This is a genomic window from Roseateles depolymerans, from assembly GCF_003387155.1.
Lineage (GTDB): Bacteria > Pseudomonadota > Gammaproteobacteria > Burkholderiales > Burkholderiaceae_C > Roseateles > Roseateles depolymerans.
On the sequence record NZ_QUMT01000004.1, the window covers coordinates 344,027 to 400,601 of the forward strand.

50 protein-coding genes (1 of these 50 only partly in view) are annotated in these 56,575 nt (G+C 66.6%); 22 read left to right on the forward strand and 28 right to left on the reverse strand.

The window, feature by feature from the left end:
• From DES44_RS20405 to DES44_RS20415, 3 genes are all read left to right on the forward strand, one after another.
• A protein-coding gene (locus DES44_RS20405) for a CysB family HTH-type transcriptional regulator (protein ID WP_058937092.1) crosses the window boundary here: on the forward strand, positions 1-57 show its end. Its footprint begins 891 nt before the window's first position; 57 of the gene's 948 nt are visible here — the last part of the coding sequence; its start codon lies off the left edge, out of view; it ends in the stop codon at positions 55-57.
• A gap of 120 nt (positions 58-177) precedes the next feature.
• Complete coding sequence (locus tag DES44_RS20410; RefSeq protein ID WP_058933200.1) at positions 178-1,188, forward strand: sulfate ABC transporter substrate-binding protein; 1,011 nt, start codon at positions 178-180, stop codon at positions 1,186-1,188.
• A gap of 564 nt (positions 1,189-1,752) precedes the next feature.
• Positions 1,753-2,550, forward strand: coding sequence for a TIGR02285 family protein (locus tag DES44_RS20415; protein WP_211326945.1), 798 nt, complete (start codon positions 1,753-1,755; stop codon positions 2,548-2,550).
• A 31-nt stretch (positions 2,551-2,581) separates the two neighbouring features.
• Here the strand turns inward: DES44_RS20415 and DES44_RS20420 are convergent, their stop codons facing one another.
• From DES44_RS20420 to DES44_RS20455, 8 genes are all read right to left on the reverse strand, one after another.
• Positions 2,582-8,236: a diguanylate cyclase gene (locus DES44_RS20420; protein WP_083525195.1), complete on the reverse strand. Its 5,655-nt coding sequence runs from the start codon at positions 8,234-8,236 to the stop codon at positions 2,582-2,584.
• Between the two features lie 262 nt (positions 8,237-8,498).
• On the reverse strand, positions 8,499-9,158 hold the full coding sequence (locus DES44_RS20425) for a redoxin domain-containing protein (protein ID WP_058933203.1): 660 nt from the start codon (positions 9,156-9,158) through the stop codon (positions 8,499-8,501).
• A 62-nt stretch (positions 9,159-9,220) separates the two neighbouring features.
• Positions 9,221-11,434 (reverse strand): protein-disulfide reductase DsbD family protein, encoded by a 2,214-nt coding sequence (locus DES44_RS20430; protein WP_083525196.1) that lies wholly within the window; start codon positions 11,432-11,434, stop codon positions 9,221-9,223.
• A 630-nt stretch (positions 11,435-12,064) separates the two neighbouring features.
• Positions 12,065-12,511 carry an SRPBCC family protein gene (locus tag DES44_RS20435; RefSeq protein ID WP_058933205.1) on the reverse strand — a complete coding sequence of 149 codons (447 nt, stop codon included), beginning with the start codon at positions 12,509-12,511 and terminating at the stop codon, positions 12,065-12,067.
• Positions 12,512-12,699: 188 nt separating this feature from the next.
• Positions 12,700-13,878: an L-dopachrome tautomerase-related protein gene (locus DES44_RS20440; RefSeq protein ID WP_083525197.1), complete on the reverse strand. Its 1,179-nt coding sequence runs from the start codon at positions 13,876-13,878 to the stop codon at positions 12,700-12,702.
• Positions 13,879-14,044: 166 nt separating this feature from the next.
• A complete protein-coding gene (locus DES44_RS20445; protein WP_058933206.1) occupies positions 14,045-14,695 on the reverse strand; it encodes a peroxiredoxin in 651 nt (216 codons plus the stop codon).
• A gap of 64 nt (positions 14,696-14,759) precedes the next feature.
• Positions 14,760-15,452, reverse strand: coding sequence for an RBBP9/YdeN family alpha/beta hydrolase (locus DES44_RS20450; protein ID WP_058933207.1), 693 nt, complete (start codon positions 15,450-15,452; stop codon positions 14,760-14,762).
• Between the two features lie 10 nt (positions 15,453-15,462).
• Positions 15,463-15,681 (reverse strand): TOBE domain-containing protein, encoded by a 219-nt coding sequence (locus DES44_RS20455; protein WP_058933208.1) that lies wholly within the window; start codon positions 15,679-15,681, stop codon positions 15,463-15,465.
• A 430-nt stretch (positions 15,682-16,111) separates the two neighbouring features.
• Here DES44_RS20455 and DES44_RS20465 point away from each other — a divergent pair, with 430 nt between their 5' ends.
• The 9 genes from DES44_RS20465 (at position 16,112) to DES44_RS20505 (ending at position 22,736) form a co-directional block, all read left to right on the forward strand.
• Entirely contained in the window at positions 16,112-17,149 is a 1,038-nt protein-coding gene (locus DES44_RS20465) for a S1/P1 nuclease (protein ID WP_058933209.1), read from the forward strand.
• Between the two features lie 410 nt (positions 17,150-17,559).
• Positions 17,560-18,672 (forward strand): 6-carboxytetrahydropterin synthase, encoded by a 1,113-nt coding sequence (locus DES44_RS20470; RefSeq protein WP_058933210.1) that lies wholly within the window; start codon positions 17,560-17,562, stop codon positions 18,670-18,672.
• Positions 18,669-19,313 (forward strand): 7-carboxy-7-deazaguanine synthase, encoded by a 645-nt coding sequence (gene queE / locus DES44_RS20475; RefSeq protein WP_058933211.1) that lies wholly within the window; start codon positions 18,669-18,671, stop codon positions 19,311-19,313. The genes DES44_RS20470 and queE overlap by 4 nt, the downstream gene beginning before the upstream one ends.
• Before the next feature lie 339 nt (positions 19,314-19,652).
• Entirely contained in the window at positions 19,653-19,982 is a 330-nt protein-coding gene (locus DES44_RS20480) for a nucleotide pyrophosphohydrolase (RefSeq protein WP_058933212.1), read from the forward strand.
• Between the two features lie 66 nt (positions 19,983-20,048).
• Positions 20,049-20,732 (forward strand): 3'-5' exonuclease, encoded by a 684-nt coding sequence (locus tag DES44_RS20485; RefSeq protein WP_083525198.1) that lies wholly within the window; start codon positions 20,049-20,051, stop codon positions 20,730-20,732.
• Positions 20,733-20,927: 195 nt separating this feature from the next.
• Positions 20,928-21,446 carry a GNAT family N-acetyltransferase gene (locus DES44_RS20490; RefSeq protein WP_058933213.1) on the forward strand — a complete coding sequence of 173 codons (519 nt, stop codon included), beginning with the start codon at positions 20,928-20,930 and terminating at the stop codon, positions 21,444-21,446.
• Between the two features lie 92 nt (positions 21,447-21,538).
• Entirely contained in the window at positions 21,539-22,012 is a 474-nt protein-coding gene (locus tag DES44_RS25740) for a hypothetical protein (protein ID WP_232309893.1), read from the forward strand.
• Entirely contained in the window at positions 22,009-22,500 is a 492-nt protein-coding gene (locus DES44_RS20500) for a PIN domain-containing protein (RefSeq protein WP_083525199.1), read from the forward strand. Before DES44_RS25740 ends, DES44_RS20500 begins: the two co-directional genes overlap by 4 nt.
• A gap of 14 nt (positions 22,501-22,514) precedes the next feature.
• Positions 22,515-22,736 carry a hypothetical protein gene (locus DES44_RS20505; protein WP_058933215.1) on the forward strand — a complete coding sequence of 74 codons (222 nt, stop codon included), beginning with the start codon at positions 22,515-22,517 and terminating at the stop codon, positions 22,734-22,736.
• Between the two features lie 39 nt (positions 22,737-22,775).
• Here the strand turns inward: DES44_RS20505 and DES44_RS20510 are convergent, their stop codons facing one another.
• Complete coding sequence (locus tag DES44_RS20510) at positions 22,776-23,852, reverse strand: hypothetical protein (RefSeq protein WP_147307157.1); 1,077 nt, start codon at positions 23,850-23,852, stop codon at positions 22,776-22,778.
• Between the two features lie 167 nt (positions 23,853-24,019).
• On the opposite strand from DES44_RS20510, the gene DES44_RS20515 reads away from it, so the two are divergent.
• The gene (locus DES44_RS20515) at positions 24,020-25,033 is read left to right on the forward strand and encodes a helix-turn-helix transcriptional regulator (protein ID WP_116001825.1); all 1,014 of its coding nucleotides are present in this window, start codon (positions 24,020-24,022) and stop codon (positions 25,031-25,033) included.
• Between the two features lie 64 nt (positions 25,034-25,097).
• On the opposite strand, the gene DES44_RS20520 is transcribed toward DES44_RS20515, so the two are convergent.
• Both DES44_RS20520 and DES44_RS20525 read right to left on the reverse strand, forming a co-directional pair.
• Positions 25,098-25,751 (reverse strand): cob(I)yrinic acid a,c-diamide adenosyltransferase, encoded by a 654-nt coding sequence (locus tag DES44_RS20520; RefSeq protein ID WP_083525969.1) that lies wholly within the window; start codon positions 25,749-25,751, stop codon positions 25,098-25,100.
• Between the two features lie 61 nt (positions 25,752-25,812).
• Positions 25,813-26,226, reverse strand: coding sequence for a hypothetical protein (locus DES44_RS20525; RefSeq protein ID WP_116001812.1), 414 nt, complete (start codon positions 26,224-26,226; stop codon positions 25,813-25,815).
• A 231-nt stretch (positions 26,227-26,457) separates the two neighbouring features.
• Between DES44_RS20525 and DES44_RS20530 the strand changes: the two genes are divergently transcribed.
• Positions 26,458-27,894, forward strand: coding sequence for an FAD-binding oxidoreductase (locus tag DES44_RS20530; RefSeq protein WP_058933218.1), 1,437 nt, complete (start codon positions 26,458-26,460; stop codon positions 27,892-27,894).
• A 74-nt stretch (positions 27,895-27,968) separates the two neighbouring features.
• Here the strand turns inward: DES44_RS20530 and DES44_RS20535 are convergent, their stop codons facing one another.
• The 5 genes from DES44_RS20535 to DES44_RS20555 form a co-directional block, all read right to left on the reverse strand.
• Positions 27,969-29,477, reverse strand: a complete 1,509-nt coding sequence (locus DES44_RS20535) for a SpoVR family protein (protein WP_232310080.1) — start codon at positions 29,475-29,477, stop codon at positions 27,969-27,971.
• Between the two features lie 185 nt (positions 29,478-29,662).
• Positions 29,663-30,946: a YeaH/YhbH family protein gene (locus DES44_RS20540; protein WP_058933219.1), complete on the reverse strand. Its 1,284-nt coding sequence runs from the start codon at positions 30,944-30,946 to the stop codon at positions 29,663-29,665.
• 202 nt (positions 30,947-31,148) lie between these two features.
• Entirely contained in the window at positions 31,149-33,071 is a 1,923-nt protein-coding gene (locus DES44_RS20545; RefSeq protein ID WP_058933220.1) for a PrkA family serine protein kinase, read from the reverse strand.
• Between the two features lie 507 nt (positions 33,072-33,578).
• Positions 33,579-34,490: a ParB/RepB/Spo0J family partition protein gene (locus tag DES44_RS20550; RefSeq protein WP_058933221.1), complete on the reverse strand. Its 912-nt coding sequence runs from the start codon at positions 34,488-34,490 to the stop codon at positions 33,579-33,581.
• Positions 34,484-35,116 (reverse strand): RBBP9/YdeN family alpha/beta hydrolase, encoded by a 633-nt coding sequence (locus DES44_RS20555; RefSeq protein ID WP_083525200.1) that lies wholly within the window; start codon positions 35,114-35,116, stop codon positions 34,484-34,486. The genes DES44_RS20550 and DES44_RS20555 overlap by 7 nt, the downstream gene beginning before the upstream one ends.
• A gap of 59 nt (positions 35,117-35,175) precedes the next feature.
• Here DES44_RS20555 and argC point away from each other — a divergent pair, with 59 nt between their 5' ends.
• Both argC and DES44_RS20565 read left to right on the forward strand, forming a co-directional pair.
• Positions 35,176-36,120, forward strand: coding sequence for an N-acetyl-gamma-glutamyl-phosphate reductase (gene argC / locus DES44_RS20560; RefSeq protein ID WP_058933222.1), 945 nt, complete (start codon positions 35,176-35,178; stop codon positions 36,118-36,120).
• The gene (locus DES44_RS20565) at positions 36,117-36,551 is read left to right on the forward strand and encodes a GNAT family N-acetyltransferase (RefSeq protein WP_058933223.1); all 435 of its coding nucleotides are present in this window, start codon (positions 36,117-36,119) and stop codon (positions 36,549-36,551) included. The genes argC and DES44_RS20565 overlap by 4 nt, the downstream gene beginning before the upstream one ends.
• 71 nt (positions 36,552-36,622) lie before the next feature.
• Here DES44_RS20565 and DES44_RS20570 read toward each other — a convergent pair whose 3' ends face one another.
• From DES44_RS20570 to mnmG, 4 genes are all read right to left on the reverse strand, one after another.
• Positions 36,623-37,459: a GNAT family N-acetyltransferase gene (locus DES44_RS20570; RefSeq protein WP_058933224.1), complete on the reverse strand. Its 837-nt coding sequence runs from the start codon at positions 37,457-37,459 to the stop codon at positions 36,623-36,625.
• Complete coding sequence (locus DES44_RS20575) at positions 37,456-38,229, reverse strand: ParA family protein (RefSeq protein WP_058933225.1); 774 nt, start codon at positions 38,227-38,229, stop codon at positions 37,456-37,458. Before DES44_RS20575 ends, DES44_RS20570 begins: the two co-directional genes overlap by 4 nt.
• A gap of 121 nt (positions 38,230-38,350) precedes the next feature.
• A complete protein-coding gene (gene rsmG / locus DES44_RS20580; RefSeq protein ID WP_058933226.1) occupies positions 38,351-39,031 on the reverse strand; it encodes a 16S rRNA (guanine(527)-N(7))-methyltransferase RsmG in 681 nt (226 codons plus the stop codon).
• 83 nt (positions 39,032-39,114) lie between these two features.
• Positions 39,115-41,115, reverse strand: a complete 2,001-nt coding sequence (gene mnmG, locus DES44_RS20585; RefSeq protein WP_058933227.1) for a tRNA uridine-5-carboxymethylaminomethyl(34) synthesis enzyme MnmG — start codon at positions 41,113-41,115, stop codon at positions 39,115-39,117.
• A gap of 167 nt (positions 41,116-41,282) precedes the next feature.
• Between mnmG and DES44_RS20590 the strand changes: the two genes are divergently transcribed.
• Positions 41,283-41,537, forward strand: a complete 255-nt coding sequence (locus tag DES44_RS20590; protein ID WP_058933228.1) for a YkgJ family cysteine cluster protein — start codon at positions 41,283-41,285, stop codon at positions 41,535-41,537.
• A 315-nt stretch (positions 41,538-41,852) separates the two neighbouring features.
• Here DES44_RS20590 and DES44_RS25165 read toward each other — a convergent pair whose 3' ends face one another.
• Entirely contained in the window at positions 41,853-42,026 is a 174-nt protein-coding gene (locus tag DES44_RS25165; protein ID WP_157592925.1) for a hypothetical protein, read from the reverse strand.
• A 124-nt stretch (positions 42,027-42,150) separates the two neighbouring features.
• A complete protein-coding gene (locus DES44_RS20595) occupies positions 42,151-42,849 on the reverse strand; it encodes a helix-turn-helix transcriptional regulator (RefSeq protein WP_170156713.1) in 699 nt (232 codons plus the stop codon).
• Between the two features lie 261 nt (positions 42,850-43,110).
• Between DES44_RS20595 and DES44_RS20600 the strand changes: the two genes are divergently transcribed.
• Positions 43,111-43,425, forward strand: coding sequence for a DUF4902 domain-containing protein (locus DES44_RS20600; RefSeq protein ID WP_058933230.1), 315 nt, complete (start codon positions 43,111-43,113; stop codon positions 43,423-43,425).
• 235 nt (positions 43,426-43,660) lie between these two features.
• Here DES44_RS20600 and DES44_RS20605 read toward each other — a convergent pair whose 3' ends face one another.
• The 3 genes from DES44_RS20605 to DES44_RS20615 are packed head-to-tail and all read right to left on the reverse strand — an operon-like array spanning position 43,661 to position 47,219.
• A complete protein-coding gene (locus tag DES44_RS20605) occupies positions 43,661-44,839 on the reverse strand; it encodes an ABC transporter permease (protein ID WP_058933231.1) in 1,179 nt (392 codons plus the stop codon).
• Positions 44,836-45,639, reverse strand: a complete 804-nt coding sequence (locus tag DES44_RS20610) for an ABC transporter ATP-binding protein (protein WP_058933232.1) — start codon at positions 45,637-45,639, stop codon at positions 44,836-44,838. Before DES44_RS20610 ends, DES44_RS20605 begins: the two co-directional genes overlap by 4 nt.
• A complete protein-coding gene (locus DES44_RS20615) occupies positions 45,636-47,219 on the reverse strand; it encodes an alpha/beta hydrolase (RefSeq protein ID WP_083525202.1) in 1,584 nt (527 codons plus the stop codon). The genes DES44_RS20610 and DES44_RS20615 overlap by 4 nt, the downstream gene beginning before the upstream one ends.
• Positions 47,220-47,606: 387 nt before the next feature.
• Between DES44_RS20615 and gstA the strand changes: the two genes are divergently transcribed.
• Together gstA and DES44_RS20625 are read left to right on the forward strand one after the other, a co-directional pair.
• Positions 47,607-48,215: a glutathione transferase GstA gene (gstA, locus tag DES44_RS20620; RefSeq protein ID WP_058933233.1), complete on the forward strand. Its 609-nt coding sequence runs from the start codon at positions 47,607-47,609 to the stop codon at positions 48,213-48,215.
• A 121-nt stretch (positions 48,216-48,336) separates the two neighbouring features.
• Positions 48,337-49,926, forward strand: a complete 1,590-nt coding sequence (locus DES44_RS20625; protein WP_232309894.1) for a thioredoxin family protein — start codon at positions 48,337-48,339, stop codon at positions 49,924-49,926.
• Positions 49,927-50,003: 77 nt separating this feature from the next.
• Here DES44_RS20625 and DES44_RS20630 read toward each other — a convergent pair whose 3' ends face one another.
• A complete protein-coding gene (locus DES44_RS20630) occupies positions 50,004-50,735 on the reverse strand; it encodes a hypothetical protein (RefSeq protein ID WP_058933234.1) in 732 nt (243 codons plus the stop codon).
• Positions 50,736-50,841: 106 nt separating this feature from the next.
• Entirely contained in the window at positions 50,842-52,137 is a 1,296-nt protein-coding gene (locus DES44_RS20635; protein WP_058933235.1) for a DUF4397 domain-containing protein, read from the reverse strand.
• A 518-nt stretch (positions 52,138-52,655) separates the two neighbouring features.
• Between DES44_RS20635 and DES44_RS20640 the strand changes: the two genes are divergently transcribed.
• Positions 52,656-54,905 carry a sensor domain-containing protein gene (locus DES44_RS20640; RefSeq protein WP_058933236.1) on the forward strand — a complete coding sequence of 750 codons (2,250 nt, stop codon included), beginning with the start codon at positions 52,656-52,658 and terminating at the stop codon, positions 54,903-54,905.
• 166 nt (positions 54,906-55,071) lie between these two features.
• Positions 55,072-55,806 (forward strand): phosphatase PAP2 family protein, encoded by a 735-nt coding sequence (locus tag DES44_RS20645; RefSeq protein ID WP_147307159.1) that lies wholly within the window; start codon positions 55,072-55,074, stop codon positions 55,804-55,806.
• 478 nt (positions 55,807-56,284) lie between these two features.
• On the opposite strand, the gene DES44_RS20650 is transcribed toward DES44_RS20645, so the two are convergent.
• On the reverse strand, positions 56,285-56,575 hold a 291-nt coding region (locus DES44_RS20650), incomplete at its 5' end, for an integrase core domain-containing protein (RefSeq protein WP_147307160.1).

A 56,575-nucleotide genomic window follows, 5' to 3' on the forward strand; every position in this document is an offset into this window, starting at 1 on the left:
CCGCTCACCCGCGAGCTGGTGGAGCAGGCACGCGCCCATCCGGGCGGCTCGGACTGAGGAAGGCCCCCACCCGGGCCCCACCCTTCACTCCGTGCAAAGCAAAGCAGAACTTCTTGGTTCCTTTTCCGTGTCCCGCTCTTTAGAGTCAGGACTCCCGTCATTCACCCCCCTGCCACTGTGAATCTCCTCCGCCGCTCCGTCTCGCTGCTCACCGCCGCCACCTTGCTGGGCGGTGCCGCCCTGGCCCATGCCCAGACCACGTTGCTGAACGTGTCCTACGACCCGACGCGTGAGCTGTACCAGGACTTCAACGCCTCGTTCGCGAAGTTCTGGAAGGCCAAGACCGGCGAAACGGTGACGATCAAGAATTCCCACGGCGGCTCGGGCAAGCAGGCCCGCTCGGTCATCGACGGCCTGGATGCGGATGTGGTGACGCTGGCCCTGGCCTACGACATCGACGCCCTGTATGACCACGGCAAGCTGCTGCCGGCCGACTGGCAAAAGCGCCTGCCGAGCAATGCCTCGCCCTACACCTCGACCATCGTGTTCCTGGTGCGCAAGGGCAATCCGAAACACATCAACGACTGGCCGGATCTGGCCCGCAGCGGCGTGGACGTGATCACGCCCAATCCCAAGACCTCCGGCGGTGCCCGCTGGAATTACCTGGCGGCCTGGGCCTATGCACTGAAGCAACCCGGCGGCAATGCCGAGTCGGCCAAGGCCTTCGTCAAGCGCATCTACGGCAACACCAAGGTGCTGGACTCCGGCGCCCGCGGCGCCACCACCACCTTTGTGGAGCGCGGCATCGGTGATGTGCTGATCGCCTGGGAAAACGAAGCCTATCTGGCGGTGAAGGAACTCGGTCCGGACAAGTTCCAGATCGTGACGCCCAGCCTGTCCATCCTGGCCGAGCCGCCGGTGTCGGTGGTCGACAAGAACGTCGACAAGAAGGGCACCCGCAAGGTGGCCGAAGCCTACCTGCAATACCTGTACTCGCCGGAAGGCCAGGAGATTGCGGCGAAGAACTACTACCGTCCCCGTGATCCCAAGGTCGCGGCCAAGTACGACAAGCAGTTCGCCCCGGTGAAGCTGGTGACCATCGACGATGTGTTCGGCGGCTGGCGCAATGCCCAGAAGACCCACTTCGATGACGGCGGTGTGTTCGACCAGATCAACCTGGCCCGCTGATCCGACCTTGCTCCAGCCTCGAGTGCTGACCTGACCCCGGCGTCCGTTGTGGACGGACGCCCTCCTGTTGTCTCCTCGGTCGGTCGACGTCCGGACCTCCGGACCGACACCATCCAGACCGTTTGCTCTCCGAGCAGCCCCGCCCGGCCGTCATGGCTCCGGCGGGGCCTTTTTTCGTCCGTCGGCCGTGAACCGGGGACAGCGCCGGGGACAGCGCGGGATCGACGGCCGGGCACCCTGTCGGCGTGCGAGACAATCCGGGGGAGGTCCGGCACCTGACGTCCGCCCTCATTGTTCCCCGACCCACACACAGCTCGTAACAGAGTGACCCCGCTGCAACGCTTTCCCCGGTCCGGGCACTCCTGCACGGCCTCGCCAACAGGGCCCGCCGTTATGCTGTCCGCCGTGGAAAACGTTGTCATTTCTCCGTGCACGGATCGTTCGCGCGGCAGGCCATGGGGCCTGGCGCTGCTGCTGACGGCCTGCCTGGCTGGCGCTCTGCCCGCACAGGCCCAGCCCGCACAAGCCCGGCCCGCGCAGTCTTCGTCCGCGCAAGCACCCGCCTTGGTCGCCGTCGACCGCATCACCTGGCTGACTTCGGACAACAGCACCGCCAGCAATCCCGCGGTCAACGGTGTGACCGACACCCTGGTGAAGATGCTGACGGTCTGGTGGCCCGGTGTGAAACACGAGGTGCTGATCGCCAACACCAAGCGCAGTTGGCAGATGCTGGAGGATGGCCAACAGGTCTGCCGCGCCAATGTCGTGCGCACACCGGAGCGGGAGAAGCTGGTCTACTTCACCAACACCCAGCTCACCCCACCGCCGCAGCTGGTGGTGCGACGCGATCGGCTCTCGCGCCTGCCGCGCACTGCGTCCGGCGAAGTGCTGCTGCCGCAGTTGCTCGCCGATGACAGCCTGCGCGGCGCGCTGGTGGATGGCCGCAGTTATGGCAATGCCATCGACGAGATGCTGGCCCATCGTCCGGGGAGCGCCAATGTCACCCTGTATTCGCCGCGCGATTTCGGCGGTCGCCTGCTGCAGATGGTCAGCCTGGACCGCGCGGACTATTCCATCGACTCCGACATGGCACTGCTGATGATGGGCGAGCCCAAGGACTTGATGACCGTCCCCATCCGCGGCGCGAGTGAGCTGGTCATGGCCGGCGTGGCCTGTCCCCGCACCCCCTGGGGATGGTCGGCCATCCAGGGCATCGACCGGGCGCTGGGGCGTCCCGAAGCAGCCGCCACCCTGCGCCGGGGCCTGATGCGCTGGCTCACCCCGGAGACACGGGCCCATTACGGGCCGCAGCTGGAACACTTCTACCGCGAGCGGGCCCGGCCTTCACGGCTGACCCCCTGAGCGCCTCTATGCGCGACGCCCCGCCCCGCGCTCAGGCCGCCTGCTCCACGCGGTTGCGGCCGGCCGCCTTGGCCCGGTAGAGCGCGGCATCGGCGCGACCCAGCAGGTCGTCCACAGAGCTGTCTTCCGGTCGCATGCAGGTCACCCCGAAGCTGGCCGTCAGCACCACGGCCGGGGCCCCCGGCTGGCCGTCATCCATGCGGCTGCTGGCGATGCGCTCCCGCAGGCGTTCGACCAGATGATGCGCTTCCTCCAGCGAGGTCTGCGGCAGCAGCAGCGCGAACTCCTCGCCGCCCAGTCGGCCCAACACGTCTTCCTTGCGCACCACCTGCGCGCAGACCTGCACGATGCGGCACAGCGCATCGTCGCCCTGGGCATGGCCCAAGGTGTCGTTGATGCGCTTGAAGTGATCCACATCCATCATCACCAGCGACAGCGGCGCGCCATACCGACGGCTGCGCGACAGCTCCGCCTGTGCGCGCTCCAGGAAACTTCGCCGGTTGACCGCGCCGGTCAGGGCATCCGTGGTGGCCAGGCGCTTGAGCTCGATCTCCAGCCGCTTGCGCTCGGTGAAATCCACCAGCGTGCTGAGCACCGACGGTTCGCCGTCATACATCACCGGGACCATTGACAGCAGCATCCACAGTTCGGTGCCGTCGGCCGCCAGCAGGCAGACCTCCTCCGACTGCAAGGTGCCGCGCTCGCGGAAGAGCTGCTGCATGCGGTCGCGGTCCGAGGGATCGCGGTAGAAGGCCGTCGCCGGTCGACCCACCAGGCCTTCGAGTGAATGTCCGCCAAGAGTGGCCGAGGGGCCGTTGCCATACACGATCACGGCATCCCGCACCCGCGTGACCACCATCGGCATCGGTGCGTGGTCCAGCACGGCGCGCAGACGCTCCTCGCTGTCGGCCAGCTCGCGGGTGCGCTGCGCCACCCGCTGCTCCAGGCTGGTGTTGAGCTCGCGCAGTTCTGCCACCAGCCGCGCGTTGTCGACCGCATTGACGACATTGGCACACAGCAGCTCCAGGAAGCTCACCCGCGCTTCGGTGAAGACGCCGGCCACCGCGCCGTTCTCCAGATACAGCGCGCCGACGGTCTGCCCCTGCTTGAGCAGCGGCAGCATCAGCACCGATCTGGAGGAAGACGGGGAGAGGCGGAACCAGGGGTCGGGGCTCTGCAGCGCCGCCTCCTGCAGCAGCATCCGCTGTCCGCTGTGCAGCACCTGCTGCATCTGGGTGACCGGCAGTGGACCGGTGGCCGCCTCGAGCGGCAGCTGATCCTTCAGGTGCACCGGGACCGGTCCCTTCATGCAGACCTGGGCCTGCAGCACCCACTGGGACGGGCTCACCGGCGAAGGAAGGCTGCAATCGCCTGGAGAGGACGAATGGCCAGCAGCAGCTGCAAGGCCTGAAGGTCCCGCAAAGCGGCCCGTGCCACTGCTCAGCACCACCGCAGCGCGCTGGGCGCCGGCATTCTCGGCCACCACTTCGAGCAGGCGGCGCAGCAACCCGTGCAGGTCGGCCTGCGTGTTGATGGCCTGCACCGCCTTGATCAAGCTGCTGAGGTCGGCTGCATCGCCCTGATGGGTCGCGGCAGCAAGCAGGTCGTCGGCAGTCGTTGCGCCGGTACTCGCCTGCCCACCAGCGCTTTCAGCGGCACTCACGCCAGCACTCTCAGCACCGCCGTGGCCAGTCCCGTCCTCGGGACCCGGCACGCTCCATGCGGCGGCCTGGCGGGGGACCTCCTGCATCCGGACGCCCCAGTCCTGCCACGCCGCCTGCAACGCGGCGCCTGCGGCCTCCGCGCGGTCCGGCGCACGCACCTCCCAGGCGCGGACCTGGGCGCGCAGCACGGCGGCCAGATCCATGCCTGGCTGCTCCGCAGCCTGCGCCGCCACCAGGGCCTGCGCAAGCTGCTCGTCCACCAGCGCCGGCGGCGCTCCGTCCAGCTGCAGCGCCTGTGCCTTGAGCACCCCGATGCGGGCGGCCAGTGGCCCTGGCCGTGCATCATTCCAGCGGGTCAGCGCCGTGAGGGCCTGCGCCTCCAGCACCAGGTCCCGCTCCGCTTCACCGCTGAGTGCCAACTGCTGGCTGGCCCAGGCCGCGATAAAGAGGAACAGGGACTGCGCATGCATGCCGCGCCCCGCCGCAAACAGCGCTCGAGACGCCAGGGCATGCTGCAGCGCGAGGGCGGGGTCCTGCCTGACCCACGCCAGGACTGCCTGCCACCCATGCAGGAACATGAGACCGGTCTGGTCCTGCCGCTCCTGGTAGGTGCCCATCATGTCGCTGACGTTCTCCAGACCGTGCCGGTCGAACGGCGAGCGGCGCAGCGCCTGCACCAGGCCCAGCAGGGCCCGGGTGTAGTCCTGCGCCACCGGCTGGCGCATGGCGCTGAGGGTCTGCACATGCTCGGCCAGCATCGGCTCGAGCCGGTCCAGCGGCTGACCAGCCAGGAAGGCATGCACGTCATGCACATACAGACCCAGCCCCGCATGACGGAAGTTGCCGAACTCCAGGCCGTTGCGATGGGTCTGCATCAAGCCTTCCATGCTGGCGGACAGGCCGTCGACCCAGTGGCTCAGGAAGGCGTGGAACGAGAAGCCCGCATGGGCAAAGGCCTGCACCCATCCGAAGCGGGCCACCAGGTCCATCGTCATGCGGCCGATGGCATGGGCGAAGCGGTATTCACCGAGGAACTCCGCGCACATCAGCCCCAGCACCGAATACGCCGACAGGGCCAGCGGCACATGGCCATGGTCCATCATCAGCCGGACCTGGAACAGCGTGAGCAGCGGCAGCAGCGCCGGGCGCACGATGTAGGCCGCGGCGGTCATCTTGGCGGCGATCGAGATCAGCTGCAGGCGGCCTTCGTCCTGCATTGGCGCGCGCGCCGCCAGGGTGTGGATGCCCAGGGTGGTGATTTCATCGCGCAGCCCGGCCAGCAGGCGCGCCAGATCCGCCTGCGGCTGCTGCGCATCCAGCTGCGGCAGCTCGGCGCCCAGCAGCGCAAAGAGCTCCAGCCCGAGGTCGACCGTCTCGGCCAGCCGTCCCTGCGCATAGAACGCTTCCATGCGCACTTCCAGCAGCCGCGCCCGCTGCGACGGGGATGTCGCCATGGCCAGCGCTTCCCCCAGCAAGGATTCCATGCGCTGCGGCCGCCCGGCCAGGTAGGCCATCCGTGCGGCGTGGTGATGCCAGAGTCCGCTCGCGGCCTGCACCGGATCCAGCTCCAGCGCCAGCTCCGCATAGTCAGCGGCGGGTTCGAAGGCGGCGGCGTCCAGCGCACGTCGCGATGCGGCCATGTTGGCCAGCGCCAGGACCTGCCGTTCCATGGCGTCCGCTTCAGACCGCAGCAGCATGCGGGCAGCATTGAGGTGGTTCAGCACGGCGTAGGGCAGCGCCTGGTCCGGCGTGTCCTGGTCATGGCGCTGCTTCAGCAGCCGGCCGACCCGCAGTTGCAGGGCGGCCCGGGCCTGCGGGGCAATGCGCTGCAGCGCGGCTTCCTGCACACGGTCGTGGGCAAAGGCATAGCGCACCCGGTCGCTCGCCTGGCCCTGCAGGTGCGGCCCGAAGCGGTAGAGGCTGCTGGCGGGCACCAGCAACTGGGCCTGCAGCGCGGGAAGCAGATCTTCGGCCAGGCGGGACGGGTCGGCCGATACCGCGGTGGAGAGGGTGTCGAGGTCGACGCTGGTGCCCAGCAGGGCGGCCACGCTCAAGGCTTCGCAGGTCGCATCGGGCAGTTGCTCCAGTTGCTCCAGCATCAGCGCCACGACGTTGTCGGCGGTCCGGGTCGCGGCGATGCGGTCGAGCAGGAAGGTCCAGCGCTGATGGGCGGCATCGAAGTGGAACAGACCGCGCCGGCCCAGGTCTTCCATCCAGCGGCGAAGGAAAAACGGATTGCCGGCGGTGCGGGCCTGGCACAGCTGGGCGAGCGCCTGCACGGCGGCGGCGTCGGAGGTGCTGGGGTCCTCGGAGGCGGTGTTGTCCGGCGCGGTGCCAGCATGGGGGCCGTCGGACCGGTGGAGGCTGTCGGCCAGCCATTGGCGGGTGTCCTCCAGCGTCAGCGGGCCCAGGCGCAGCGGCATGAAGCGCTCGCCCAGCAGCGGCCGAAGGTCCTGGAGCTCCTGCGCCATCGGATGACCGGGACGGACCTCGTTGTCCCGGTAGGCCAGGATGAACAGGGTATGGTTCATCGACGCATCCGCCAGGCATTCCCGCAGCAGGCGGCGCGAGGCGCGGTCCGCCCATTGCCAGTCGTCCAGGAAGAAGGTCTGCGGCTGACCCTCGCTGGCCATCGCCGCAAAGCCCTGGCTGATGCTGCGCAGGAAGCGGTTCTCCGATTCGGTCGGGCCCACCGGCACCAGCGCCTGCACCGGCTGCAGCAGCGGCAGCAGCTCCGGCACGGCCTGGCCCAGCACGGCCGCATTGGGACCGGCCAGGGCCTGCAGCCGCTGCCGCCAGAAGGACTGCCCCGCCGGCGGCAGCGCCTGCACCTGGGCCGCCCGCTGCGCCAGCAGTTGCAGCACGACGCCGTAGGGTCGGTCCTGTCCGTACTGATTGGCCTTGGCCGCCGCGAAATGGCCTTGCTGTGCCAGCAGGCTGCGCTGCGACGCCATCACCAGCGCCGTCTTGCCGATGCCGGAGAAACCGGCGATGGTCACCAGCGCGGCGCCCCGCAGGGTGCCCACGCCCGAGCGCTCAAACGCCTGGGCCAGGTGCTCCTGGGCCGCCGCCCGTCCATACAGCCGGCCACTGGCCTGAAAGCGCAGGGCGATGTCGCCGCGACCGGGCTGGAAACCGGGCAGTCCACGCCCCTGTTCCAGGGCCGCCAGGCACAGCTGCAGATCCTTTCGCAGGGCCTGGTGGCTCTGATAGCGGGCTTCGGGTTCCTTGTTCAGGCAATGGCCGACGATGAGCGACAAGGGCACGAACACGCGGGGGTCGCGGCTGGTGGCCAGCGGCGCGGGCAGGGCCAGGTGGGCATGGACCGCACAGGCCGGGTCGTCGACCGGAAATGGCGGCTGGCCGGTCAGCGCTTCCAGCAGCGTGGCGCCCAGGCTGTAGAGGTCGGCCCGGTAGTCCACATCGCGGCTCATGCGCCCGGTCAGCTCCGGGGCCAGGGTGGCCAGGGACGCCTCGATCAGCTCGGCCTTCTGCACCAGCGGGCGTTCCCGCTCGATCTCCGCCGCCAGGCCCAGGTCGGCGATCCGCACCCGGCCCAGGCGCTCACCCGCCCCCGCCAGCAGCAGCACCTGGCCGGGACCGAGATTGCGATGGATCAGGCCCTGGGCATGCAGATGCTGGAGCGCGTCGACCAGGTCCAGGGCGATGCGAATCACGGCCGCCTGGTCCAGCGGACCGGCCCGCAGTCGCTGGCGCAGGGTGAGGGCGCTTTCCAGCGCCGGGTCGTCGAACAGCAGGCCGTGCCGGCCGGCATGTTCGATCAGACGGGCCGGGCGCAACACATGCGCGGCGTTCAGCCGCTGCGCCAGCGCACATTCGCGGCGCAGCCGGGCCAGGTCGGCCACCGACGGGGAGGCATGACGCAGCAGTTTCAGCCACACCCCCGCATGGGGTGTGCCGCGTGCACGGATCACCTCTGTCCGACGCCCCCGGTGGACCGTGTCGCCCGGCCCTGCCCCGGCGCCTGGACCCTCGCCCAACGCCTGCTGCTCTTCTGTCATCGCACTGCCCGAATCTTTTGTGCGAACTGTAGCGGCTCAAGGGAGGGCGCCAGGACAGGAATGCCCGCGAATGGGGGAGATCCGGCTCCGTCAGGCGGGTGGATGCGGCAAATTTGCCGGTCTTGTTAACGTTGTCATGCCGTCGGCGCGAAGGCTTGCACCGATGGGACCGTCCGCGCGGTGGCCGGCGCTGTTGGCAGGGTCAACGCGGTGGCTCGCGCGGATGCCGCCGCCCGCACGACGGATCGCGCGGACCACCGCCTCAGCTGGCGTACTTGATGGAGCAGCCGTACGGCCGGGTGTTGGCCTGCGACACCTTCTTGCCGGCGGCCAGCTCGCCCAGCGCCACCTTGACATAGGGCTCCGCCTTGGCGATGTCTTCGACCTTGGCGGTGGCGATGCTGTCGATGCCGCCCTTGTACACCAGCACCCCTTGCGGATTGATGATGAAGACATGGGGCGACGTCTGCGCGCCGTAGGCCTTGCCCATCTGACCACTGGGGTCCAGCAGCGTGCCTGCGGGCGTGGCGCCTCGCTGTTCATTGAGCTTGAGCGCGGTGGGGCCGTCGACATGTCCCTGCTGGCCCGGGGCGGAGGAAATCACCTGGAGCCAGACCACGCCCTTGGCCGCAGCTTCCTTCTGCAGCGCTGGAATGTTGCCGCTGCCGTAATGCTTCTTGACGTAGGGGCAGTCATGATTGGTCCATTCCAGCACCACCGTCTTGCCCTTGAGGCTGTCCAGCGTGACCGTCCGGCCATCGGCCGCGGTGACCGAAAAGGCCGGTGCGGGCTGGTCGATCTGTGCCTGGGCTTGCGCCTGGACCTGCACCTGGCCGGCCAGGGCCACCAGCGCGGCCCCGACGAGCAGGTGGCGACGAGCCAAGGACGTGATCGAGGCAGGGGTCTTGAAGAGTGGCTTCATGGGTCAGTCTCCGTAAAACGCGCATCTGCGCGGAATGAAAGCGTGTGGCAAGACGGGCCGGCTCAAGTGGCCGACCCTTGCACGGCGCTGGTGATGATGCCGGGCGTGAGCAGCTGCGGCAGCACCTGCGCCTGATCGCCGTTGCCGGCGGGATAGAACAGGTACAGCGGCACGCCGCTGCGGCCATGGCGGGCCAGCAACTCGGTGATGCGGGGGTCCTGGCGCGTCCAGTCGCCCTTGAGGTAGGTGATGCCCTGTGCCTGGAAGGCCGCCTTGACTTCAGGCGTGGACAGCGCCACCCGCTCATTGACCAGGCAGGTGATGCACCACGCCGCCGTGAGGTTCACGAACACCGGCTTGCCTTGCGCCCGCAGTTCGGCCAGCCGCTCCGGGGAATAGGGTTCTTCGCGCGTGTGGGCAGTGTCTGCGGCGGAGGTCGAGGGGGTGGCAGGGTTGGCTCCCGCCTCGGTCGACACCATCGGCAGCAGGGCCAGGGCCCCCGCCACCGACGCAAGGGCCGTGAGGCCGCCCGCCCATTGCCCGCCCCGGCTGGCGTGGCGACTGATGCCCCGGGCCCACAAGGCCAGCGCGATCAGGCCCATGCCGGAGAGCGCCAGCAGCACACCCTGCGGCCCCGCCTGCTGGGCCAGCACCCACACCAGCCAGATGGCCGCCCCAAACATCGGAAAGGCCAGCGCCTGCTTCAGCACGTCCATCCAGCGGCCCGGCCGCGGCATGCGACGCTGCAGGGCCGGCCAGCAGGCCAGCAGCAGGTAGGGCAGGGCCAGGCCCGTGCCCAGCGCCAGGAAGACGGCCAGCAGCTCCAGCGCCGGCTGCGCCAGTGCATAGGCCATGGCGGCGCCCATGAACGGCGCGGTGCAGGGCGTCGCGACCACGGTGGCCAGCACGCCGGTAAAGAAGCTGCCCACCAGACCGCTGCGGCTGGCCAAGCCCTGGCCGATACCGGCCAGCCCCGCCCCCATCTGCAGCAGGCCGGCCATCGACAGGCCCAGCACGAACATCAGCCAGGCCAGCAGCAGCACGAACAGCGGCGAATGGAACTGGAAGCCCCAGCCGACACTGGCCCCCGCGCCGCGCAGCGCCAGCAGGACACCGGCCAGCGCGCCGAAGGCCGCCAGCACGCCCGCGGTGTAGGCCAGGCCCTGGCGACGGTGCTCGCCGCTGTCACCCTGCAGGAAGCTCAGCGCCTTGATGGCGAGCACCGGGAACACGCAGGGCATGAGGTTCAGGATCAGGCCGCCGACCAGGGCCAATCCCACAGCGGCCCACAGGCTGAGTGAAGCGGCGTTGTCGACGCCGGCCATGCCGGATGGAGACAGTGCAGTGGCCGTTGATGCGGTGGCAGTCCCGGTGCTGCCAGTGCCGGATCCGGTACCGGATCCCGCACCGGCCACACCGTCGACCTTGGCGGACACAGCCCATGCCTGCGTGCCCAACAGCAGCAGGCCTTCCATCGTCTGGCCGGCGCGCGCCGGTTGCTCCCCCACCGGCATGCGCAGTTGCCACTGGCCATCCGCCTGTGTGAGCTGCGGTTTGGCGGCATGCTGGATGCGGCCCCAGTCCTGCGGCAGGAACAGCGTCTTGTCGGGATCCGGCTGCGCCGTCTTCGAGCCATCGACCGGCCATCGGATCAGCAGGTCCTGGTTCTGCAAGGTCGCCTGCACCGGCATTGGCGCTGCGGCGGGCAGAGCCTTGCGGGCCGCGTCGAGCAGGTCGGCATCTGCAGACGCCGTGGACTGCGCGGCCACCGGCAGTTGCAAGGCGAGCGTGGCCTGCTGCGGAATGCAGGATTCGCGGCAGACCAGCCAGGTGGCTTCGGCCTGCAGACGGACGGTACTGCCCGGCTTCAGGCTGGCGGGGAGCTTGATCTCGCTCAGCAGGACGGTCTGGTTCTCATAGCCGTAGTTGGTGATGGGACCCACGTCGAAGCGTTGCGGGGTCGGCCAGAGGATGTCGCTGGCTTGTGCGCCTTCGGGCAGCGTCCATTGCAGGCTGGTCGGTTGTCCCGAATCTCCGGGGTTGCGCCAGTAGGTGTGCCAATGCGGCGCGATGCGCTGCTCCAGTCCCAGCAGCAGGGTCTGGCCGGGTTGCACGGCGCGCGCAGCGGACAGCAGGCGGACGCTGACTTCGTCGGTGGCGGAGCGGTCCGACGGGGCCGCTGCAGATGCCGGCGTGGGCGCCACAGGCGCGGTGGACTGCGCCGACACCATCCACGGGGTCGACGCCAGAAGCAAAGTGATCAGACAGGCTCGCATGGCCGCGATGCTAGGGGCAGGGCGGAGTCCTCACAAGCGCTGAGGGCACTGGAAGGCAAGCGCTTTCCTGAGGCGTTTGCTGAGGCCGTTGCTGAGCACCCCGAAACGGTGGGGCGCAAGCGCATTCCTTGTTTCCTTACTTGCGGATGGGAAGGAACACGGTGATGCGGAAAGCCCGGTTATCTGAAGATCGGAAAGCCGGTGTCACGCGACATCCTTGAAACGCTGAAAGCGCTGGGAAAGGAAGGTGGGAAGTCGACGTCGCCCCCTGGCGTGAGGATGAAGGCGCGCAATACCTGGAAAGCGGCAGAAAGGCGATGGAAAGGGCCCGCGGGGCCCGTCATTCGCAAAACGCCCGGAAATGGCGGCGAAGAAACGTCGACACCCGGTTTGGGCGCGGCAGATCCGGCATCAAGGCGCGCGGCCAAGCCCGGCAATCGGCCCGGAAAAACGTCGACACCCCGATATCGCGATTCGTGGGTCAAAAAACGCACCGAAAAACATGGAGAGGGGAAGAGCGCCTGGGCCTCCCATTCGCCATCCGGGCTCAGAAAAATGCGCAGACCCTGACAATCCCTGACAAGGTCGGGCCGGGTAAGCGCGCCAGCGTCCGCCGGCCCTTCACCAAGTTCAGCCGTTGGGAATATCCGGCTCCACCAACAGCGTCAGCAACTGCAGCGATTCCTGCCAGCCCAGATGGCAGGCCTCCGGCGGGATCATGTCCGGGATGCCTTCCTGCGTCACGCTCAGCTCGGTCCCGCAGAACACCGCCTTGAAGACCACCGTGGTGATCATCTGGCCGGGGAGGTGGGTGTCGTCGAACTGGCTGCTGTAGCGCAGACGGGCGCCGGATTTCACCTCGAGATATTCCCCGCCGAAGCTGTGCACCGCCTGGCCGGCGAAGTTGGTGAAGGACATGCGCCAGCGGCCGCCCTCCCGCACATCCATCTCATGCACCTGGCCGACAAAGCCGTGGGGCGGCAGCCATTTGTTCATGGCCAGCGGGTCGGTGAAGGCGCGATAAAGGCGCTCGGGTGGCGCCTTGATGACGCGATGAAGGTGGATGGTGTGGGGCATGCTGTCTCCGTCAGGTGTTGGCGTCCCAGGGTCGCGGAAGAGCACCGAAGGGTGACCGCTTCCCTGGAGGCTGTGGACCCACCTTAGCGGCTGGCAGGGGCACTGGATAGGCGGGTCAGCCCACCCCTTCCGCGCCCTGCCAGCGGCCTGATTGCTGACGTACGCCGCATGCCTGAAGGCTCAGGCCCTCACCGCTTCGACGGCTTTCCAATCCATGCCCGCATCACCCGGTAGGGCGGCCGACCTTCATCCGCACCGCCGGTGAAGGCCGGGGTCTTGTAGAGCTGGTTCACCGAGATGTAGAGCCAGTCGCCCTCGAAGTGATGCACGCTGTCGGGCCAGTCCAGCCGCTTGTCCCGCACCAGCGGCAGCACATGACCGCGGGCGTCGAGCTGGTCGATGCCCGACTCGTTCAGGTTGGTGAAGAAATGGCGGCCGTCGGCGGTGGTTGCGGCGCCGTCGGACACCGGTTTGTCGCCCACGATGCGGATGGCCGCCGCGGTGGTGTCGTCACTCACCCCCGGGCGCAGCAGGGCCGCCGGCACGGCATACCAGTGCAGGCCGTTCATGGCGCCGAAGAACACCGTTTTGCGGTCCGCCGACAGGGTGATGGGATTGACCCCCACGCGCGCCGGTGCGCCCTGGAACTGGATCTCCTTGCCGCCGATGACCATGCGCGCCTGCGAATCCGCCTGCAGGGACGCATGTCCACTGAAGCGCCTTGCCTGGCCCGTGGCGGTATTGACGGCAATCAGCCCGGGGTTCGCAATGTCCGCGAGGTAGGCCCAGCCGTCCACGTCATCCACCGCCAGGTCCTGCACGAAGCTTCCCTTGGGCGCGATGTCCGCCGGCAGCTCGATGCGCTGCAGTCGGTTGCCGCTGCGGATGTCGAAGCTCCACAGGCGCGTTTTGCCCAGCTGCAGACCCATGTCGATGACCCACAGACGACCGCGGTGGTCGGCCTGCAGGCCCAGCGGGGAATCGATGCGGTCGTCGGACGGGCTGCCGGTGCCGCGCTGCAGCGTGGCATTCGGCCAGGGCCGGTAGCGGTTGGCACCGGTGATCTCGATGAGCTGCGCATCTGCCGGCGCGCCGAGCGGATGCACGGTGGCAAACAGGCGGCCATCGGCGGCGGGTGCCACGTTGCCAGGGCGGATGGGCAATTCGGCGACCACTTCCAGATCACCTGGCTGATAGGCACTGGCCGGCGTCGCGGACAGCGCCAGCGCGGCGCCCAAGGAGGCGCCCACAGCGGCCAGGCGCAGGGCTTGACGCACACTGCTGATGAAGCGGACGTGGGACGTTCGCGAAGGCGCGCTGGTGGATCGAGTGGTGATGCGCCGCGAGGCCTTGTGGCCAGAGGCCATGGTACCTGAAGCGCAGTGACCGGCCGGACGGCCCGGCAATGAAGGGAGGTTCTGCATGATGGGGTTCGGAAAGAGAAGAGGGTCGCAGTCTGCGACCCTTCCTCGTTTCAATGAACCCGGAGCGCCTTGAACCTCTTTCAAACGGCGCTTGAGAATCGATCGCCGGTCATCCGGCCGTGCGGCGCGGCAGCGAGGTGTAGCGCAGGTAAGGACGCACAGCCTCCCACCCCTGCGGGAACTTCTGCTTCACCACCTCCGGGTCCTGCAGCGAGGGCACGATCACCACATCGTCCCCTTCCTTCCAGTTGGCGGGCGTGGCCACGCTGTGATGGTCGGTGAGTTGCAGTGAGTCGATGACCCGCAGGATCTCGTCGAAATTGCGCCCCGTCGACGCCGGGTAGGTGATGATCAGTCGGATCTTTTTCTGCGGATCGATCACGAACACCGACCGCACCGTGGCCGTGGTGCTGGCCTGCGGATGGATCAGGTCATAGAGCTGCGACACCTTGCGGTCCGCATCCGCCAGGATGGGGAAATTGACCTCGGTGTTCTGCGTGTCGTTGATGTCCGAGACCCATCGGTGGTGCGACTCGACCGGGTCGACCGACAGCGCAATCACCTTGGTGTTGCGGCGGGCAAAGTCGTCCTTGAGCTTGGCCGTGGTGCCCAGCTCCGTCGTGCAGACGGGCGTGAAGTCGGCGGGATGCGAGAAGAGCACGCCCCAGTGGTCTCCCAGCCACTCATGGAAGCGGATGGGGCCTTCGGTCGAGGCTTGTTCGAAGTCGGGGGCGGTGTCGCCCAGGCGCAGCGTGGCCATGTGAGTCTCCGTGGGATCAGGGTGAGGGTGGTGGGGGGTGAGCGGCTCGGGCCGGACCGCTGCGTCAGATCGAGAACGACCACTCGAGGATGCTGGCCCGCTCCGGTCGTCGTGCCCGCGCCGCCCGCGCCCGGGCCGCCTCGACCCAGCGCTTGGCCAGCGGGAAGGGCCCGAAGCCGGACTCGGCATTGATGTGGCCGACCAGGCCCAGATTGCTGTAGCTGCTGCCCCAGCGGGTGGCCCAACGCAGGGCGCTGGCAGCACTCATCCAAGGGTCGCTCTGGCTGGCAATCAGCGCCGTGGGGCAGGGCAGGCGCTGATGCGGCAGCCGCTCGGACAAACCGAACTTCTCCGGCTCGGCTGGGGCCACCAGCAGCGCCTCGCGGATGGGCGCGTCGGGGTGCTGCTGCAGGAAATGCGCCAGGGCCAGGCATCCGAAGCTGTGGGCCACGGCCACCCATTCCCCGTCGCCGGCATGGTCCAGTCGCGTCTGGATCCGGTCGGACCAGCGCTCCAGGTCCGGCTGGCTGAAGTCCCGCTGGCGCACGCGGTGCGCGTCGCGGTACTGCTGCTCCAGCCAGGTCTGCCAATGGGCCGAGCCGCTGTCATGCAGTCCGGGAATGATCAGCAGTCGAGGGGCCTCGCTGCGCGTCTTGCCGGACAGCCGTCCGGTGGCCTGCGGGTTCAGCAGGCCACCCGCGGCCACAGCGTCGGCAGGCTCGGCGGAAGCGGCATCCCGGGGAAGGAGGGCAGCCATGGCGGTCTCCTCAAAGTGTGGCCAGGGAGACTTCGGTGGACTTCACCAGGGCCACCACTTCCTTGCCCACGGTCAGGTTGAGTTCCTTGACCGATCGTGTGGTGATGACCGAGGTGACCACGAGACCCGCGGCGGTCTGCACGTCGACCTCGGAGACCACCGGGCCTTCGATGATTTCCTTGATGGTGCCGCGGAACTGGTTGCGGACATTGATCGCGCTGATGCTCATGACTGGGCTCCGAAAAGATGGCCTCAGCTTAGGCACCCCCCTTGTGTCAACCAACGAAGCCTTTGATCCAACTTCATGCGGCTAGCGCATAAGGCCCTGGGTTGACGTGGCGCGGGCGGGCCGATGGGGACGGCGTCCTCGGCTCGGTCCTCCGCGTTATCAACACATCCGTCCACAAGGTCATCCACAGGCTCAACCACAGGGTTGTTCACAGGCCGCGGCCGATGATGCGGCAGGGGAGGGGAGACGTACTGACCAAGGACCCGCTGTTTTCCGCATCGTCGTCAAACCCCGGCGGTTAAGCGCAAGTAAAGCCCGCCGGGCTGAGGATTCGCCCTGAACGACTGTCACGCAGGGCCGTGCACAATCGCTTCGCGCCGTGCCTGGAGCCTTCCGGGCGCAATCGATTGCCATCGCACCTCATCCCATCATGTTCACCACATTCACCCGCCACGCCGCAGTCATCGCGCTGCTGACAGCCAGTTGCAGCCAGGCCTTCGGTTATGGCGCCGTCGGGCACAACACCGTTGGCGAGATCGCCGACCAGCTGATCCAGGGCCACCGAGCGGCCGCCGAGGTGAAGCGCATCCTGGGCTCGGTCCCGCTGCGGGACATCGCCGTGTGGGACGACTGCGTCAAGGGCATCGATCCGCTCAAGGACTTCCAGTACACCTCCACCGGCCGCTTCCCCGAATGCGCGGTGTTCGAGAACCCGGACGAAGAGGCCCGCATGCGGGCTTACGTGCAGCGCAACAACGAGCAGTGCAAGCCCAAGCCCGGCGACGAGAGCTGCCACAAGCAATATCACTATTCCAATGTGGCCCTGCAGCGTGGCCACTATGAAGCCGGTGCCGTGGGCACCAGCGACCATGACCTGGTGCCGGCGCTCAAGTCCGCCATCCAGGTGCTGCGCGGCGGCAAGGCCAATCCCCCGATGGATCTGACCGAGCGGGAAGCCCTGGCCCTGGTGGCCCACACCCTGGGCGACATGCATCAGCCGCTGCACATGGGCTCGATCTATCTGGATGCGGACGGCAAGATCTACGACCCGGACAAGCAGGGCGCCGATCCACTGACCCACACCGTGGGGGCCAATGCCATCACTGTGCCGCGGGCCGATGGCTCCCCCGGCGGCAACCTGCACAGCTACTGGGACGGTCTGCCCAACCGGCTGACGGCCGCCCAACTGGCCGCTCTTCCGGCGCAGGCGCGCCTGGTGACGCCCACCGGCGGATCGCCGGACGGCTGGGTCGACGTCTGGGCCAGCGAGTCGCTTCTGGAAGCGCAGCTGGCCTTCGACGGGATGCGCTTTGGCCCGCGCCAGCAGACGCCGCGTGGCCCCCGCTGGGCCGCGACGCTGCCCGCCGACTACGACGCCCGCAGCACCGAGCAGGTTCGGCTGGAGCTGATCAAGGGCGGCGCACGTCTGGCGCAGCTGCTGATGAGCATCTGGCCCGACAAGCCCTGATCCTGCCGCTGCCTGGTTCTGCTCGAAGCCCCGCTGGTCGGGGCTTTTTTTCGTCCTGCGCGAGAGGGACGGGGCGCCGCGACCGACGGCGATACCCCGCGCAGCGGTCGACCTGCCGCCCAGCCGGGCGAACTGCAGTCGCTTTCGGGTCGACGCCCGGTGCATGAAGGTGTGGACAGTTTTCTCACAACCGCTCATTTATCCACAGTCCGGCTGAGCAGCCCGAAGTTGTTGCCGAACCGTCCCGCTGTCATCCCTGGGTCCGCCCACATGGTTGCGGAACGCACAAGTCATTGAAGTCAAACGGCTTTTCAGGGTTGTCCACAGAAATGGTCGACCTCTATTACTGCAACTAAGGAGATATACAAGACAAGGGGGGTAAGAAAAACCGGGCGTGTCACACTCTCGGGATGTCTGCTTTTCCTTCCTCCCTGTTCACGGCGTCCGCGGGCTTCGAGTCCGCATGTCACATCGACGCCTTGCCTGAGAGCCATCGCAGCCGCCGGCTGCATGGCCACAGTTATCTGGCCACCGTGCGCGCCGAACTGCCCGCGGGCTGGGCACCGTTCCCTGGCGGCGAAGTGCATGCGCTGCGCGAATGCCTGGAGCGCTGCATCGCCCCGCTGGACCATGCGCTGTTGAACGACCACATCGCCCAACCCACCGACGAGAACATTGCCCGCTGGATCCGCAGCCGGCTGGTGGACGAATTCGGCGTACCGGGCATCAGCCAGGTCGGCATCCAGAGCACCACCCACTGCGGCGTCGACCTCGACGCGCAGGGACAGGCCCATGTCTGGCGCCGCTACCGCTTCCAGGCCGCGCATCAGCTGCCCAACGTACCGATGGGCCACAAGTGTGGTCGCATGCATGGCCACGGCTTCGAGCTGATCCTGCATGCGAACCAGGACCTGGGTGAACGGGACCTGAGCATCGACTATGACCGTCTGGACGAGATCTGGGCGCCGTTCCATGCGCAGCTGAACTACCAGTGCCTCAACGAGATCGAAGGCCTGTCCAACCCGACCAGCGAAATCATTTCCTCCTGGCTGTGGGCCCGCATCAAGCCCCAACTGCCGGAGCTGAGCTGGGTGACGGTCTACGAGACCGGCTCCAGCGGCGCCAACTTCGATGGCGAGCGTTACCGGATCTGGAAGGAATTCACCCTGGACAGCGCGGTGAAACTGCGCCGCGCGCCCGGTGACCATCCGCTGGCCGGCATTCACGGCCACACCTTCACGCTGCGGCTGCACCTGAGCGCGCTGCTGGACCAGGTCTACGGCTGGGCGATGGACTTCGGCGATGTGAAGCGGCTGTTCGATCCGATCTTCAAGTCGCTGGACCACCATCCGCTGCACGAGATCCCCGGCCTGGCCGATACCGACACGGCGACGCTCGCCGCCTGGATCCTCGAGCAGTCGCGCGCGCAGTTGCCGCCACTGGAGCGGGTCGACCTCTACGAGACCCGCGGAAGCGGTGCCATCGTCAGCCTGGTGCCGTTCGAGGAGCTGATTCCGGTATGACCTACGCCGTCAAGGAAATGTTCTACACCCTGCAGGGGGAGGGCGCCCAGGCCGGTCGTGCCGCCGTGTTCTGCCGCTTTGCAGGCTGCAACCTGTGGTCGGGAAGGGAGCAGGACCGCGCAGACGCCGTCTGCACCTTCTGCGACACCGACTTCGTGGGCACCGATGGCCAGGGCGGCGGCAAGTTCGCCACCGCCGAGGCGCTGGCCGATGCGGTGGCCGCCAAATGGCCGCAGGGCCCCCAAGGCCAGGCAGGACGCCCCTACGTGGTCTGCACGGGCGGCGAGCCGCTCCTGCAGCTGGATACGGCGTTGATCGAGGCCCTGCATGCCCGGGGCTTCGAGGTGGCCGTCGAGACCAATGGCACCCAGCCCGCACCGGAAGGCCTGGACTGGATCTGCGTCAGCCCGAAGGCCGATGCGGAACTGGTGCTGACCCGTGGGCACGAGCTCAAGCTGGTCTATCCGCAGCCGCTGGCGCAGCCGGAGCGATTCGCGGGCCTGGCCTTCGACCACTTCTTCCTGCAACCGATGGACTCGGTCCTGCAGAAGCAGCACATCAAGGCCGCAGTGGCCTACTGCATGGACCATCCGCAGTGGCGTTTGTCCATCCAGATGCACAAGGTCGTGGGCATCGACTGAAAGCGGCCGCGCTGTCAAGCCAACAAGGCTGTGGAAAAGTTTCTGGCAACTGCCTGCTTGTCCACAGCCTGGCGGGTTTCGGCTCAACTGTTGTCAGTTCATGCCTGCGTAAACAAGGGCTCCGCACACAGCATTTATCCCATGGCAAGTGCTTGATGTAATTGGGTTTTTAAGCCTTGTCCACAGAAAGTGGCGCCCTCTACTAAGACGACCAGAGAGATATATAAAACCTTGATGTTGAAAAGAGAGGCGAGAACTTTCCGCGCGACGTTGTTGCAACGCCCTTGTGGCCTCACCTTCGGTTGAAGCCTCGGCCAAGGACTTGCACACTGCGAAGCTATGGACATCGCCCTTTTGCAGCAGCGCCTGCGCACCTTCGCCAACGATCGCGGCTGGGAGCCCTACCTCACGCCCAAGAACCTGGCCATGGCGATGGTGGTGGAGGCGGCCGAGCTGGTGGAGATCTTCCAGTGGAAGACGGCGGAAGAGTCGCTGGCGCTGGACGACGCGACCCGGACGCATCTGGGCGAGGAGATCTCGGACGTGCTGATGTACCTGCTGCAGATCGCCGACCGCAGTGGGGTCGACGTGGCCAGTGCGGTGGAGCGCAAGCTTGCGCTCAACGCGATCAAATACCCGGCGGGCCTGCCCGCTTCCAAAACCGTCTGACAAACGTCTGACCATCGTTTGATAACCGTTGGACGACTGTCCGTGAACAGTCCCTGACCCGCCCTCATGAATCGGACCATCGCCGTCATCGACTTTGAAACCACCGGACATTCGCCGCAGGGCGGAGGTCGTGCGACCGAGATCGCCGCGGTGCTGCTCAAGGACGGCGAGATCGTGGGCCACTACCAGAGCCTGATGCGCTCGGGGGCGTGGATCCCTCCGATGATCGAGCGGCTGACCGGCATCAGCAACGAGATGCTGGAAGACGCGCCCGATGCAGAGCAGGTCATGCGCGAAGTGGCGACCTTCACCCAAGGCTGCGGCTTCGTGGCGCATAACGCCGCATTCGATCGCGGGTTCTGGATGGCTGAGTTGGCACGTGCCCATGAAGTGGTCGACGTCGACCCCAGGTCTGCCCGCTTCACGCCGGAGTTCGTCTGTACCGTGAAGATGGCTCGACGTCTTTATCCGGAATCGCCGAACTGCAAGCTGGGCACGCTGGCCCGTTATCACCAGTTGCCCGACAATGGTCGCGCCCACCGGGCCCTGGCCGATGCGATGACCACGGCTCAACTGGTGCAACGCATGCAGCGCGACATCGCTGCGGAACTGGCCGAGTCACTTGGTGAACTGAATGTCGAACATGAGTTGATGCTGCGCCTTCAAGCCGTGGCGCGGCCCATGTGGACCAAGGCAGTGACGGGCTACGTGCGTGATGTGAGGCGGCATCAACAGGTGTCGCTGGTGTAGGAACGACCGATCGTGAGTGAGGGGCGTGCATTGCCCGTGCATGCCTCTCCCACACCCGCCGCTGGTCTGCAGATGAACACCGCTTCGGTGACCGTCAAATTGCAGGTCAGCAAATCATTTGCTGTCAAGATGCCTGTTTCGCCTCATTGGCTGGGACAATCTTGCGCTTTCCCCGATTTGCGTTTGTTCTCAGGTATGTCGAGTATTCAGGTTCGCCCGGCCACATTGCGTGATGCCAAGGCCATCGCCCAGATCCAGGTTGCCTCTGCGCAGGACGCTTACAAGGACTTCTGGCCCGATGCAGCCTTGAATGGTTTGTCCGTCGCCCAGCGTCAAGCGTATTGGCGCGAGGCCATCAACATGTGCGAGCCGCAAGTGCTGGTCGCGCATCTGGACAATGAAGTGATGGGTTTTGTTGGTTTCGATCGCTCTCGTGACAAGGGTACGCCCTCCACGACGGGTGAGATCTGGGCCATGTATGCGGCCCCTGCCCATTGGGACAAGGGGGTCGGACAGGCCCTGGTCGAAGCGGCGCAGGAAGGTCTGCAGGAAGAGGGCTGCACGCGAGTGACGCTCTGGACCTACAAGAACAACACCCGTGCCCTTCGCTTCTTCGAGATCGCCGGCTTCCGCGCTGAAGCGGACAGCGTCAAGGCGGTCGATGTCGAAGGCAAGCCGCTGGAGCAGATGCGCCTGCATCGTTCGCTCATCTGAGCGGGTCTCCCGACGGTCTCTGTTCTTCCAGCGAGCCCTTGCTGATCCCGTCACGGGGCCAGCCGGGCTCGCTTTCAACTTTGGTAGTTCCCGTGCTGGCCAAGCTCACTTCCAAGAATCAACTGACGCTGCCCAAGAGCGTCACGGACAGCCTCGGCCCGGTGCAGTACTTCGAGGTGCAGGTGCAAGCCGGCCAGGTGGTGCTGACCCCGGTGCGCATCCAGCGCGGTGACGCGGTGCGTGCCAAGTTGGCGGAGCTGGACCTGGGGGATGAGGTGTTTGCGCAGGCGCTGACGTGGGCGGCTGACGGACCGTCCGTCGTGGCCACGAAGGCCCAGGCGGGCGCTGGCAAGGCGCGGTCGGTGAACAAGCCGTCGACCGCCAAAGCCGTCAAGGCGCCCAAAGCACCCAAGGCGACCGCAGCGTCGGCGGTCAAGGCCGTTGCCAAGTCCGCTTCCAAGGACGTGAAGACATCCACGCGGTCGACCTCGACCCCGTCGGTGTCCAACGCGAAACCGGCCGCCCCGCGTGCCGCTGCCAGCAAGGCCCGTCGTTCAGCGGCATGAGTCGGTCGCGTCCCTCTTCCGCTGTCCGCGTCGTGCTGGATCCGGCGCTGGTGTTGCGTGCGCTGCTGCGTTCGGACGAAACCGCGCGGCAGTTGCGTGCAGCGTGGCAGCAAGGATTCATTCGTCCGCTGATCAGTGCCGCGGACGCCGCGCAACTGGTGCGTGCGCTGGCCTACCCGCCCCTGGGCCTGAGCGCTGCCGAGCGCGAGGAGCTTCTGGCGGACTACCTGCCCTACGTCGACGCGGTTCGGGCAGACAGCCTGGTGCGCGGCGCAGTGCCAAGGCTGGACCCCGTGCAGGTGCAGCAGATTCAACTGGCCCGGCACGGCCAGGCGCGCTGGCTCATCACCGCGTCCGAGGACCTGCTGGCCTGGTCGGCGGCCGCCGGACGCTTGCAACGTGAACTGCGCGACCAGTGCACGGTCGTGGCGGTTTCATCCTGGTACCGGGTGTTGACCCCAAGCCAGCGCACCCAGCTGCTTTGTTAAATTGCGCGCTCGCTATGAGCAGCAGTTTCCAAAATCGCATCCCCAGCAACATGTGGCGCGTGGTGTTCTACGAACGCCGCGGCAACCGTGTTCACGTCGACCGCACCGGCCCCTGGCTGCCGGAGAAGCGGCTGGCGACGAACTGGGCCCATTGGTTCTGCGAACGGGGCTATCACGTGGCGCTGCAGGATCAGACCGGCGAGATGGAGAAGATCAATCCAGGGCTGCCCAGCTGAGGCGGAGCGGCGCTCCCCCGCCTTGCCGGGTCCGGCTCCTCAAGCTGCTTCGCGGTAGCCCTGACGCTCAAGGGCCCAGCCATCAGTGGCCGCAGCGCCGTGGCTCTGCACATGCACCGTACTCAGGCGCTTGCTGGCCGCCCTCTGCACCAGTTGTTCCGCCTGCTGCGCCGTCAGGCGCATGGCAAAGCGTGTCCAGCGCTTTTGAATCAGCGGGTCTCGCCACGCGTCTTCCAGCGCCCAGCGAATGGCCATCGGGTCGCTGAGTGACTGCGAGGGCAGCACGCGTGGCACCAGGGCCATCACGAAGCGTGCGAAGTCGGCACGGGCTTCGTCGCTCAGCAGCGCTTCCAGGCGATGCAGGCGCTGGCTCCAGCCGGGTGTGGCGAGCTGACGGGTCACCAGGGCCTGCAAGGCCTGGATCGGATTGAACAGGCGCAGTCGATTGGGCGGCAGCACCAGCATCGGCAACTGAGCGGCCAGCTCATGCGGCACTTCGGAGACGAAGCTGGTCAGGATGGCCATGCGCTCCCAGGCAGCGGCATCCAGCCCACCCGCCATCGTCATCGGTCCCTGGCGCAGGCTTTGTGCTAGGGCCCAGGCTTGCTGCCAGCTGCGGTCGGCCTTGGCCGTGTTGGCGGCGCGGCTGATGACGGCGAGGTTGCCAGCGGCATAGCCGGCGTCATTGCGGACGCGGTCGACGCTGCGTTGGTGCGGGTCCGCCGCCTGGTCATTCAAGGGCTGGCGGCTGACGGGGCAGTGCGACGTGTCCAGCTGCTGCAGATAGTTGGGCGTGACCAGCAAGGTCTCGAACTGGCGCCCCCGCTGCCAGGCATGCAGACGCAGGGCCAGCCACAGCTGGGTGTGGCGGTGCGTGCGCAGCGTGCGGCCGCCAAAGGTGGCACGGCCCAGCTGCCAGCCTTGCTGCAGCGGCGACTGGTTGAAGAGCTGCTCCACCGGCGGGGTCAGGCCGTGGTGGGCGTAGTCCCAGCCCAGCTCAAACCCCAGACGCTCATGGCTGGAGCGGGTGGCCACCGGTTCCGGGCCCTCGGCGGCCATCGGCAACGGCAACTGCTGGACGGACAGGTCGTGAGATCGTTGAACGGTAGCAACCATGGGACGCTCCTTGAAAGGGTCAGGGTTCAGGCTTGCGTCCAGTGTGGGCGGCAGGTAGCTCATAGAATGAGCCACCGGGAGCGGCATCACAAAAATCTTCAAAAAAATCTGGAGTGCGTGTTGCACGTCCTTTCGCCCCAAGGTGGGCAGAACGCAGGGAGTTGTCCGTGGACCGTACCGAGCGCTTCTACAAGATCGAAATGCTGATCCGCAGCCGGGGCTGCGTCAGCTTTGCGGAGCTCAAGGCTGCGCTGGAGGTGTCGCCAGCCACCCTCAAGCGCGACCTGCAATACCTGCGGGAGCGGATGGACGCCCCCATCGAATACGACGCGTCGGAAAACGGCTACCGCTTTGGGGAGCAGTGGCGTGGCCAGCGCCATGAACTGCCGGGCGTCTGGTTCAGCGAAAAAGAGCTGCATGCGCTGCTGACCATGCATCAATTGATGGCCAGCCTGGACGACAACGGCCTGCTCAATCGCCATCTGCAGCCGATGCTGGACAAGCTGCTCGGCATGCTGGGCGGTGACGGACAGCAGGCGCAGGAGATGACGCGCCGCATCAAGCTGATCTCCACCGCCCGGCGCCGGGTGGCGTCGGAGCATTTCGAGACCGTGGGCAGCGCGGTGGTCAAACGCCAGCGATTGCGCATTCGCTATCGCAAGCGGGGGCAGGGCGGGGGCGCGGTCAGTGAGCGGGAGGTGTCACCGCAGCGGTTGGTGCATTACCGCAATACCTGGTATCTGGATGCGTGGTGTCACGGCAGCCAGGGCTTGCGGCGTTTTGCGCTCGATGCGATGGAGCAGGCGGAGCCGGTGGAGGGCGCCGCGCTGCACAGCCTGCCTTTGCCGCAGCTGGAGGAAGAACTGGATCAGGGCTACGGCATCTTCGCCGGCGGGGACCCGCAATGGGCCACCCTCGTGTTCAGCGAAAGCGCAGCGCCCTGGGTGGCCAGCGAGGAGTGGCACCCATCCCAGCGCAGCGAGTTTCTGCCGGATGGGCGCTGGCGGCTGGAGATTCCGTTCGTGGATGCCACCGAGCTGCTGATGGACCTGCTGCGCCATGCTGGCCAGGTGGAGGTGGTGTCGCCACCGGCGCTCAAGGAAGCTTATGCACAGCGGCTGCGCGGTGCTGTAGCGACGCTGGACTCGGCGAGCGCTGAAGGAGCGGTCGCCAAGACCTGAGCGGAGATGCGGCGTCCGGTCGCGAGCGGATGGCCACGCCATCCTGCTCGACGGCGCCTCAGCCTCAAGGAGTGCTTGAGGTGCCGCTGTCGGATGCGTTTTCGGCGTTCTGAGCGTTCTGGGCGCCGTTCTCCGCCGCATTCTCGGCAGCATACTTGGCCAGCCGCTCGCTCTTCCAGTACACGTCGTCCCCGCCCTTGCCATCCAGGTTGGCGCGGTTGAGCACGCGGGCCAACACGAACAGCAGGTCCGACAGGCGGTTGAGGTAGTGACGCGGCGCGGCATTCAAGGTCTCCTGCTGCGCCAGCGTGACCACTGCACGTTCGGCCCGGCGCGCCACCGTGCGGCACACATGTGCCAGCGCAGCGCTGCGGGTGCCGGCGGGCAGGATGAACTCCGCCAGCCGCGGCAGCGTGGCGTTGTAGTCGGCCAGTGCCTGGTCCAGCTGCAGCACGGCGTTGTCCTTCAGCAGGCTGTAGCCGGGCATGCACAGCTCACCGCCCAGGTTGAACAGCTCATGCTGGATGACCACCAGCAGCTCCCGCACATCGTCGGGCAGCGGCTCGGCCAGCAGCACGCCGATCTGCGAATTGAGCTCGTCCACGTCGCCCATGGCCTGGACGCGCAGATGGTCCTTGGGCACACGGGTGCCATCACCGAGACCGGTGGTGCCGTCGTCACCGGTACGGGTGGCGATTTGAGAGAGTCGATTGGCCATGGATGCGTCTGCGTCTGGGTCTGGAAAACCCAGCATCTTGCCGCAGAACGCAAACCCCCGTTCAATGACGGCGACCGCTGCGGTGGAACAGCGGACGTTGCGCCGTGCCGGCGGTGGTGAGCAGAGGGGGGTGAGGACGGTCCAGGCGGTGCGCAGGGGTCAGGGAATGGCCGGTTCGCGGCGAATGAGCGCGCAGCTGTTGGGGAGGCCGCGGCATGGAGCGCGAGATTGAGCGCGGCATCGAGATGGCGTCGCTGAGAGGGTCTTCCGCGGTGTCTGCGCCGGAGAGTTGCCGCCACTGGTCCAGCCACCATACCCGCAGCCAGTCAAAACGCAGGGACACCAGCATCGACAGGGCCAGCAGCACGAGGAACAGCGCCCACACAACATCCGCAGACATCCAGAGGGTGTGGGCCGATGACAGTGTCGAGTTCACCGAGGCACTAAAGGCGGAGGAACTGAGGACGGAGGACATGAGGGAACTCCTTTCAACAGCAGCCGGGACAGCGCGGGCTCACCGCACGCCTGATGCTGTCACTCCGGACGAGCGCTGACAAGGGGCAAGCGCTTGCCAGCGTGGGTCGCGGGGTGGCCCGCACGCTTCAGGCCGGGTGCTGATGACGGCCTTCCTACAATGGCCCATCCGGCCCACCCCGCTCCACCCATCCGGCGGGTCCTAGGCATCCAGCAGCCGCAGGAGATTCTGATGAATGCGCCGCACGCGTTTGAAGCGCCCCAAGAGCCCTGGGCCACGCTGACCCATCGACCGGTTCCCGACGCCATGCGGGCAGCGCTGCGCGCGCATTTCGGCCCTCGGTGCAGCGAGGCGCTGGCGGTGCGCCAACAACACGGACGGGACGAATCGCCCATTGATGTGGCGCCGCCCGACCTGGTGGTGTTTGCCGAAAGCAACGAGGATGTGGTGGCCGTGCTGACGCTGGCCCATGCCCACCACGTGCCGGTGATTCCGTACGGGGCCGGCACGTCCCTGGAAGGCCACCTGCTGGCGGTTCAGGGCGGCGTGAGCCTGGATGTCTCGCGCATGAACCGCATCCTCGCCGTTCATGCCGACGATCTCACGGTGACCGTCCAGGCCGGCGTGACCCGCCACCAGCTCAATGCGGAGCTGCGGCACCTGGGGCTGTTTTTCCCGATCGATCCCGGGGCCGATGCCTCCCTGGGCGGCATGACCGCGACCCGCGCCAGCGGCACCAATGCCGTTCGCTACGGCACCATGCGGGAGAACGTGCTGGGGCTGACGGTGGCCACCCCGCAGGGTGAGCTCATCCGCACCGGGACCCGGGCCCGCAAGAGCAGCGCGGGATATGACCTGACGCGTCTGTACGTCGGCAGCGAAGGTACGCTCGGCGTGGTGTGCGAGGTGACGCTGCGGCTGTATCCCCTGCCCGAGGCGGTCTCGGCGGCCGTGTGTTCCTTCCCCAGCATCGATGCGGCGGTCCGCACCACCATTGCCATCATCCAGATGGGCGTGCCGATTGCGCGCTGCGAGCTGCTGGATGCGCATGCGGTGCGGGCGGTGAATCGCCATGACCGCCTGTCCCTGCCCGAGTCTCCGATGCTGCTGATGGAGTTCCACGGCTCCGAGGCCGGTGTGCAGGAGCAAGCGCAGACGGTGCAGGAGCTGGCGCGCGACATGGGCGGCACCGACTTCGAATGGGCGACCACACCGGAGGATCGGACCCGGTTGTGGACCGCCCGCCACCATGCCTACCTGTCGGCCCTGCAGATGCGTCCGGGATGCCGCTGCGTGACCACCGACACCTGCGTGCCCATCTCCCGGCTGGCGGAGTCCATCCAGGCGTCGGTTGCAGAGGTGGAGGACAGCGGGCTGCCGTATTTCATCGTCGGCCACGTGGGCGACGGCAATTTCCACATGGGCTACCTCATCGATCCGGACCAACCGCAAGAGCGTGCCGTGGCCGAGCGGCTGAGCGCGCAGATGGTGTCCCGCGCGCTGGCGCTGGAGGGCACCTGCACCGGGGAGCACGGCATTGGACTGCACAAGCAGTCCTTCCTGCTGGACGAGGCTGGTGCGGGTGCGGTGGCACAGATGCAGGCCCTCAAGCGGGCGCTGGATCCGCACAACATCATGAACCCGGGCAAGATCTTCTCGCTGGGTTGAAGTCGCCATTGGTGGGGCCTCTGAGGGCCCCTTCTGCGCCCCTGGTGGGCTTCCCCGTGGCGGGGGCGCGGCCCTCAGTGCTGCGGCGCGGGCACGCTCCAGCGGCGGGTCACATCGCCGCGCCCATTGACGCTTTCCAGGTGCACGCCAAACCCCCACAGCCGCGCCACATGCTTGAGCACTTCCTGGGCCTCGTCATGCAGCGGACGGTCCAGATGCTGGGTGTGACGCAGCGTCAGTGACCGGTCGCCACGCAGGTTCACATTCCACACCTGGATGTTGGGCTCGCGAGTGGACAGGTCGTACTGCCGCGAGAGGGCCTGCCGCACGTACTGGTAGCCCGCCTCGTCATGGATGGCGGAAATCTCATACTCCGACTGCTTCTCGTCATCCAGGATGGAGAAGAAGCGGAAGTCCCGCATCAGCTTCGGGCTCAGATACTGGGCGACGAAACTCTCGTCCTTGAAATTGCGCATGGCGTGGTCCAGCGTGGGCAACCAGTCGGCGCCGGCAATCGTGGGGAACCATTCGCGGTCTTCTGGCGTGGGCTGCTCGCAGATGCGCTTGAGGTCGGTGTACATCGCAAACCCCAGCGCATAAGGGTTGATCTGCGACATGGGCGGCTGCGACACCACATTGGTGTGGGACTTGAGCCATTCGATCATCATGCCGTCGGACAGATAGCCATCGTCATACATGGTGTTGAGCAGCCGGTGATGCCAGAAGGTGGCCCAGCCTTCGTTCATCACCTGCGTTTGGCGCTGCGGATAGAAATACTGCGCGATCTTGCGCACGATCCGCACGATCTCCCGCTGCCACGGCTCCAGCAGCGGCGCATTCTTTTCGATGAAGTACAGCAGGTTCTCCTGCGGCTCATCAGGGAAGCGGCGCTTTTCTTCGGCCTTGGCCTCGTCCTCCTGGCGGCGGGGCAGGGTGCGCCACAGGTCGTTCACCTGACGCTGGGCATAGGCCTCGCGGTCCTTGCGCATCGCCTGTTCCTGGGCCAGCGACAGCTTGGCCGGACGACGGTAGCGGTCGACGCCATGGTTCATCAGCGCATGGCAGGAATCCAGCGTGGCTTCCACCGCATCGAGCCCGTGCCGCTGTTCGCAGTCAGCCACATAGTTCTTGGCGTAGACCAGGTAGTCGATGATGGACGAGGCGTCGGTCCACATCCGGAACAGGTAGTTGTTCTTGAAGAAGCTGTTGTGGCCGTAGCAGGCATGGGCAATCACCAGCGCCTGCATGGCCAGGGTGTTCTCCTCCATGAGATAGGCGATGCAGGGATCGGAGTTGATCACGATCTCATAGGCCAGGCCCATCTGCCCGCGCTTGTAGTTGCGCTCGGTGGCGATGAATTCCTTGCCGTAGCTCCAGTGGCGGTAGTTCACCGGCATGCCGACGGAGGCGTAGGCATCCATCATCTGCTCGGCGGTGATCACTTCCAGCTGGTTGGGATACGTGTCCAGCCCGTAGCGCTCGGCGGTTTGTCGGATGACGTCGTGATATTGCTCGATCAGCTCGAAGGTCCAGTCGCTGGGCGAGGGCAGCGGATGCTCGGGGCGCCGGGCCAGGGGCTTCATATGGGTCAGGGGGGGCCGGGTGCGGCGCCCACCGTATTCGGCCTCGTTGAGGCCGGCACTGACCATGCGGCGGTTTTCAATACTGCTCATGGACTCATCCTCCAAAGGCCGGGATGCATTGGCAGCCGGACTGCCAGCCGCACCTTCAGCCCTAGGGTCTGTTGGGTGCGGCGTCGGGTCGGACGTCATGCGCTGACGCCCTCTTTCTTGAAGAGATCACGGAAGACGGGATAGATCTGGGCCACCTCGACGGCCTTGCGCATGGCGAAGTGAGGGTCTTCTTCCGCCAGCCGGGCATATTCCTCCCAGAGGTTCTGCTCGGCCTCGGCCACCTGCACATAGGCGTAGTAGCGGCACAGGGGCAGGATCTTGTCGGCCAGCAGTTCACGGCAGCGGCCGCTGTCGTGGTGCCAGTTGTCGCCGTCGCTGGCCTGGGCGCCGTAGATATTCCATTCGTTGGCCGGATAACGGGCGCGGATGATTTCCTCCATCAGCACCAGGGCCGAGGACACCACCGTGCCGCCGGTCTCGGTGGCGTGGAAGAAGTTCTGCTCGTCCACTTCCTGCGCCTGGGTGTGGTGGCGGATGAAGACCACGTCGATCTTTTCGTAGTGCCGGGTCAGGAAGAGGTAGAGCAGGATGAAGAAGCGCTTGGCCAGGTCCTTGCGGCTTTCATCCATCGAGCCGGACACGTCCATGAGGCAGAACATCACCGCGCGGGTGGTGGGTTGCGGCACCTTGACGCGATTGCGAAAGCGCAGGTCGATGGGATCGAGAAAGGGGATGGCCGCGATGCGCTGGCGCAGCAGCACGATGCGGGCTTCGGTTTCTGCCAGCAGGGCCTTCACATCGGGCTTGGCCGGGTCTTCGAGCTGAAGGGCTTCGAGGCGGGCTTCGAGCTCATGCAGCTCGCGACGCTTGTCCATGCCCAGGGCGATGCGACGTCCCAGCGCGCCGCGCATGGAGCGCACCACATGCAGATTGGTGGGGGTGCCGTCGGTGACATAACCGGCGCGCACGGTCTTGTATTCCGGGGTTTCCGCGAGCGTCGTGCGGGCCAGGTTGGGCAGTGCCAGATCTTCGAAGAAGACCTGCATGAATTCTTCCTTGCTCAGGTGAAAGACGAAGTCGTCCTCGCCTTCGCCGGAATCGCTGGCCTGGCCGCCGCCCTGGCCCTGTCCGCCCCCCTGGGGCTTGGGTACCCGATCGCCCTTGATGTGCTCGGTATTGCCGGGCCGCACCACTTCCCGCGTTCCGCCGTCCCCGTGGCTGAACACGGGTTCCTTCAGATCGCGCTTGGGAATGTGGACATCTTCACCGCGCTCCATATCGCGGATGCCGCGCTGGTCGACTGCACGCCGCACCGCGTCGCGAATCTGGTCGCGATAACGGCGCAGGAAGCGTTCCCGATTCCCGATCGATTTGTTCTTTCCCGAAAGCCGTCTATCGATGATCTGTTGCAGCGTCATAAAACAACCTCTGGGGATCACCCCCGATGGACCAGCAAGATTCATCCCACCCCATGAACCCGCCGCCCATCACGCCAACGAACACACACGTCTCTCACCCGCCCCGCCTTCCCCCAGCGGCACCCGGGGATCTGGCTCTGCCAGTCCCCTGGGTGCGCCCCCCTGGGGGGGCTCGCGAAGCGAGTAGGGGGGGGCCTATCCATCAGCTTGATTTGCGCACGCGCAGGTACCACTCGCAGAGCAGTCGCACCTGCTTGGGCGTGTAGCCCTTGTCCACCATCCGTTGCACGAAGTTCTCGTGCTTCTTCGCCTCGTCCGCACTGGCCTTGGCGTTGAAGCTGATCACCGGCAGCAGTTCCTCGGTGTTGGAGAACATCTTCTTCTCGATCACCGTGCGCAGCTTTTCATAGCTGGTCCACGCCGGGTTCTTGCCCGAATGATTGGCCCGCGCCCGCAGCACGAAGTTCACGATCTCGTTGCGGAAGTCCTTGGGATTGCTGATGCCGGCGGGCTTCTCGATCTTCTCCAGCTCTGCATTCAGCGCCGAGCGGTCGAACACCTCACCGGTGTCGGTGTCGCGGTATTCCTGGTCCTGGATCCAGTAATCCGCATAGGTCACATAGCGGTCGAAGATGTTCTGGCCGTATTCGCTGTAGCTCTCCAGATAGGCGGTCTGAATCTCCTTGCCGATGAACTCGGCATACCGCGGCGCCAGGATCTCCTTGATGAAGCCGATGAACTTCTGCTCGGAGTCCTGGGTGAACTGCTCGCGTTCAATCTGCTGTTCCAGCACATACATCAGGTGCACCGGATTGGCCGCCACTTCGGTGGAATCGAAGTTGAAGACCTTGGAGAGGATCTTGTAGGCAAAGCGGGTGGAAATGCCGGCCATGCCTTCATCCACACCGGCGTAGTCCCGGTACTCCTGAAGCGACTTGGCCTTGGGGTCCGTGTCCTTGAGGTTGTCGCCGTCGTAGATCTGCATCTTGCTGAAGATGCTGGAGTTCTCCGGTTCCTTGAGCCGCGTCAGCACCGCAAACTGCGCCATCATCTTGAGCGTGCCGGGGGCGCACTTGGCCTCCGCCAGGGAAGAGTTGCGGATCAGCTTTTCGTAGATCTTCACTTCCTCGCTGACGCGCAGGCAGTAGGGCACCTTCACGATGTAGATGCGGTCGAGGAAGGCCTCGTTGTTCTTGTTGTTGCGGAAGCTCTTCCACTCGCTTTCGTTGCTGTGCGCCAGCACGATGCCGTCGAAGGGAATCGCGCCAAAGCCTTCGGTGCCCTTGAAGTTGCCTTCCTGCGTGGCGGTCAGCAGCGGATGCAGCACCTTGATGGGCGCCTTGAACATTTCCACGAATTCCAGCAGGCCCTGGTTGGCCAGGCACAGACCGCCGGAATAGCTGTAGGCATCGGGGTCGTCTTGCGCGTAGGTTTCGAGCTTGCGGATGTCGACCTTGCCCACCAGAGAGCTGATGTCCTGGTTGTTCTCGTCGCCGGGCTCGGTCTTGGCCACGCCGATCTGCTTGAGCACGCTGGGGTGGCGCTTGACCACCTTGAACTTGCGGATGTCGCCGCCGAATTCATCGAGCCGCTTCACCGCCCAGGGGCTGAGGATGCGGTTGAGGTAGCGACGCGGAATGCCGTATTCGCGCTCCAGCAGGGGGCCGTCTTCCACCGGATCGAACAGACCCAGCGGGGACTCGTTCACTGGTGAGTCCTTCAGCGCATAAAACGGCACATGCTCCATCAGCTGCTTGAGCCGCTCCGCGATGGAACTCTTGCCGCCGCCCACCGGGCCCAGCAGGTACAGGATCTGCTTTTTTTCCTCAAGGCCCTGGGCCGCATGGCGGAAGTAGCTGACCACCTGTTCGATGGCGTCTTCCATGCCGAAGAACTCGGCGAAGGCTGGATAGATCTTGATGACCTTGTTCTGGAAGATGCGTGACAGACGCGGGTCATTGCGCGTGTCCAGCATCTGCGGCTCACCGATGGCCTTGAGCATGCGCTCAGCAGCGGTGGCATAGGCCAGGGGGTTGCGTTTGCATTCCTGGAGGTACTCCTCCAGCGTGAGCTCTTCGACCTTGCTCCGTTCGTATCGTGCCGCGAAATGGCTGATCACATCCATGCTGACCTCCAACAGTTAGTCGTTTGGGAGGCGAGGCGTGGCCCTGGGGGGCCCGCATCGTCCAGGAAGTTCTGGCGACGTCCGTGACTCAAGGCGTCATCAGAGCTTTCCGAGCTCAGCGAGGATTCAGCGGTCTCAATGCATCAACGGTTCGAAGGCTTCAAGGTCAATACGGGTCTCACGGGTCGATGGATCAACACTACCTGAAAGCGCTCGGTCTCCACAATGGATTTCATCACCCAATGTGGAGAGTCCTTATCCGTGCCTTTTCCGTCCGACCTTCATGAGTCCCTTTCGTGTCGACGGTACTGGCAAACAGGCACCCCATGCTGGACCAAAGCCTCATGTGCTGCTGCGGCCACCGCATGAAGCCTGTGCTGGCGACGAGGCTTTGTCAGGTCGATGCTACGCCCATCAGCGCGGATCCGCGATAGCAACAGGTGACCCCACACCTTCAACGGCGTGTATTCCTCCCCGTTGACGGGGAGGCTTGGGGGATTTCCCGGGTCAGTCCGACCCGGTCTCGCCGCGCAGCTTTTGCAGCAAGCCGTTCAGCTCGTCCAACGAGCCGAAGCTGATGGCCACTTCGCCCTGTTCACCGCGTTTGGTCTTCTTTTTGACGCGGATTTCCACCTGGGCGGTCAGCAGGTCGGACAGCTCTTCTTCCAAGCGCAGGACGTCGCGGCTTTTGTCGCTTTTGACGCGCAGCAGCGGTGCCTGGCGACCGGCGGATGCCTGCTGGCGCTGCACCAGTTTTTCAGCCTCGCGCACGCTCAGTTTCTTCGCGGCGATCTCAGTGGCGCTGGTGATCTGGTGGGCCCCATCCAGCGACAGCAGGGCGCGGGCATGGCCCATGTCCAGATCGCCGGCCATCAGCATGTTCTGCACCGGCTCGGCCAGGTTGAGCAGGCGCAGCAGGTTGCTGGCCGCGCTGCGGGAGCGGCCTACCGCCTGGGCAGCCTGCTCGTGCGTCAAGCCGAACTCTTCGACCAGCCGGCGCAGGCCCTGGGCTTCTTCGAGCGGGTTGAGGTCTTCACGCTGAATGTTTTCGATCAGCGCCATGGCGGCGGCGGACTCATCCGGCACCGCCTTGACCAGCACCGGCACCTCGGCCAGGCCGGCGAGCTTGGCGGCCCGGAAACGGCGTTCCCCGGCGATGATTTCGTAGCGCACCGCGCCGCTGGGCGTGATGGGCCGCACCAGGATGGGCTGCATGATGCCCTGCGCCTTGATGCTTTCGGCCAGCTCGTACAGCGAGCCCTCGTCCATGTGGGTGCGCGGCTGGTACTTGCCCGCCTGCATCTGCGTCAGGGGCAGCACCCCGGGTTCGCCCTCGCGCACGGCGGGGGCATCACTGACTTTCGGCCCCAGCAGGGCCTCGAGGCCCATACCGAGGCCCTTGGGTTTCTTGGTCACCATGGGGCGCGATTGTCCGCGATCCTGTGCAGCAGGGCGCGGCCCTCGGGCCAGTCTCCCAGGCCGCTCGCCGCGTTTAGGTGACCCAGCGCCCCTGCAATGACCAGGTGCGCGCCCCAGTCGGCCGCCATGGCGGTGGAACGCTCCAGAGCGCAGAAGGGGTCGTTGCTGCTGACCACCACCAGGCTGCGAAAGGGCAGGCGGCTGCGGCGGATCGGCCGCCAGTTGTGCAGCTGAGGTGGCATGTCGTCGCGTTCGGTATCCGGCGGCGCGACCAGCAGGGCGGCGGCCACCCGGTGGGTGTGCTGTGAATGCTCGGCCCAGGACGCCACGAGCTGGCATCCCAGGCTGTGCGCGACCAGCACGGCAGGTGTGTCGTCCAGGCGAGCGTCTTGCTGGAGGACTTCGTCCAGGCGCGCCATCCAGTCGCCTCGGCGGGGCCATTGCCAATCGGCCTGCTCGACGCGCTGATCACCGAACTGACGCTCCCACAGGCTCTGCCAGTGGTCCGGATCGGAATTGAGCCAGCCTGGCAGCAGGTACACGGGCGCCGCCAGCGAACGGGTGTCCGGCAAGCCAGCGGATGTTGCGTCGGTGGGGAGATCGGTCGCGGGCGCGGTTTCGGTCATCTATTGGCCTTATGCTTCGCGTTTTCTGAACAAGCAGCGGATTTTGCAGGAGCGGCGCGATGAAGTACGCGGTGTATGTGGACGGACAGGAAGGCACGACCGGCCTGCGCATCAATGAATATCTGGCGCGCCGCACGGACGTCGAACTGCTGCGCATCGAGGCTGACAAGCGCAAGGATCCTGCCGAGCGGGCACGTTTGCTGAATGCGGCCGATGTCGCCTTCCTGTGCCTGCCGGATGCAGCCTCCCGCGAGGCTGCGGCCATGGTGACCAATCCCAGGACCTGCCTGATCGACGCCAGCACGGCCCACCGGACGGCGCCAGGCTGGGTCTTCGGCCTGCCGGAGCTGTCGAGCGGGCAGCGTGAGGCCCTTCGCGGCGCCAAGCGCATCGCCAACCCGGGATGCCACGCCACCGCCTTCATCCTGGCGGTGCGTCCGCTGGTGGATGCGGGCCTGCTGCCGGCTGCGGCGCATGTGACGGCCACGTCCATCACCGGCTACTCCGGAGGTGGCAAGTCGATGATTGCGGAATACGAGGCTGGCGGCAATGCCAAGCTGACCTCGCCGCGTCCGTATGCGCTGGGCCTGGCCCACAAGCACATTCCGGAGATGATGGCCCATACCGGGTTGACCGTCGCGCCGGTGTTCATGCCGATCGTGGGCAACTTCTACAAGGGCCTGGCCGTGACGGTGCCACTGCACCTGAGCGACCTGCGTGCCGGCACCACGCCGCAGCAGGTGCGCGACGCCCTGGCCGCCCATTACGAAGGCGAGCGTTTCGTCCGCGTGATGCCGCTGCGGGATCCGGACACCCTGGCCCACGGGTTCTTTGACGTGCAGGCCAACAACGACACCAACGACGTCGACCTGTTTGTCTTCGGCAATGACCAGCAGATCCTCGTCATGGCCCGGCTCGACAATCTCGGCAAGGGCGCCAGCGGTGCCGCGGTGCAGTCGATGAACGTTCATCTGGGCGTGGACGAAACCACCGGCCTGGTGTGAGCGCCGATCGGCAATGGCGGCGGGACGAGGAGGTTCCGGCCGCCGTGCGGGACGAGATCCAGCGGGCCGTGGTGTTGCACGGCCGGCAGCAGACCCAGGGCAGTGACGCCCGCGATATTGCGGTAGCGCTGTGGGACGGCGATGAACTGATTGCTGGCGGCTGGGGCCGGACTGAATTCCAGCGGCTGTATGTGAGCTACCTGTGGGTCCGGGAGGATCGGCGGGGGCAGGGGCTGGGCGGCGATTGCCTGAGGCAGCTGGAGGCGCAGGCGCTGCGCCGCGGCTGCGTGGACGCGATGGTCGAGACCCTGCTGGATGATGTCTCCGAGCTGCTGGAGCACCTGGGCTATGTCTGCATGGCCCATATTCACGACTACGTGCCGGGCTTCACCCGCCACATCATGCTCAAGGTCTGGACGCCCCGGGATTGAGCGATCGGGGGCTGTTGGCCCGTGGCCCTGCTGAGAGTCCCTCAGGGGGCCTTATGCGGCCTTGGACGGCTTTATAGGCCCTCAGGCCAGGTGCTGGGGTCGTCGCTGCGGTAGTGGTAGCGGTAGGCCGGCAGAAATCCCAAACCGGCGTACAGCGCTTGCGCAGGCGTGTTGTCGACAGCCACCTGCAGGTAGGCTTCGGTCGCGCCTTGACGGCGGGCCTCGATCAGCAATTCGGCGCAAAGACGATGTCCGTGGCCTTGGCCGCGGTGCTTGTCGACCGTGACGATGTCGAACAGCCCCACCAGCGTGCCATCGATGGCGATCTGTCCATACGCCAGCGCTTCGCCATCGGCGCGGTGGAGGCAGAAAGCCTGGTGGCGGACGGGGGCAGTCTTCAGGCGCTCCGCGTGGCCGCGAATCTCCTCCGGCGACGATCCTCGCTGCGCACCGACCAGAACCGCATAGTCCTCCGGTGACAGGGCACGGAGCTGAGGCGCAGCGTCGACCGAGCCGCCCAGCCCGTCGGACGGCGCTGCGGGCAGGGCCACGGCGTCGAGGCTGGGCAGCACCTTCACGTCGGTTGGGTCAAAGGCCTTCCACCCCCGCGCGTCCAGCCAGTCGTCCAGCGCCTCGGGTTGGCTGAAGGGCGTCATGCGGAAGAGCACCGGCAGACCGGCCTGCTCGAAGCTGCGGCGGCAACGCACCAGCAGTTCGTCCAAGCGCAACTCGCCGGTCGATCCCAGCGCATTCACGCAGCGCGACCGGCGGGCCTTGCCGGGAGAGAGGCGGATCAACCAGCCGTCCACCCGCGTTTCACGTGGAGAGGCGGCTGCATGCAGGCCGGCTTCCTCGGCACGCCAGGCGATGTCGCGCAGGGCTTCCGGAGGAGCGGGCAAGCGGCTCATCGCATCGATCCCACGCGCTTGACCATTTCCTTGGCGAAGTCGATGAAGGCTTGCGCGCCCTTGGAGGCGCCATCGAACACCACGCCCGGCATGCCGTAGCTCGGTGCTTCGGCCAGGCGGACGTTGCGTGGAATGACGGTGTCGAACACCTTCTCGCCGAAGTGGGCCTTGAGCTGCTCGCTCACCTGCTGCTGCAGGGTGATGCGGGGATCAAACATCACCCGAAGCAGACCGATGATCTGCAGGTCCGCGTTCAGGTTGGCGTGGATCTGCTTGATGGTGTTGACCAGGTCCGTGAGCCCTTCCAGTGCGAAGTACTCGCACTGCATTGGCACCACCACGCCGTGGGCGGAGCACAGGCCGTTCAGCGTCAGCATGGACAGTGACGGCGGGCAGTCGATCAGGATGAAGTCGTAGTCCTTGTCCACCGCGGCCAGGGCGGTCTTCAAGCGCTGCTCCCGGCGCTCGAGTTCGACCAGCTCCACTTCGGCGCCGGCCAGTTCACGGTTGGCGCCCAGAACGTCGTACCCGGATGCCTCGGCACGCTGGCGGGCTTCCGCCACGGTCGTGGACTCCAGCAGTACGTCGTAGACGCTGGCGGTGAGCGCGCGCTTGTCGATCCCTGAGCCCATGGTGGCATTGCCCTGCGGGTCCAGGTCGACCACCAGCACCCGCTGGCCGATCTTCGCCAGCCCGGCAGCCAGGTTCACAGTGGTGGTGGTTTTGCCGACACCACCTTTTTGGTTTGCTACGCAGAAGATCTTGGCCATGGACGCGATCGGTCGGAGAGGGCAGGGCGGGAAGCTTAACCGCTGTTGTCCGCTCTGGTCAGAGAAGAGACCAGGGCTTTGCGCGCTGTGCAGCGATCTGTGTCGCTGACACGTCGTTTATTCAAGCGCTGGCGGCGGGGGACGGGGCTTTTGGGCGGATCCACAGCAGGCAGCGCTGGGCGTCCAGCCCTGGAACGGCCAGCTGTTCCACGTGAAACACCTCGCGGTCCGGGGCGCGTTGCTGGAGCTCTGCCAGCTCTTCCGTTGGATGCTGTCCCTTCATCGCGGCCCAGACACCGCCCGACTTGAGGTGCATCTGACTCCAGTCGGTGAAGTCCGCCAGCGAGGCAAAAGCCCGCGAGGTGATGACATCGAAGGGGGGCGCCTTGAGCTGCTCGACCCGCGCGTGTTCGCCGTGAAGGTTGGGCAGGCCCAGCTCAGCGGCCACCTGGGCAATGAAGAAGGCCTTCTTGCCGACGGCGTCCACGCAGGTGACATCGATGGTGGGATCCACGATGGCAATGACCACCCCAGGCAGCCCGCCGCCGCTGCCGACGTCCATCAGGCGAAGCGCCTTTCCGGCCGCATGGCGTTGCAGGGCGGGGAGCAGGCTCAGGCTGTCGATCAGATGCTGGGTCAGCATGGCGGCCGGGTCACGCACAGCGGTGAGGTTGTAGACCTTGTTCCACTTCCCCAGCAGGGCAAGATAGGCCATCAGCTGATCCAGCTGGGTGTCGCTCAAAGGCAGTTGCAGGGTGTCGGCGGCTTGAGCGAGTCGGGTGCGCAGGTCGAGATCGGTCATGGAAACTCAGTGAGCGGGGCGGACGGATGGCGCATGGGGTCCAGTGTCACCACCCCTGTGGGCAGTCAGTCGGTCAAGGAAACTCAGGCGGCCTGGGAGTCAGACTGTGAGGCTGCCCGTGAGGCGGCATCCCGGTCTTGTCCCTCGGCGTCAGTGAAGCCCTTGAAGCGGCCCTTGCGCAGATGGATAAGCAGCAGGGAAATCGATGCGGGCGTGATGCCCGAGATGCGCGAAGCCTGCCCCAGTGTCTCCGGCCGATGTTTGTTCAATTTCTGGCGCGCCTCGAAGGACAGGGCGGTCACCAAGCCGTAGTCCAGATCCTCGGGCAGCCGCAGATGCTCGTAGGCGGACGCACGGGCCACGTCATCCTGCTGCTTGCTGATGTAGCCGGCGTACTTGACGCTGATCTCCACCTGTTCCACCACCGCATCGGCGAGCGTGCTGCCGAGTTGCTCGGACAGCGCAGCGCGAGAGACGCCTGCGTGGGGTCGGGCAATGGACGCCACTTCTTCAACGGTGTCAAAGGTGACCCCTGGACGGCGAAGCAGGTCCATCAGGTTGTACTCACGCTCCAGGGCCTTGCCGACCAGACGCTCCGCGTCGGCAGCCGGGAGGATGTTGGGGTTCACCCAAGTCGATTTCAGCTTCTCTGTTTCACGTGAAACAGCGTCGCGCTTCCGGTTGAAGGCGTCCCAGCGCGCGTCGTCCACCAGGCCCAGTTCACGTCCCACCTCCGTCAGCCGGAGGTCCGCGTTGTCCTCGCGCAGCTGCAGGCGGAACTCGGCGCGGCTGGTGAACATGCGATAGGGCTCGGTCACGCCCTTGGTGATCAGGTCATCGACCAGCACGCCCAGATAGGCCTGGTCACGAGTCGGCACCCAGCCGGCCTTGCCTTGCACTTGCAGCGCCGCATTCAGCCCGGCAAACAGACCTTGCGCCGCTGCCTCTTCGTAGCCGGTCGTCCCGTTGATCTGGCCCGCGAAGAACAGGCCCTGGATGGCGCGGGTTTCGAAAGTGGACTTGAGCTCGCGCGGGTCGAAGTAGTCGTACTCGATGGCGTAGCCGGGCCGCAGGATGTGCGCCTGCTCCAGACCTGGAATGGATTGCACCGCCGCCAGCTGGATGTCAAAGGGCAGGGACGTGGAGATGCCGTTGGGATAGAACTCGTGCGTGGTCAGCCCTTCAGGCTCCAGGAAGATCTGATGCGAGTTCTTGTCGGCGAAGCGATTGATCTTGTCTTCGATGGACGGGCAGTAGCGCGGGCCCACCCCTTCGATCACGCCGGTGAACATCGGGCTGCGGTCGAAGCCGGAGCGGATGATCTCGTGGGTGCGTTCGTTGGTGTGGGTGATCCAGCAGGGCAATTGCTTCGGATGCTGTCCGGCGTGGCCCATGAAACTGAAGACCGGCACCGGATCCAGGTCGCCCGGCTGTTCGGCGCATCGGGAGAAGTCGATGGTGCGACCGTCCAGCCGCGGCGGCGTCCCGGTCTTCAGCCGGCCCTGCGGCAGCTTGAGTTCCTTGAGACGACCGGACAGCGTCACCGCAGGCGGATCACCGGCGCGGCCGGCCGCGTAGTTGTCCAGGCCGATGTGGATGCGGCCATCGAGAAAGGTCCCGGCCGTCAGCACCACGGCCCGAGCCCGGAAGCGCAGACCGGACTGGGTCACGGCGCCGACCACCCGGTCGCCTTCCACCATCAGATCGTCGACCGCCTGCTGAAACAGCATCAGGTTGGGCTGGTTCTCCAGGCGTTGACGGATGGCAGCCTTGTAGAGGATGCGGTCGGCCTGGGCGCGTGTGGCCCGGACGGCCGGACCCTTGGACCCGTTGAGGATGCGGAACTGAATGCCCCCTTCATCGGTCGCCGCGGCCATCGCTCCGCCCAGCGCATCGACCTCCTTCACCAGGTGGCCCTTGCCGATACCGCCGATCGACGGATTGCAGCTCATCTGCCCCAGGGTCTCGATGTTGTGGGTCAGCAGCAGGGTGCTGACGCCCATGCGGGCCGCGGCCAGGGCGGCCTCGGTGCCGGCATGGCCGCCACCAACGACGATCACATCGAACTCTTTGGGATAAAGCATGGCGCATGGCCCGATGCAGGCAGATGCGGCCCGGGGCGGGCTCGCCATCAGCGGTCTGGCACCAGGTGTATTGGGCTGGAGGGAAGGGCGCCGATTTTACGCGGGCCTGTGGATAAGTCACAGCAGAAAGGGCATCCACACAAGGCCGGGCAGCGACAATTGGCACGATGGAATGCCGACCTTTTTGCGCCGCCTGCTGCATTGCGCCGTCCATCAGCAGTGCCATTCCTGGCATGCCGCAGGGCAAGCCGGCGGGTGTGCGCTGCGTGCAGCTGGATGACCAGAATCGCTGCCGCATCTTCGGTCATCCCGATCGGCCTGAGGTGTGCAGTTCCCTGATGCCCAGTGAGGAGATGTGCGGAGACAGCCGCGAGCAGGCCATGAGGTGGCTCGGCTGGATGGAACAGGAAACGGCGCCCTGAGCTCAGGACCCCTCAGGCCACTCAGCCTGCAGGCACAGCGCCTCCCGGTACAGCCCCGCGCGTCTGCGCTGTTGGCTGCCGCTGGGCCTGCAGGCCAAGTAGCTCCTCCCTGATGGCCTGGATCCGCTCGCCGGAATCGGTTGGGTCCTGGACCCACCGCTCCGTGCGGCGCAGGCGTCGCGATGACAGCGATTCGTGTGTGTGGAGCGCAATGAAATGAACCCGGGTCTGCCGTAGAGCAGCCCGGGCTTTGGCGCGCGACGGCGCCACCATGACACTGCCTTCAAAACGCGGCTCCGCAGAGCCGCGCAGGAATTACCAGGTGCCCTTGGGCGTGGGATCGGTGTCCACGGCCGCTGCCGCCACGGACTCTTCGTTCCAGGTGCCCTTGGGCGTGCCGCCGCCGACGTGGACCAAGATCTCCAGGTCCAGCTCGACCAGCGCTTGTTCTTCGGTGTTGGAAAAGACAGAAGTGTGTTGGGCTTGCATGAGAGGCTCCAGATTCGGTGGGGTGCGTCACATCCGGTGAGCACAGGACCTATTGAATCAGGGGTGGCCAGCCCGCATAACTGTCAACTCTTACAGTGTTTCCCGGCTATCCGACCGGGCAGCATCAGCGGATCAGGCCCAGCCGTAGTGCTTTCAGCACGGCTTGATGCTTGTTGGTACAGCCCAGCTTGTGCATGGCATTGTTGATGTGCAGCACGGCGGTCCGCTCCGTGATGGAGAGGATGGTGCCCACTTCCCAGGCCGTCTTGCCTTCCATCGTCCAGTGCAGGCACTGGAGCTCCCGGGGCGTGAGGCGTGGCGCGTCGACATCCCCCGGTGCGTGAGGATGCGGCAGCAGCACCCGCAGGGCTGCGTCCACCGCATGCACGGCAAACAGCTGCAGGTCGGCCACCATGCGGGTCAGCGTGACCGGATTGTTTGGCAGCGTTTCCTCGCGGTTCACACCCAGCACGAAGTGCCGGCCTTCCGGCAGGTGCAGCGCCAGCGAGATGCCCACCTTGTAGCCAAAAGCCGCCTGCGCCTCCCACAGCTCAGGCGCGTCGTGCTTCTGGTAGGTCTGCTGGTTCCAGACGATGGGCACGCTCTGCCGCTTGCAATGCTGCATGACCGGGTCTTTTTTGCCCAGCCGCGGGTCATTGAACATGCTGGTGAAGCCGGCCGGGGTATTCCCCACGGTGATGAACTCCGAACTGCCCATGGCCCGGTCCACGACCAGGATGGCCGAGAACCGTTCGAAGTCCAGATCGTTTGCAAACCGTGTGAGTTCGCTCCGGAATTCATCCCGGGAACGAGCCTCGAGCACTGACTGGTATCCGCCTTGCAGCATCGATCGCCACGGCCGACAGGGCCGTTCCTTGTATCTGGCCTGCAGTGTGCCTGACGCGTCGTGACGCATACACGCCCCTGCTAGGGTTTACAGCTGGCGGCGGGGGCACATCATGCCCACACTGCTGGTCAGGGAGCACCAACCCGCCAATTCAACTCAACAACTCTGACAATGACTCCAGCCTGGATTGTGTACGCATGGCCGCGAATATTGTGTGATGTTCAGCGGCTTCCTCGCATGCAGTTCGCGCATTTGAGCACGCGCGTGTTGGTCGTGGGAGACGAGGAACAACCAGCCATGGGGCAAACCCTGTGGTCTGGAGAATCGGAGCTGGGCGCGGCGGGTGTGGCCTGGGACTGGGTTTGCATGCCGTACGGGATGGTGTCGATGGTCGACCCGATGGCGCTGGTGACGAATCTGCAATTCCTCAATCGCGCTGGGGAGGTGCTGGCCCCGCTGGAATCGGCCATCCAGCTCAATGGCATCGTCCATACGCTGCCGTGGCAGCAGCACGTGCAACTGGCCCTGCAGGCCCCCGCTGGCTCGGCCTAGGGCCGAGCCAGACTGCCCCCCGAGGGGGCTGAGGGGCCGCCTTGGGGCGGCCCGGCGGCGGCCCCCTTCAGCGAACTTGCAGCCCCGCTGGCACGGCGCTTCGCGCGTGCTGCGCGCCTTTTGGCCACGGCCTCCCACAAACACACCCGCACTCGTACTGAGCGACTTGAGGCGAAGAGGTGCGGCGAACTTCCCTGCGGCTCGTTGAGCGGGGACCTTGTGGTCCCCACTTGCTTTAGCGGGAGACCGCGGCGCGCATCGAGCGGGTGACGAAGGCCAGGCCTGCGAGGGTCAGCAGGGCGCCGACGACGACGCTGGGCATGACCTTCATGAAGGTCAACGCTTCGCCCTTGAGGACCGTCATCATCAAGGCGTTTTGCGCCAGGCCCGGAACCCAGAGGTGCCAGGCCGATTCAGCGCCCGGATTCATGATCGACACCATCGGCGTGAGCGACACCGCCGTCATCACCAGCGTGGCACTGGCCTGCGCTTCCTTGAAGGTCTTGGTGCGGATCGCCAGCGCCATCAGCACCGCCGACAGCCCCGCCCCCAGCGGCAATTGCAGCAGAAGGAACAGCGCCGCCTCATGCCAGCCAAACTGGAACATGGCCTGCAAACTGTCACTGCGCATGAGCTGCTGCGCCGGCAGGAAGCTGATGTTGGACAGCAACGCCACCATCATCCCCATCATCACGACCGCGCCCCACTTGCCCGCCACGATCGCCCCATGCGGCGCCGGATTGACCAGCAGCGGCTCCAGCGACCCGCGCTCGCGTTCCCCCGCCGTGCTGTCCAGCGCCGCCGTCAGCGCCCCATACAGCACCGCCATCATGATGAACATCGGCAGCATGGCGGTGATGCGGGTGGCCCGCGCCTGCAAGCTCGCCAGGTCCCGCTCCTCCACCTTCACCGGCTGCAACTGCTCCGTGCCCACGCCGCGCAGCGCCAGCGTCAGCATCGCCCTCTCCTGCCCAAAGGACTGCAGCAGACGGTTCAGCGTGCTCACACCGGCCGAGGCGCGCTGGTTGGCACTGTCGCTCACGATCTCGACCTGCGCCGGACGGCCGCCTGCCAGCAGCACCTCGAAGTCCTGCGGAATGACCATGACCGGGTCGCCCAGCTTCGAACTGCGAAGCTGCGCCTCATAGTCCGCCGGCGCCGTCTTGATCGTGTAGGTCTGCCGCTCGAGGAAGTTGCGCAGCGTCGGCGCATGCTCGATGCCCACGACCTGGATCTCCCGCTTCTCGGCCCGCTCCTCGAAGGACGCGACCAGCCCCGACATCATCATGAGCATCAGCGGCCCCATGAGCAGCGCTGGAATCATCAGCCGCAGCAGCGTGCGGCGGTCTCTCATCGCGTCCACCACCTCCTTGCGAAGGACGGTGAAGAAGGCTCTCAAGGTGGTGTTGCTCATGCCGTGATCTCCTGGGCGGACGGTGCGCTCACCTCCGGAAAGGCCAGCGCCACAAAGGCGTCTTCAAACCGGTCGGTCCCGGTGCGGGCCTGCAGTTCCTGCACGCTGCCCGTGGCCACCGACCGCCCGTGCGACATCACCACCACCTGGTCACACAACTGCTCCACCTCCTGCATGATGTGGCTGGAGAACACGATGCATTTGGATCCCCCCGCCGGCGACCGCAGATGGCGCAGCACCTCCCGCAAGGCGCGGGTGGCCACCACGTCCAGGCCGTTGGTCGGCTCGTCCAGCACGATGTTGGCAGGGTCATGCACCAGCGAGCGGGCCAGCGCCGTCTTCATGCGCTCGCCCTGGCTGAAACCGTCCGCGCGGCGCTCCAGGATCGTCCGCATGTCCAGCAGTTCCGACAGCGCTTCGGCACGCGCCTGCGCCTGGTCGTTCGCCATGCCCTGCAGACGGGCGTAATAGACGATGTTCTCCCGCGCCGTGAGACGCGGATACAGCCCATGGGCATCGCCCAGCACGCCCATGCGCGCCAGCGCTGCACGCGGCTGCTGCAGCACATCGATGTCGTCGACCCGGATGTCGCCCGCGTCCGGCTTGAACAGCCCCGCCAGCATGCGCAGCGAGGTGGTCTTGCCTGCCCCATTGGGGCCCAGCAGGCCGGTGATCACGCCATCGGGCGCGTCCAGGTCCAGATGCTCGACGGCGACAACGGAACGCTTGCCGCCGCGCTTGAAAAGCCCGCCGCCAGTGCGGGCCTCGAATGCCTTGCGCAGGCCTTGGATGCGGATCATCGGGCAGTCTCCGGAGACGAGGGCAGGGACGTACGGCGGGCCTCACGGGCGCGCTCTGCCGCACGGGCGGCGGACGCGGCGGCTTCCACCGTCTCCGGCGTCGGCGGCAGGAACACGGTCGGACGCGGGATGCGTTCGGCGCAGCTGGCGTCGACCTTGAGCGCGTCCGCGTCGTCCTTGGCATCCACGAAGCGGAACAGCACATCCCGCATGCAGCTCAGCGTCAGGGCCACGCCGTGACCGGCCTGCGGCACCACCACATGGCGGGCCATCGGGCCCAGCGCCTTGGCGACCCGGGCCCCGTGACGCGGCGGCGTGGCCGGATCGGCGCCACCGCTGAGCAGCAGCACCGGATGCTGCGCCGCTGGAATGCTGTAGAACGCTGCAGGCACGTCGCCGCGCGGCCATTGCTGGCAGGCGCGGGTGTATTGCTCTCGGTCCAGCGTGCCGAAATCGGTTCCCGGCGCATCGGTGGCGGTGGCCAGCCGCGGGAAATCCTCGGCGCAGATGACCGAGAAATGCATGCCGGTGTACAGGCGCGAGGGGCCGCCCCCGCCGGTGATGCCCGCCAGCGCGCCCAGCGCATTGAACCGGCCCTGGCTGGCTTCATGCAGGGCCTCGGGAAGCGCCGCGGCCAGCGTCGGCACGTACAGCGGCGGGCGCACCGCCGACATCAGCGTCTCGCGGGTCAAGGTCACCTCTTCACTGCGCAGGGTGACAGGATGCTGCAGGGTCACCGTCTTGGGCAGGCTGCGCAGCAGCGCCTGCCAATCGGCGCGCAGCGTCGGGTAGCGGGCCTTGCAGGGCGCGTCCGCCTCGCAGTGGCTGAACACCGCATCCAGGGCCGCCTGTCCATCCTGGGAGAAGGACGCCGGCAGCACCATGTCCGGTGGGGCCACGCCGTCGATGATGTTGCGGCGCACCCTCTGCGGGAACTGGCGCTGGTACTCCAGCGCGGCGCGGGTGCCGTAGGAGGCTCCCAGCAGGTTCCAGCTCTGCACGCCCAGGGCCTGCCGCACGGCATCCAGGTCCTGCATGGCGATGGTGGTGGTGAACTGACGCAGATCACCGTAGGGCAGGGTCTGCAGGCGCTGACGGCAGGCGTCCAGCATGCGATCCCGACGACCCGGCTCCAGGGCCTCCTTGAGCGTCTGCGGGGAATCGTCGCTGCAGTCGAGCGGGGCGGAGCGTCCGGTGCCGCGCTGGTCGACGAACACGAGGTCGCGGCGGTAGCTCAGGCGGGACAGTCGCGGCATCACCGTGCCGGCCAGGGCGATCGCGCTCTGACCGGGCCCGCCGGCCAGCAGCACCACCGGGTCCGGCTGCTTGTTGCGGGCCATGGCGGGGACCACGACAAAATGGATGTCGATGCGGCGACCCTGCGGCTGAGTGGGGTCCAGAGGACGGCTGAGACGGCCGCACTGCACCTCGGTGGACACGCCCTCGATGCGGCAGGGCTTCAGGACTGAGCCGTCCGCTGCGGCGTCCGATGCCTGGGCTGCGGCTCCGGTGGACGCGAGCGCGAGGGCCAGCGCCACCGCCCCGGCCGATGCGGCGAACCCTCGATGCGAAGGGGGCATAGGCCCCTTGGGCCTGGACCGATCCTGAATCCGGTCGGTGTCCGGCCAGATCCGTTGAAGACTCACCATCTAAGCGCTCCTCCATGCTGAATGCGGGCCGATTATGGCCATGCCCGACCCCTTGCAGACATGCAGGTCGACCCGCTCTTGCGAGGGGCCGATGACGCCGCGCGCAGAGGCCGCATGGCCCGGCTCGCCGGCGCATGCCACCGCCCAGGCAGAATGACAGCCGCCCGGCGGTGAAACCGGGCATTGCGAGCGGGCCCCAGGCCGCGTAACGTGCTGCCTCCCCCCCGGTGGTCCTGCTGAACAGGGCAGCCGGGCCTGATCGCAACACGTGTGCGGCGCCTCCCCCCAATCGTGCCGCCGCCCCAGAAGGAGACCCCCATGAAGCTCTACTACAGCCCCGGCGCCTGCTCCCTGTCGCCCCACATCGTCGCGCGTGAGGCGGGCCTGGACGTGGAGATCGTGCTGGCCAGCACCAAGACCCATCAGCTGCAGGACGGCACCGACTTCTACACGCTCAATCCCAAGGGCTACGTGCCGCTGCTGGAGCTGGACAACGGCCAGCGCCTGAGCGAAGGCCCGGCCATCGTGCAATACCTGGCCGACCTGGCGCCCGGCAGCGGTCTGGCACCCGCCAACGGCACGATGGAGCGCTACCGGCTGCAGGAGTGGCTCAACTTCATCACGAGCGAGCTGCACAAAGGCTTCAGCCCGCTGTTCAATCCGGCGATGCCGGAGGAGGCCAAGGCGCAGTTCCGCACCAAGCTGCTGGATCGCCTGAAGTGGGTGGATGCCCAGCTGGAAGGCCGCAGCTATCTGATGGGGGAGACCTTCACCGTGGCGGATGCCTATCTCTTCACCGTCACCGGCTGGGGGCGCCTCGTTGGTGTGGACGTCAGCCCGTTTGCCCAGCTGGTGGCCTTCCGCGAACGCGTGGCGGCCCGTCCTGCCGTGCAGGAAGCCATGAAGCAGGAAGGGCTGCTGAAGTAAGTTCAGCATGCTTCGGGCCCAGCCCGGTCCGGCGCATGTGCATGCGCGTTTTACGCATGACCGTCGCCGGACGGGCGGGCCACAATGACGGTTGTTTCCGCCCGTACCCACCCGTACCGCCATGACCCGTTCTGTCCCGATGCACCGCGCCCTGCGCGTGACCCTGCTGGCCGCTGCCGTGGCGACCCTGGGCACGCTGACCCCGTACCTGCCCGCCGCAACGGCCGCCGCCGCGCAGAGCAGCGCCGCCATTGCCTGGCAGGAAGCCTCCGGGGATGCCGACATCGATCGCGCCTTCCAGCAAGCCGCGGCGGAGAAAAAGCCGGTGCTGCTGTACTGGGGGGCCAAGTGGTGCCCCCCCTGCAACCAGCTCAAGGCCACCCTGTTCAACCGGGCGGATTTCATCGAGCAGTCGCGGGCTTTCGTCGCGGTGCATATCGACGGGGACAACCCCGGCGCCCAGCGCCTGGGCGCGCGCTTCAAGGTGCGCGGCTACCCGACGATGATCCTCTTCAACAACCAGCGCCAGGAACTGACCCGCCTGCCCGGCGAGGCCGATGCCGCCCAGGTGCTGCAGGTGCTGCAGCTGGGCCTGGCGCGCGGCCGTCCGGTCAAGGCGGTGCTGGCCGATGCCCAGGCCGGCCGCAAGCTCTCGGCCAGCGAATGGAAGCTGCTGGGCTTCTACGGCTGGGACACCGACGAACAGCAACTGGTGCCAGCCAGCCAGCGTCCTGCGCTGCTGGCCCGTCTGGCCCAGGCCAGCCAGGGTGTGGATGACGACACCAGCACCCGGCTGTGGCTGAAAGCGCTGGCCTCGGCCGGCGAGGGCGGTCAACCGCCCAAGGCGGATGCCGCCCTGCGCGCCCGTATCGACAAGGTGCTGGCCGACCCCGCCGCTTCCCGCGTGCAGGTGGACGTGATCGCCAACTCGGCCGACGACATCGCCGTGGCCCTGGCCCCGACCGCCGGGCCGGACCGCCAGGCCCTGATCACCCGTCTGGACGCCGCGCTCAAGCGCTTCCAGGCGGACGCCACACTGTCCCGCGCCGACCGCCTGCAGGCCCTGCTGGCGCGCGTGGAACTGGCGCGGCTGGACCAGCCCAAGACCGAGCTGCGTCCCAAGCTCGACCCGGCGCTGCTGGCCGAGGTGAAGGCCGCTGCGGCCCGTACTGACCAGGAGGCCACCGACGGATATGAGCGCCAGGCGGTGATCACCTCCGCCGCCCATGTGCTGGGCCGCGCCGGTCTGTGGACCGACAGCGATGCCCTGCTCAAGGCCAGCCTGGCCAAGAGCCATTCGCCCTACTACCTGATGAGCTACCTCGGCGGCAATGCCCGCAAGCAGGGCCGCACCGAGGAAGCGCTGCGCTGGTATGAGGAGGCTTTCAATCGCAGCGAAGGCCCCGCCACGCGGCTGCAGTGGGGGTCCAACTACCTCGGCGCCCTGGTGGAGCTCACGCCGCAGGACAGCGCCCGCATCGAAAAGGCCGCGTCGCAGTTGCTGGCCGAAGCAGAGAAGGACAAGGGCGCTTTCTACGAGCGCAGTGCCCGCTCGCTGCAGAAGGTGGGCAGCCAGCTGACCGCCTGGAATGCCAAGGGGCAGCATGCGGACAGCCTCAAGCGTCTGCGTGCCCAGCTTGATGGCGTTTGCGCCAAGCAGTCGGAAGCCTCCGACAAGGCCGTTTGCGAAGGCCTGCTCAAGAAAGGCTGATTCGGCCCTCTGAGCGCCTGGCAGCTCTTCGAGCGCCTCCCCCCAGCCCAGTTCCCGCGTTCCGCCCGTTCTAAGCGTCAGAACCCGTCCTGCCCGCTGTCTAGCGGCGGGGCGGTGGGGGTGGCCTTGGCCAGGGCCATCCAGGTCGCAAAATCCGGCCGCTGCGCCCGGCGGGGCGCCGGTCGCGCCAGCTCCAGTTGCATCGAGCCGCCCTCGGTGCGCGGCTCATGGGCCAGCAGCACGCCGAACGGCTCAGGAATCTCCTGCGGCTGCGCGATCCCGGCCCGCAGGACATACCAGCACTGGCTGCTCAGCGCCAGATAGGCCTGCGCCTTGGCGGGCCGGCGCAATTCCCCCAGCAGGTCGGCGCGGCTGACCTTGATCTCGTGCACCGTGGGCTCGAGATAGTCTTCCACCGTGGTGTTGCGGACGGAGTAAAGGTCGGGCATGGCGTTGACCCAACGCATGCGCTCCGGTTCGTCCTCGCGGGGCAGACCGGCGCGCAGCGTCAGTCCGCGCCAGACCAGCCGTCCCGCCCGCTGCAGCTCCACGGCCGTGCGTTCCACCAGCGTCTCGTGTCGGTCCCGCAGCGCGCGGTTTTTCTGCAAGCCGGCGTAGAGCACGGCAATGCCACTGTCGGTCAGGCGCAGGGTTTCACGGCCGTGGCCGTCCCGCAGTCGCTCCAGCCAGCCGTGGGCCAGCAGTTCCAGCTCCAGCATGTCCTGGCAGGGCCAGCCGGCGGACCGCCACAGCTGTCGCAGACGGCGCACCTGCGCAGTGGTGGGCATCAAAGGGGTGACCGGATCCATGCCGCCATCTTGCCTCCAAAAAAAATGGCCACGCCTCTTGCGAGGACGTGGCCAACAGGGAGGATATTGATCTGGCGCTCAGCGCTAGGCGATGAACGCCTGGCGATTAACGCTCGCGGCGCAGCGACCCGAACACGGTGCCGTTGCCATCACCCAGCAGGAACACCGTGTAGATGTTGTTGGCGGTGATGTTGGTGTTGTCGGGGGCCTGGAACAGCGTGGACGAGGACGACGAGGACGTCACCGTCAGCAGCACGCCGGAGGCAGCCGCGATCTGCACCGGCGTGGACGAGGTGCCCGGCGCCACGTTCGATGCATAGGCAGCGAAGTTGACGTTCAGGTTCAGGCTGGCGTTGGAGTTGCTCAGGCCGTTGATCAGGTGGATCTTGGCGTTGGTCGAGCTGGTCGGCAGCTTGTTGTCGTCAGACAGCAGGTTCAGCGTGGGGCTCGCGGCATTGCCGTACACCAGCATGGTGTAGTCATTACCGGCCGTGAAGGTGCCATTGCTGCTGGACACGGTGGCGCCATTGACCGACACCGCAACTGCTTGCGAGCCAGCCGGCACCTGCACGTAGTTGCCGATGGCCGGCGAGCTGGCGGTGGTCAGCAGCGGCGTGGTGGCAACGCTGCCGCTGATCGAATTGCCCGACGGCAGGCCGGACACCAGACGCACGCGGGCGGTGGTGTTGGCGTAGTTGGTCACGTCGCCTTGCTGGATCAGCTGCATGCCGTTGACCAGCACACCGCCGTTGGAGCCGGTCAGGATCAGCGTGGACACGCCGGCATCCGGCAGCACCAGCGACGGGATGGTCAGACGCACGTCGTTCTTGTCGCCTGCGCCGGTCACCACGAAGCGGAAGGTGCCCGACTTGAGCGACGCATAACCGCTGCCACCGCCGGAGGCGATGCCGCTGGCCACGATGGCTGCGTCATCCAGCGTGGTGACGGTCGTGGAGGTTTCGTAGATGTCCAGGGCGCCGGCATCCGGGGCCAGGTTCAGGATCAGGAACTTGGACTTGCCGGCGTCCGGCTTGTCCTGGTTCTCCTGCAGCAGCGTGGTGCGGACATTGCCGGTCGTGCCGTAGGCGATCAGGGTGTACTTGCTGCCCGAGCTCAGGGTCGGGGTGGTCGAGGACAGCGTGCTGCCGACGGTCGAGTTCTGGATGTAGGTGCCCGAGTCGCTCGTCTTCACGCTGGCGTACTCACCGGCCTTGGCATAGGCGATGCCGGTGTTCACGGTCTTCTGGTCCGTGCCCACCGCCATGTCCAGCGCGCTGTAGCTGATGCTGGCATTGAGCAGGCGCACATCTGCGCTGCCGCCGTCACCACCGCCGCCGCCGCAGGCAGTCAGCAGGGCCATGGTGGCCACGCTCAGGCCCCAGGCCCAGGTCTTGAATCGCATCGTCCGGCTCCCCACTCGGTTGGAGGTATTGGACGACGGGCATGTTGCTAAGGCTTGTTGCGTCATGACAGGTGTGTGAAGTTCGGGATCAATCTGGACACAGACCGCGAGTGTATGCAGGAAGGCATGACAGAGCGGGTAAAGAAAGGGTTTCTGCTGAGAAAAGCCCCGCACGACAACACCCCCCTGCCAGGGCGATTAACGCCCTTTTCCAGGCGTACACGGTCCAGCTACCAGATCTCATCAGCCGGTCCATCTGTTGCAGGAAATAAGTAAACGTAAAACGTGTAATCCTGCAGGGAACTCAAGTTTGCGTAGGAAGCCCGGTTGGCGCCTGACAAGCCGTGCCGACCATACTTCGCCGTCGTGCGAGGAGGGAGGGCCGCGATCCGCGAGCCCCGCGGGCGATGACGCGCAGTCGGCGTCCCCCGCCCAAAAAACATAGGTGAGCCATGAGCTGTCGCCTGATCCGATGGGGAAGCAGGTCCGTGAACGTACCGGTACCAGTCTTGAGCGTTGTGCTGTCCATGGCGGCAGGGCCGGCTGTGGCCGCGCCGATGTCGCCGGTGCAATCGCTCCTGGCCGCTGAGGGCGCGGTCTTCTGGCTGGGCGCCACCTGCGTGGTGGGCGGCGTGGCGATGGGCTGGATGGTGAGCCTGTTTTTCCAGCAACGGGAACGGCTGCGCCGGCGCCGCGACGAATTGCGCCGGGTGCGCCGTGAACGGGCCCGGCTGAGCGCCCTGCTCAATGCCATTCCCGACCCCATGTATTTCAAGGACGCCGCGGGCGCTTATGAAGGCTGCAATCCGGCCTTCGAGCGACTGGTCGGCATGACCGAGGGCGAACTGCTGGGCCGCCGGGACGAAGAATTGCGGCGCCCGCTGCATTGGGACACCGGCGCCGAAGCCGGCCGCTCGCTGAGCTGGCGTGTGGATGAGCAGGGACGCTCCCGCTGCCTGGACGTGCTCAGTGCGGAAGTGCGCGACGAAGACCAGACGCTGGGCCAGGTGGCCATCGCCCGTGATGTGACCGAGCTCCAGCGCGCCACCGAGGCGGCCCGCCGCGCGGCCACGGTCTATGAGCACTGCGGCGAAGGCATCATGATGCTGGACGCCGAACTGCGCATCTGCGATGTCAATCCTGCCCTGTGCGCCATCACCGGCCAGACGCGCGAGGAATTGCTGGGCAAGCGTCCGCTGATGCTGCGCGAAGGCGAGCAGGACCCGGACAAGCTGCGTGACCTCTGGGCGCAGGTGCAGCAGCACGGCAAGTGGAGCGGTGAAGTCACCGAGCGCCACAGCAATGGCGACACCATCCCGATGTGGGCCACCTTCGTCAAGGTGCCGCTGGACGCGGGTGGCGCCGGGCAGGTCTCCCAGTTCAGCTACATCAGCGTGCTGACGGACATCTCCCGCATCAAGATGACCGAAGCGGAGCTGCTTCACCAGTCCCTGCATGACAGCCTGACCGGTCTGCCCAATGCGGCGCTGCTGCGCGACCGGATCGCCCGCGAGATCGGCAACGCCCAGCGCGACCAGACCTGCGTGGCAGTGCTCTACATCGACCTCGACGGATTCCGGGACGTCAACGACATTGCCGGCCATGCCGCCGGCGACCAGGTGCTGCTGACCGCAGCCGCGCGCTTCGTCAATGTGGTGCGGGGGTCCGACTCGGTGGCCCGGGTCGGGGCCGATGAATTCGTGGTGGTGCTGTCCGGGCTCGTGGATGAAGAGACCGCCATGCGGCTGGGCGACCGGCTGATCCAGGCCATGAGCGAGCCGGTCATCATCGATCACCATCGCTTCAACGTCGGCGCCAGTGTCGGCCTGGCGCTGTTCCCGGCGGACGGCGTGCAGGTGGATGAGCTGCTGCGCAATGCGGAAGTGGCCATGTGCCGGGCTAAGCTCCAGGCGCGGGGGTCGGTGCAGTCCTACCGGCCTGAGCTGACGCAGGCGGTCCAGCAGCGCTTCGAGCTGACCCATGCGCTGCGGCAGGCCAACGAAGCCGCGCAGTTCCGGCTGGAATATCAACCGCAGGTGCGGCTGTCCGATGGCAGCCTGATCGGCGCGGAGGCCTTGCTGCGCTGGCGGCACCCCACGCGCGGTCCGATTTCTCCGGCCGACTTCATCCCGCTGGCGGAAGAGACCGGGCTGATCGTTCCGATCGGACGATGGGTGCTGGAACAGGCCTGCGCGCAGGTGGCGCGCTGGCAAGGCCAGGAAGGCAAGCCGCAGCAGGTGGCGGTGAACGTGTCGGCGCGGCAACTGCGGCAGCCGGACTTCATCGACACACTGGACTTCATCCTAACCGACACCGGCTGCCCGCCGCAGGCGCTGGAGCTGGAAGTCACCGAAAGCCTGCTGCTGGAAGATGCTGAACAGGCCATCAGCCTGCTGAGCCGACTGTCGCGGCGCGGCGTGCGGGTGGCCATCGACGATTTCGGGACCGGGTATTCCTCGCTGGCCTATCTCAAGCGCATGCCGGTGAGCACCCTCAAGATCGACCGCAGTTTCGTCAATGAGTTGGGCAGCGACGCCAACGTCGCGGCCATTGCTCGCACGGTCATCGTGCTGGCCCGCAGCCTGCAGATGGAGGTGCTGGCGGAAGGGGTGGAGACGGAAGAGCAGGCGGAATGGTTGCGCCGGGAAGGCTGCGACTGGGCCCAGGGCTGGCTGTACGGCCGCCCGATGCCGTCCGAGAGCTTCATCACCACCTTGCCGCCCGAGGCCTTGCGACAGCCGCCGGTCAAGCGCCTGCAGCTCGCCTGAGCCGGCGGGGGCGACGGCGCCAGCCGTCCGACTCGCACGACCCGCCCCGACTCGACCGTCCCCCACGCGCCCGAGTGGCGCGCCAGGCGCTAAGCTGCGGCCTCTCCGGTCGCCGGCCGTGCCGTCGACGGCCTCTTCGTCCCCCTTTGCTGGATCCCGCTTCATCGTGCTGGCACCTGATTCCACTGTTTCCGCTCCCGCGTTCTGGCATGTGCTCACCCGTCTAGGCGAGGCGCAGCTGCTGCTTCCCCTGGCGGCGGTGGCCGTGGCGGGACTCTGGGCCTGCAAGCGGCAGCGCACGGTGGTCAAGCGGTGGGTCACCGGCTTTGTGCTGGTCTTCGGCCTGACGCTGCTGTCCAAGGTGGCATTCATGGGTTGGGAACTGGGCATCGCGTCTTGGGACTTCACTGGTTTCTCGGGCCATGCGGTCTGCGCCTCGGCGGTGTTTCCGCTGCTGGCGTGGCTGGGCCTGCAGGCGGTGCGCTCTGCCCGTCTGCGTGCGCTGGGGCTGTGCGCCGCCCTGGGGCTGGCGGGGCTGATTGCGTACTCCCGTCTGCCGGTGGGCGCGCATTCGGCATCGGAAGCCTTGCTGGGGTTCGACCTGGGGGCGGCGGTGGCGCTGTTTGCCTTGTGGGAAGCGCGGCCCGGCACCGACGGCGAGACCTCGGTGCGGGTGTTGCGGCGCAGTGCCGGGCTGTCGCTGGTCATGGTGGCGATGCTGATGGCCGCACCGTGGTTCACGCCGCCGGCGCGGACCCACCAGTGGGTGACTGCGCTGAGCCTGGCGCTGTCGGGGCGGGAGCATCCCTACACGCGGCGGGAGATGCACCGGCGGGCGGTGTCGCCGGTGGCGCTGATGGGGGATGGGCACGGGTCAGCATCAGCCACTCGCGTGCTGTGATCTCGCGGACTTCCAGCCCACGGCGCAGCAGGTAGCTGGAGTCGAACCAGCCGTGAGGGCTGGCTTCTGCAGGCGGGGAATGTGGCGAGCGGCCGGCGGAGAGCGCTGCTGGGATGGGGACGGGGATCGTCTTGGATGACGCGTTCAGCGGTGGCGATGCGGCAAAGCGCCGCAGGCCAGGGGCGGAGAGGGAGACCATGGGGCAGGACGGGCCGGGGAGGGCGCCGGGCAGTGGATCAAGCCGCTGACTGTCCGCCCTTGCGGGCCCTGAGGGCAGCCCGCTCTGGGGCGGTTGGAGAGGGGCCCCTTGAGGGTCCTTGCACCGGCGTCGCCTTCGCCTTCGCCCTCAGTCCTTGGCCGGCATCAGGCCGTGCTGGCGCAGGAAGCTCGTGACCTGAGGACGCCTGACGTCCGGCGCCTGTGTGAACTGACCTGCCCCCTCCCGCCGTACCAATCAGGCGGAAGTCCGGGTTGAAGGTTACTTGATCTCGTTGCTTGAAACCGGTGGCGGCTGGTTCTTTGTGCGGTGGCGCTGGGCAAACTCCGCCGGCGGTATCCGTCCCAGGCTGCTGTGCGGCCGTACCTGGTTGTAGTCCTGGCGCCAGATGGCGATCTCCGAGCGCGCCTGCGGCAACGTCTGGAACCAGTGCTCGTTCAAGCACTCATCACGGAACTTGCCATTGAAGCTCTCGATGTAGCCGTTCTGCATGGGCCGCCCTGGCTGGATCAGGATGTGCCGCACGCCGTGAGCCTGCGCCCAGGCCATGAA

What these genes read in the sequence shown, in the direction of transcription:
- DES44_RS20420 (WP_083525195.1), bottom strand. Translation starts at nt 8,236, where the DNA reads ATGACAGAAGAGCAGCAGGCGTTGGGCGAGGGTCCAGGCGCCGGGGCA.
- DES44_RS20425 (WP_058933203.1), bottom strand. Translation starts at nt 9,158, where the DNA reads ATGAAGCCACTCTTCAAGACCCCTGCCTCGATCACGTCCTTGGCTCGT.
- DES44_RS20430 (WP_083525196.1), bottom strand. Translation starts at nt 11,434, where the DNA reads ATGCGAGCCTGTCTGATCACTTTGCTTCTGGCGTCGACCCCGTGGATG.
- DES44_RS20435 (WP_058933205.1), bottom strand. Translation starts at nt 12,511, where the DNA reads ATGCCCCACACCATCCACCTTCATCGCGTCATCAAGGCGCCACCCGAG.
- DES44_RS20440 (WP_083525197.1), bottom strand. Translation starts at nt 13,878, where the DNA reads ATGGCCTCTGGCCACAAGGCCTCGCGGCGCATCACCACTCGATCCACC.
- DES44_RS20445 (WP_058933206.1), bottom strand. Translation starts at nt 14,695, where the DNA reads ATGGCCACGCTGCGCCTGGGCGACACCGCCCCCGACTTCGAACAAGCC.
- DES44_RS20450 (WP_058933207.1), bottom strand. Translation starts at nt 15,452, where the DNA reads ATGGCTGCCCTCCTTCCCCGGGATGCCGCTTCCGCCGAGCCTGCCGAC.
- DES44_RS20455 (WP_058933208.1), bottom strand. Translation starts at nt 15,681, where the DNA reads ATGAGCATCAGCGCGATCAATGTCCGCAACCAGTTCCGCGGCACCATC.
- DES44_RS20465 (WP_058933209.1), top strand. Translation starts at nt 16,112, where the DNA reads ATGTTCACCACATTCACCCGCCACGCCGCAGTCATCGCGCTGCTGACA.
- DES44_RS20470 (WP_058933210.1), top strand. Translation starts at nt 17,560, where the DNA reads ATGTCTGCTTTTCCTTCCTCCCTGTTCACGGCGTCCGCGGGCTTCGAG.
- queE (WP_058933211.1), top strand. Translation starts at nt 18,669, where the DNA reads ATGACCTACGCCGTCAAGGAAATGTTCTACACCCTGCAGGGGGAGGGC.
- DES44_RS20480 (WP_058933212.1), top strand. Translation starts at nt 19,653, where the DNA reads ATGGACATCGCCCTTTTGCAGCAGCGCCTGCGCACCTTCGCCAACGAT.
- DES44_RS20485 (WP_083525198.1), top strand. Translation starts at nt 20,049, where the DNA reads ATGAATCGGACCATCGCCGTCATCGACTTTGAAACCACCGGACATTCG.
- DES44_RS20490 (WP_058933213.1), top strand. Translation starts at nt 20,928, where the DNA reads ATGTCGAGTATTCAGGTTCGCCCGGCCACATTGCGTGATGCCAAGGCC.
- DES44_RS20500 (WP_083525199.1), top strand. Translation starts at nt 22,009, where the DNA reads ATGAGTCGGTCGCGTCCCTCTTCCGCTGTCCGCGTCGTGCTGGATCCG.
- DES44_RS20505 (WP_058933215.1), top strand. Translation starts at nt 22,515, where the DNA reads ATGAGCAGCAGTTTCCAAAATCGCATCCCCAGCAACATGTGGCGCGTG.
- DES44_RS20510 (WP_147307157.1), bottom strand. Translation starts at nt 23,852, where the DNA reads ATGGTTGCTACCGTTCAACGATCTCACGACCTGTCCGTCCAGCAGTTG.
- DES44_RS20520 (WP_083525969.1), bottom strand. Translation starts at nt 25,751, where the DNA reads ATGGCCAATCGACTCTCTCAAATCGCCACCCGTACCGGTGACGACGGC.
- DES44_RS20525 (WP_116001812.1), bottom strand. Translation starts at nt 26,226, where the DNA reads ATGTCCTCCGTCCTCAGTTCCTCCGCCTTTAGTGCCTCGGTGAACTCG.
- DES44_RS20530 (WP_058933218.1), top strand. Translation starts at nt 26,458, where the DNA reads ATGAATGCGCCGCACGCGTTTGAAGCGCCCCAAGAGCCCTGGGCCACG.
- DES44_RS20535 (WP_232310080.1), bottom strand. Translation starts at nt 29,477, where the DNA reads ATGAAGCCCCTGGCCCGGCGCCCCGAGCATCCGCTGCCCTCGCCCAGC.
- DES44_RS20540 (WP_058933219.1), bottom strand. Translation starts at nt 30,946, where the DNA reads ATGACGCTGCAACAGATCATCGATAGACGGCTTTCGGGAAAGAACAAA.
- DES44_RS20545 (WP_058933220.1), bottom strand. Translation starts at nt 33,071, where the DNA reads ATGGATGTGATCAGCCATTTCGCGGCACGATACGAACGGAGCAAGGTC.
- DES44_RS20550 (WP_058933221.1), bottom strand. Translation starts at nt 34,490, where the DNA reads ATGGTGACCAAGAAACCCAAGGGCCTCGGTATGGGCCTCGAGGCCCTG.
- DES44_RS20555 (WP_083525200.1), bottom strand. Translation starts at nt 35,116, where the DNA reads ATGACCGAAACCGCGCCCGCGACCGATCTCCCCACCGACGCAACATCC.
- argC (WP_058933222.1), top strand. Translation starts at nt 35,176, where the DNA reads ATGAAGTACGCGGTGTATGTGGACGGACAGGAAGGCACGACCGGCCTG.
- DES44_RS20570 (WP_058933224.1), bottom strand. Translation starts at nt 37,459, where the DNA reads ATGAGCCGCTTGCCCGCTCCTCCGGAAGCCCTGCGCGACATCGCCTGG.
- DES44_RS20575 (WP_058933225.1), bottom strand. Translation starts at nt 38,229, where the DNA reads ATGGCCAAGATCTTCTGCGTAGCAAACCAAAAAGGTGGTGTCGGCAAA.
- rsmG (WP_058933226.1), bottom strand. Translation starts at nt 39,031, where the DNA reads ATGACCGATCTCGACCTGCGCACCCGACTCGCTCAAGCCGCCGACACC.
- mnmG (WP_058933227.1), bottom strand. Translation starts at nt 41,115, where the DNA reads ATGCTTTATCCCAAAGAGTTCGATGTGATCGTCGTTGGTGGCGGCCAT.
- DES44_RS20590 (WP_058933228.1), top strand. Translation starts at nt 41,283, where the DNA reads ATGGAATGCCGACCTTTTTGCGCCGCCTGCTGCATTGCGCCGTCCATC.
- DES44_RS25165 (WP_157592925.1), bottom strand. Translation starts at nt 42,026, where the DNA reads ATGCAAGCCCAACACACTTCTGTCTTTTCCAACACCGAAGAACAAGCG.
- DES44_RS20600 (WP_058933230.1), top strand. Translation starts at nt 43,111, where the DNA reads ATGCAGTTCGCGCATTTGAGCACGCGCGTGTTGGTCGTGGGAGACGAG.
- DES44_RS20605 (WP_058933231.1), bottom strand. Translation starts at nt 44,839, where the DNA reads ATGAGCAACACCACCTTGAGAGCCTTCTTCACCGTCCTTCGCAAGGAG.
- DES44_RS20610 (WP_058933232.1), bottom strand. Translation starts at nt 45,639, where the DNA reads ATGATCCGCATCCAAGGCCTGCGCAAGGCATTCGAGGCCCGCACTGGC.
- DES44_RS20615 (WP_083525202.1), bottom strand. Translation starts at nt 47,219, where the DNA reads ATGCCCCCTTCGCATCGAGGGTTCGCCGCATCGGCCGGGGCGGTGGCG.
- gstA (WP_058933233.1), top strand. Translation starts at nt 47,607, where the DNA reads ATGAAGCTCTACTACAGCCCCGGCGCCTGCTCCCTGTCGCCCCACATC.
- DES44_RS20625 (WP_232309894.1), top strand. Translation starts at nt 48,337, where the DNA reads ATGACCCGTTCTGTCCCGATGCACCGCGCCCTGCGCGTGACCCTGCTG.
- DES44_RS20630 (WP_058933234.1), bottom strand. Translation starts at nt 50,735, where the DNA reads ATGGATCCGGTCACCCCTTTGATGCCCACCACTGCGCAGGTGCGCCGT.
- DES44_RS20635 (WP_058933235.1), bottom strand. Translation starts at nt 52,137, where the DNA reads ATGCGATTCAAGACCTGGGCCTGGGGCCTGAGCGTGGCCACCATGGCC.